Below are 55,571 nucleotides of genomic sequence, written 5' to 3' on the forward strand. Positions count from 1 at the left end.
CGCGAGCGCCACCGCGCTGGGCGCCGCGCTGTCGTGGGCCACGCCCTTCAACCCGTGGCAGGCCGCGCTGATGTCGCTGACCATCTGCCTGATGGGCTTCTTCGGCGGCCTCGTGATGTCGGCCATCAAGCGCGACCGCGGCGTGAAGGACTGGGGGTCGATGATCGAGGGCCATGGCGGCATGCTCGACCGGCTCGACTCGGTGATCTTCGCGGCGCCGATCTTCTTCCACGCGCTGCGCTACTGGTGGGTTCCGTGACGGCAGCAAAGAAAGCTCCGGCGAAGAAGGCGGCCGCCACGGCCGAACGCATCGTCGACGACACGCCGGTCGAATGCGCCGACGCCGCCGCGCTCGCGCGCTGGTACGAGCGCCACCACGCGAGCCATGCCGGCGTCTGGCTGCGGCTCGCGAAGAAGGCCAGCGGCATCGCCTCGGTCGATACCGCGCAGGCGCTCGATCTCGCGCTGTGCCATGGCTGGATCGACGGCCAGCGCAAGAGCGACAGCGACACGCATTTTCTGCAGCGCTACACGCCGCGCACGAAGCGCAGCACCTGGTCGCAGATCAACCGCGCCAAGGCGCTGCAGCTGATCGAGGAAGGCCGCATGCAGCCGGGTGGCCTGGCCGAGGTCGAACGCGCCAAGGCCGACGGCCGCTGGGAGGCCGCCTACGAGGCCTCGCGCGTGGCGACCGTGCCGCCCGACCTGCGGGCCGCGCTCGACGCCAACAGGAAGGCCGCGAAGTTCTTCACCGCGCTCGATGCGCGCAACCGCTTCGCGGTGCTGTTCCGCACCCAGAGCGCGAAGAAGCCCGAGACCCGCGCGCGGCGCATCGCGCAGTTCGTCGAGATGCTCGCCAAGGGCGAGAAGATCCACCCCTGATTCAGGTGCCGGCCGCGATGCGCGCGAGCCGTTCGGCGTCGACGATGCGGATGCGCTTGTAGCGCATGTCGATCGCGCCCTCCTCCACCAGCCGCCCCAGCTCCTTGTTGACGGTCTGGCGCGACAGCCCGAGCATGGCCGCGAGGTCGGTCTGCGACAGCCGCACCAGCGGCGGCGCGCCGTCCTCGCCCTGGCCGCTGTAGAAGTGCACCAGGTTCATCAGCGCGGCCGCCACCCGGCCATGGATCGAGTTGAGCATCTGGTTCTGCAGCAGCACGATGCTCAGCCGCTGGCGCTGCAGGCCGAGCTTGGCCACGTCGCGCCACAGCAGCGGCTCGGCATCGAGCACCGCCAGCACCGCGTCGCTCGGCAGGTGCACGATCACCGAGTCCTCGTGCGCGTGGTAGTCGTAGGCCAGCGGCACCTCCTCGAGCAGGCGCACCAGCGGCGCCACCTGTCCGGGGCCGAGCAGCGCATTCACGTACTTGCGGCCGTTCGGGCTCATGCTGCTGATCTCGAGGCAGCCCGACACCACCACCAGCAGCTCGCGCCGATGGCGGTCGTGCGCCAGCACCTGCGTGCGGCGGCCGTAGCGCTCGAGCCGCGCCGACTTCATGAGCTCGGCGCGGCGCGCATCGGGCCAGCGCGAGAACAGCTCGTTCCAGCGCAGCGCGCGCTCGAGCAGCGCGGCGTTCTCCTCGGCCTCTCGTTCGGTGGTCTTGCACGGTCGGGTCAGCGGGTTCTCCCTGCGGCGATGTTCGGGAATCTGTCAACGCTTTGACAGATTCGGGGGGCGGTCGTTTCTATCGTAAGCACCGGACACCGACAAGCACGCAAGCGGCAGCCGCCCTCGACGGGCGGCGAGCCTCACCGGAGACAACACGACATGAAGAAGACAGCCGCCGCGGGCCTCGCGCTCGCGGCCTCCTCCTCGCTCGCGCTCGCACAGGGCAGCGTGACGATCTTCGGCACCGCCGACCTCTACCTGGCCCATGCGAAGTCGGGACCGAGTTCCTCGACGCGGCTCGAGGATGGCGGCCAGACCGCGTCGCGCCTCGGCTTTCGCGGCGCGGAGGATTTGGGCGGCGGGTTCGATGCGCACGTCACGCTCGAGGCCGGCTTCGCGCCCGACACCGGCAAGGGCACGCTGGCCGGTCCCGAGATCGCGTTCACGCGCCAGTCCTTCGTCGGCCTGTCGACGCCCTGGGGCCAGGTCGACGCGGGCCGCATGTACACGCCGATGTTCTACACGCTGTTCAAGGCCGATCCCTATGGCGTGAACTCGGTGTTCTCGCCGATCAACCTGGTGGCCGCCAACGACGCGCAGCCCGGCCTGCTGCCCTTCGCGGCACGCGCCAGCAACATGGTGCGCTACCGCACGCCGGCCATCGCCGACTTCTACGCCGACATCGCCTATGCGCCCGGCGAGGCCAGCGCCGCGAGCCACCGCAGCGGCACGCTCTACGGCGGCAGCCTGAGCTGGGGGCGCAAGCCCTACTACGTGGGCTATGCCTTCCAGCGCGCGCGCTCGGGTTCGGCCGCCGCGCCCGTGGCCGAGCCGAGCACCAGCACCTACCAGGCGCTGAGCGCGGCCTACGACTGGGAGGCGATCGGGCTGCAGCTCTACGCCAACTACGTGCGCAACAGCTCGAGCCTGCCCGGCGTGCCGAGCGCGAAGCTCGCGAGCCTCGGCCTCACCTACAACATCACGCCGGCCTCGAACCTGATGTTCGAGGCCATGCAGCGCAAGGTGGACGCGAGCGAGCGTTCGCAGCTGGCCTGGACCCTGGGCTACGACTACTACCTGAGCAAGCGCACCGTGCTCTACGCGCGCTGGCTGCGGCTGCTCAACCGGCATGGCGCCTCGGCCACGCTCGCCACGGTCGCGGTCGCGCCCGACAGCGGCAACGGCGTGCGCGTGCTCGCGACCGGCATCCGCCACAACTTCTGAAACCCCTCGTCGCCTCTTCCATGGATTTCTTCAGCTCCCAGACCGAATCCCTGTCGGCCCTGTTCGCGCCGCGTTCCATCGCGGTGGTCGGCGCCTCCTCCAACCCGCAGAAGATCGGCGGCATCCCGGTCGACTACCAGCGCCGCTTCGGCTTCGACGGCGCGCTCTACCCGGTCAACCCGAACGCCGAGCGCATCCAGGACCTGCGGGCCTGGCCCAGCCTGCGCGCCATCGGCCAGCCGGTGGACCTCGCGATCCTCTCGGTGCCGGCCGCGCTGGTCGATGCGGCGCTCGACGATGCGATCGAAGCGAAGGTCAAGGGCGTGGTGCTGTTCTCCTCGGGCTTCGCCGAGACCGGCGCCGAAGGCACGGCCGCGCAGGCGCGGCTCGGCGCCAAGGCCCGCGCGGCCGGCCTGCGGCTCATCGGGCCCAACTGCCTGGGCTTCATGAACATCGCGCACAAGGTCTACGCCACCTTCTCGCCCGCACCCGGCGTGGGCCGCGTGGCGCCGGGGCGCATCGGGCTGGTGAGCCAGTCGGGCGCCTTCGGCGCCTATGCCTACGCGATGGCACGCGAGCGCGGCGTCGGCCTGTCGCTGTGGGCCACCACCGGCAACGAGGCCGACCTGCAGTTCGCCGACTGCCTGGCCTGGCTCGCGCAGGACCCGGCCACCGACGTGATCATGGGCTACATGGAAGGCTGCCGCGACGGCCCCCGGCTGCGCGCCGCGCTGGCGCTCGCGCAGGCCGCGGGCAAGCCGGTGGTGATGGTCAAGGTCGGCCGCACCGCGCTGGGCGCGCAGGCGGCGGCCTCGCACACCGCGGCGCTCGCGGGCGACGACGCGGTGTACGACGCGGTGTTCCGCCGCTACGGCGTGCTGCGCGCGCGCAGCCTCGGCGAGTTCTTCGACCTGGCGCACAGCGCCGCCGTGGCCGGCCGGCCGCGCGACCGCTCGATCGGGCTGTTCACGCTGTCGGGCGGCGTGGGCGCGCTGATGGCCGATGACGCCTCGGCGCAGGGCCTCGACGTGCAGCCGCTCGGCGAGGCCGCGCAGGCCACGCTGCGCGAGTGGGTGCCGTTCGCGGCGCCGCGCAACCCGGTCGACATCACGGGCCAGGTGACCAACGACATGAGCCTGCTCGAGCGCAGCGCGCGCCTGATGCTCGACGACCGCGGCTTCGCCTCGTGGATGGGCTTCCTCGCGGCCGCGGGCGCGTCGGATGCGTTCTGGCCCACGCTGCGCGCGCTGGTGGCGTCGCTGCGCGCGGCCTATCCCGACACGCTGCTCGCGATCAGCACGCTGCTCTCGCCCGAACGCCGCGCCGAACTCGAAGGCCTGCGCTGCCTGGTGTTCGCCGATCCGTCGGACGGCATCCGCACCATCGCCGCACTCGCGGGCTTGAAGACCGGTGCCCTGCCCGGGTCCGATGCACGACCCGTCGGCGATCCGATCGCGCTCGCGCCCGGCGCGATGGCCGAGCCCGCGGCGCTCGCGCTGCTCGCCGAGGCCGGCGTGCCCGTGGTCGCGCACCGCGTGGCGCACAGCGCCGACGAGGCCGCGGCGGCGGCCGAGGCCTTCGGCGGTGCCGTGGCGCTGAAGATCGTGAGCGCGGACATCCCGCACAAGTCGGACGTCGGCGGCGTGGCGCTCGGCCTGCGGGGCGCGGCGCAGGCGCGCGCGGCCTTCGAGCGCACACGCGACCATGCGCTGAGCGTGCGGCCCGAGGCACGACTCGACGGCGCACTGGTGGCGCGCATGGCGAGCGGCGGCGTCGAGTGCATCGCGGGCGTGCACCGCGACCCGGTGTTCGGGCCGGTGTTGATGTTCGGCCTCGGCGGCATCCACGTCGAGACCCTGCGCGACGTGGCGCTGCGCGTGCTGCCGGTCACGCGCGAGGACACGCTGGCGATGGTGCGCGAGCTGCGCGCCTTCGCGATCCTCGACGGCGCGCGCGGCAAGGCGCCGGTCGACCTCGCGTCGATCGCCGATGCGCTGTGCGCGCTCGCCGACTTCGCGCTGCGCGCCGGCGACTCGCTGGCGAGCGCCGAGATCAATCCGCTGATCGCGCGGCCGAATACCGAGGGCGGCTGCGTGGCGGTCGATGCGCTGATCGTGGGCCGCGACCCATCGCCGGCGGAAGGAGGCACCGCATGACGCCATCGAAGCGACGCCTGCTGCTGTGCGCGCTCGCGGCCTTCGCGGCCACCGGCGCCCGCGCCGAATTCCCGTCGAAGCCGCTGCGCATCGTCGTGCAGTACCAGGCCGGCGGCTCCTCCGACATCCTCGCGCGCCTGGTCGCCGAGGGCCTGTCGAAACGGCTGGGCCAGCCCGTGGTGGTCGAGAACCGCAGCGGCGCGGGCGGGATCATCGGCACCGACTACGTCGCCAAGAGCGCGCCCGACGGCCACACGCTGCTGCTGACGGTGCCGGGCCCGGTCACGGCCAACATCGTGCTCTACGGCAAGCTGCCCTACGACCCGCGCACCGACCTGCGCATGGTCTCGGACATCGCGACCACGCGCACCGTGCTCGCGGTGCATCCCTCGGTGCCGGCCAAGGATGTCGCCGGCCTGGTCGCGGTGCTGAAGGCCGCGCCCGGCAAGTACGCGATGGGCTCCTGGGGCCCGGGCACGCAACCGCACCAGATCCAGGTCTACATGGACCGCGCCTACGGCCTGCGCACGCTGCACGTGCCCTACAAGGGCGAGAGCCCGATGGCGATCGACCTGATCGGCGGCGTGATCCAGCTGACCGTGGGCTCGATCGCCACGCTGCAGCCCTACATCGCGGCCGGCAAGCTGCGCGCGCTCGCGGTCGCCGGGCCGCGCCGCGCCAAGGCGCTGCCCGAGGTGCCGACCTTCGCCGAGCAGGGCTTCGCCGACGAGGTCTACGCGCTGACCGGGCCGACCTCGCTGATGGCGCCCGCGAAGACGCCCGACGCGGTGGTCGAGCGGCTCGGGCGCGAGGTCGCGGCGGTGGTGCACCAGCCCGAGGTCGCGCGCCGCATCGAGGAACTCGGCGCCGAACCCGTGGGCAACCTGCCGGCCGAGGCCAGCGCCGCCTACCGCGCCTTCCTGCCCGTGACGCTGCGGCTCACGCAGGCCACGGGCGTGAAGCTCGATTGATTCCTTTCCCCTTCCTTCATCGCCACCAGCCAAGAGGTCCCGTCCCCATGAATGCTCCCGCCTCCCAGGCCACCGTCGACGCCGCGCGCCAGGCGCTCGCGCGCTCGATCGGCCTCGCCGCCTTCGTCTACGGCTATCCGCTGACCGAGACGTATCGCACCTGCGCGCTGCAGACCGCGCCGCGCGCCGAACGCCGGATCGGCACCTCGGCCGGCTCGGACGTGCGCGCGCCGATCAACACGCTGCACCATGCGCCGCGCCCCTCGACCCACGAGGACCGCGACGTGGTGACGCCGGCCAACGACCTGCTCTACACCATCGCCTGGATCCACCTCGCCGACGGCCCGATGCTGCTGAGCGTGCCCGCGGCCGCGCGCCATCCGGGGCGCTACTTCGTGCTGCCGCTGTACGACGCCTACACCGAGAACTTCGAGAACCTCGGGCCGCGCAACTGCGATCCCGCGGGCGAGACCGTGGTGCTCGTGGGCCCGGGCGGCACGGTGCCCGAGGCGCTGGCCGCGCACCGCGTGGTGCGCTGCCCGACCGACCTGGTGTGGCTGATCGGCCGCATCCTGGTCGGCGACGAGGCCGACTGGCCCGCGGCGCGCGCGCTGCAGTCCGAGATCCGGCTCGTGCCCGCGCCCGGCACGGTGCCGCGCGGCCGCCCGGCGGCGATCGAGCGCTGGGTCGGCGAACCGGTCGATGCCATGGCGGCCGCCTTCGAGAACGGCGAGCCGGCCGCGCAGGTCGCGCCGCGCTTCTTCGCCAACCTCTGCCAGGCGCTCGCCGAGGCGCCGGGCCGCGTCGAGGACCGCGCGCTGGTGGCCTGGTTCGGCCAGGCCGGGCTGCGGCCCGACGCGGCCTTCGCGTGGGACACGCTCGACGCGCCGCTGCGCGAGGGCCTGGTCGAAGGTTTCGCCGAGGGCGTGCGGGTGGTCGGCGCGGTGGGCCGGCACCACCGGCCCAAGGCCTGGGCCATGACGCCCGCCACCGGCCGCTACGGCAGCGAGTTCCTCGGCCGCGCGCGCACCGCCTACCTGGGCCTGGGCGCGCTGGCCACCAGCGAGGCCGTGTACGCCGCCTCGCACCACGACGCGACGCTGGAGCCGCTCGATGGCCGGCGCCACTATGCGATGCGCTTCGAGGCCGACGACATGCCGCCGGCCGACGCCTTCTGGTCGGTGACGCTCTACGACAGCGACCGCTTCCTCTATCCCAACGCGATCGGCCGCCATGCGATCGGCGACCGCACGCAGGGCCTGCGACGCGGCGCCGACGGCAGCCTGGAACTGGTGCTGGGCCATGCACGGCCCGCCGATGCCGCCAACTGGCTGCCCGCGCCGGCCGGGCGCTTCTACCTGATCCTGCGCATGTACCACCCGCGCGAAGGCGTGCGCGCCTGGCGCATCCCGGCCCTGCAGCCGCAGGAGGACTGACGCCATGGCCGCGACGATCGACACCGGGACCGATACCCTGGCCGAGGAGGCCGTGGTCTACGCCTGGCCGCTGTACGAGATGTGCCGCATGCGCGCGGCCACCTCGCCGCAACGCTGCGAGACCGCCGGCGGGGCACCGGCACCGCAACGCTGGTGCAACGTGTTCACCCATGCGCGCAAGCTGCTGGGCCCGGGCAGGAGCCGCGTCGTGACGCCGAACAACGACACGCTCTACACCAACACCTGGCTCGACCTCGGCGCGGGCCCGCTGGTGATCGACGTGCCCGACACCGCGGGGCGCTACTACGTGCTGGGCCTGCTCGACTTCCATACCAACCCCTTCGCCCACATCGGCCAGCGGCTCACGGGCACGGCGGCGCGGTCCTTCGTGCTCGTGCCGCCGGGCTGGCGCGGCGAGCTGCCGGCCGCCTTCGACGCGCCCGGCGCGCGCATCGAGGCGCCCACGCGCTGGCTCTGGGTCATCGGCCGCATCCTGGTCGACGGACCGCACGACCTGCCCGCGGTGCATGCGCTGCAGGACGGCTTCGTGGTGCGCACGCTGGCCGACTGGCAGGCCGGCAAGGCGCCCCGGCCGATGGCCTTCGATCCGGCCTGCGATCCGAAGGCGCCGCCGGACGCCGGGCATTTCGCGGCGCAGGTGCAGCGCGCGCTGCGCGAGAACCCGCCGCCCGCGCGCGATGCCGACCGGCTCGCGCGTTACGCGGCGCTCGGCCTGCACCCCGACGCCGGCGCGCTCGACGACACGCAGCGCGACCGGCTGCAGGACGCGCTGGCCAGCGTGCTGCCGCGGCTGCGTGCCACGGAAGCCGGCCGCGCGGCCGCCAGCGGCTGGGTGGCCATGCCGCCGGTCGAAGCGAGCTTCGGCGACGACCACCGGATGCGCGCGCTGGTCGCGCTCAAGTACATCGGCATGCTCGAGAGCCGCGAGGCCACCTACCCGCTCGCCTGGCACGACGCCGCGGGCCGCGCGCTGCACGGCAGCCACCGCTACACCCTGCGCTTCGGGCCCGGCGAGCTGCCGCCGGTCGAGGCCTTCTGGTCGCTCACCCTGTACGACAGCCGCGACTGCATGCTGGTCGACAACCCGATCGACCGCTACGCCATCGGCGACCGCACGCCGGCGCTGCGCCACGACGCCGACGGCGGGCTCACCCTGCACATCCAGCATGCGGCGCCCGCGGACGAGGCCTCGCGCGCGAACTGGCTGCCCGCGCCCGCGGGCGCCTTCTACCTCTGCCTGCGCGCCTACGTGCCGCGCGCGGAGATGCTCGACGGCCGCTATGCGCTGCCGCCGCTTCAACGACTGGGAGACGACGCATGAGCAGCACACAGGAACAGGAGAAGCCCTTCCTCATCGTCGGCAGCGGCACCGAGACGGTGGCGCCGGGCCTGCACATCCTGCGCGGGCAGGGGCAGTCCTTCGTGGCCGAGACCGACGTCGGCCTGGTGGTGATCGACGCCGGCCCGGGCGGCGCGGTGACGCAAGGCATGATCGACGCGGTGCGCGAACTCAGCGACGCGCCGCTGCATGCGCTGTGCTACAGCCACGGCCATGTGGGCTACAACGCCGGCGTGCCGATGTGGCTCGCCCACGCGGCGCAGCGCGGCGACGCGCCGCCGCGCGTGATCGCGCACCGCAACGTGCCGCGGCGCCTCGCGCGCTACCGCGAGACCGAGGCGCTGCAGCACCGCATGGCCGAGATCCAGTTCAACCGGCCCGCGGGCTTCTTCGCGCAGCGGCTGTCGATGCATGCGCCGACCGAGACCTTCGACGAGCGGCTGGCCATCGGCCACGGCGAGCGCGCCATCGAGCTGCGCTGGGCGCCCTCGGAGACCGACGACGCGATCGCGCTGTGGAGCCCCGCGCAGCGCGTGCTCTACGGCGGCGCGGCGCTGATCGATTCGATCCCCAACATCGGCACGCCCTTTCGCACCCTGCGCGACACGGTGCGCTGGGCCGACACGCTCGAGGCGCTGGCCGCGCTCGGCGCGCGCAAGGCGGTGCGCGAGTTCGGCGCCACGCTCGAGGGCGAGGACCAGGTGCGGCACGTGCTCACGCACACGGCGCGCGCCCTGCGCTGGCTGCGCGCCGAGGTGGTGCGGCTGATGAACGAGGGCCTCAACGAGCGCGAGCTGCTGGCGCGCATCCGCTGCCCCGACGAGCTGTTCGCGGTCGACTGGATGAAGCCCACCTACGGCGACCCGGCCTACATCGTGCGCGACATCTACCGCTCGGAGAACGGCTGGTGGGACCGCAACCCGACCAGCCTGCATCCCGAGCCGCCCGAGGCCATCGGCCAGGCCGTGGCCGAGGCCATCACCGACAAGGCCGGCCTGATCGCGCGGGCACGCGCGCTCGCGCAGCAGGGGCAATGGCAGCTCGCGCTGCACGTGATCGACCTGCTGGCCACCGCGCGCGGCGACGCGCCCGAGCTGGCCGAGGCGCGCGCGCTCAAGGCCGAGTGGCTGCGCCAGCGCGCGCGGCAGGTGCCCAGCTACGTGTCGCGCAACCTCTACCGCGTGAGCGCCGACATGATCGAGCAGGGCACGCAGGCGCGCTTCGGTATCCAATGACTTCCCGAGGACCCGCATCCATGACCGCATCCCTTCTCCGCACCGGCCTGTTCCTTGCCGGCCTCGCCGGCCTGCTGGCCACGACCGCCGCGCAGGGCGCCGAGGCCTATCCCGACAAGCCCGTCACGCTGGTCGTGCCCACGGCCGCCGCGGGCGGCACCGACACCATCGCGCGGTTGGTCGCCGACGCGCTGGGCAAGTCGCTCAAGCAGCCCTTCGTGGTCGACAACCGGCCCGGCGCCAACGGCATCCTCGGCACCGAGCAGGTGGCGCGCGCGGCGCCCGACGGCTACCGGCTGCTGTTCACCTACGCCGCCGCGATGGTGGTGAACCCCAACCTCTACCGCAAGCTGCCCTACGACCCGGTGAAGGACTTCGCGCCGGTGGCCCAGATCGGCCGCGGCGGCAACCTGCTGCTGGTGCGCAACGACCTGCCGGTGAAGACGCTGGCCGACTTCGTCGCCTATGCCAAGGCGCGGCCCGACAAGCTCAGCTACTGCTCGTGGGGCAACGGCTCGGGCGGCCACCTGGCGATGGAAAGCCTCAAGAAGCAGGCCGGCCTGGTGATCGAGCACGTGCCCTACAAGGGCAGCGGCCCCTGCGTGCAGGACCTGATGGGCGGCCAGGTCGAGGCGGCCTTCGCCGACATGTCCTCGACGGTGGAGCTGGTGCGCGCCGGCCGGCTCCGGGCGCTGGCCAACAGCGGCCCCTCGCGCATCCCGATGCTGCCCGAGGTGCCGACGATGACCGAGTCCGGCTACCCGTTCACCACCTATGCCTGGTACGGCGTGCTGGCGCCCGCGAAGACGCCGCCGGCGGTCGTGAAGAAGCTCAACGAGGCGGTGAACCGCGCGCTGCGGGACCCGGCCGTGGTGCAGCGCCTGCGCGAGCTCAACTTCACCGACCTGCCGCAGAACACGCCCGAGCAGTTCGCCGCGACCCTGCGCCAGGACCTGCGCGACTGGGGCGCGCTGGTCAAGGACATCGGGCTCCAGCCCGAATGAGGCGGCGGCCGGACCGAGGGTAAGCAAGATGGTCAAGCGCCCGCGCTTCCCGCAGACTGCGCGCTGATCGGCACGGTTCCTGCTCGTCGGCTCGACGACGGCCGCCGTGCCAGCGTCCGCGCCGACCATGACCGAGCTTCACTTCTCCCGCCACCTGAACGCCGAGGCCCAGGCACAGGCCTCGAGCCTGGACCACTGGGACCAGCACTACGAGCAGCTGTCGAACGGCCGCTTCGAGGGCCTGTCCGAGGACCTGCACCTGGGCTTCGTCCAGGTCTTCCACGAGCATGCGAACCAGACCCTGCTGCAGAACGGCCAGGGCCGCCCGGGCACGGTCTCGTTCGCCGTCACCGAGGTCGCGGGCAGCGGCAGTTGGTACTGCGGCCACGAGATCGAGGGCCGGCGCCTGATCGCGCTGTCGCCGCAGCGCGAATTCGAACTGCTGGCCGGCGCCGGCATGGACCTGATGGCGGTGTGCATCGACACCGCGCCGCTGGCCGAGCTCGCGGCCACGCTGTTCGGCGCCGACTTCGAGCTGCGCCTGCCCGAGCCGGCGCCGGTGCGCCAGCCGGGCTTCGACGAGAGCGAGCTGTCGAAGCTGCTGGGCGCGGCGCTGTCGCTGGCGCGCGGCAACCTCGCGCAGCTCGAGCAGCCGGCGGCGCGCCACATGCTGTCGCTGTCGCTGGCCGACGCGGTGCTGCACTGCATCGGCTGCGACGCCTTCGAGACCCGGCTGCCGCCCGGCACGGTGGCACGGCGCCACATCGTGGCGCTGGCGCGCGAATACATGCGGGCCCATGCCGACGAGGCCATCAGCGTGCCCGACCTCTGCGCGGCCACCGGCGTGTCGCGCCGCGCGCTGCAGTACGCCTTCGAGGACGTGGTGCACCTGAGCCCCGTGACCTACCTGCGCGTGATGCGCCTGAACCGGGTGCGGCGCGAGCTGCAGACGCACCGGCGCGACAGCATCGGCGACGTGGCGGCGCGCTGGGGCTTCTGGCACCTGTCGCGCTTCGCGGCCGACTACAGCCGGCTGTTTGGGGAACTTCCCTCGGCCACGCGTGCGCGCTGGCTTGCCGAATCCGGCTAACCGCCGTATGGGCCACGCCCTTAACTTCGCTGTCGCTCGTCACAACATGCGAAGAAAAGGGAACAGTCGTCCATGCGCAGCAGCCACCATCGAACGCCGGTCCGCGGCACCACCCGCACCCTTCTTGCCACCGCGCTGGCGCTGGCCCTCGGCCCGCTCGCGGCCGGCGGCGCCCAGGCGCATGGCGGCGCGGCCCACATGGTGCCGCTCAAGAAGACGGTCGAGGATTTCGGCGCCACCGTGCGCTTCGACAGCTTCGCCAACGTCTACACGGTGGCGCGCAACGGCACGCTGGTGCGCATCAAGCCCGGCTCGAAGACCGCGCTGATCAACGGCCAGCCGCTGCAGCTCGACGTGCCGGTGGTGCTGCGCAAGGGCGCGGCCTGGGTGCCGCACGACTTCATCAACCAGGTGTTCCAGTCCAGCCTGGACCGCACCTTCGTGGTCGAGCGCACGCCGAATCCGCTCAATCCGCTGTCGGCCGAGGAGATCCAGGCCGCGCTCGAGACGATCAAGGCCTCGGGCAACTACAGGCCCGGCCTGCGCTTCACCGAGATCAGCCTCAAGCGCCCGCCCAAGGACCAGGTCTGGGCCTTCGCGCTCTCGGGCCAGCCGGTGCGCGCCGCGCGGCAGGCCAGCTTCGTCGCGCTCGATGGCAAGAAGGTGATCGAGGGCAGCATCGACCTCGCGGCACGCAGGCTGCTCGAATGGAAGCCGGTGGAAGGCGCGCACGGCATGGTGCTGCTCGACGACTTCGCCACCGTGCAGAGCGCGATCGAGGCCAGTGCCGACTATGCGAAGGCGCTCGCCACGCGCGGCATCGACGACGTGAAGAAGGTGGTGGCCACGCCGCTGACCGTGGGCTACTTCGACGGCAAGGATTCGCTGCGCCAGGAGGACCGCCTGCTCAAGGTGGTGAGCTACCTCGACGTGGGCGACGGCAACTACTGGGCGCACCCGATCGAGGGCCTGGTGGCGGTGGTCGACCTCGAGCAGAAGAAGGTGCTGAAGATCGAGGACGGCGGGCTGGTGCCGGTGCCGCTCAAGCCCACGCCCTACGACGGCCGCGACCGCGCCGGCATGCCCGCGCCCAAGCCGCTGGAGATCACCGAGCCCGAGGGCAAGAACTACACCATCGCCGGCAACATGCTGCACTGGCGCAACTGGGACTTCCACCTGCGGCTCGACTCGCGCGTGGGCCTGGTGCTCTCGACCGTGACCTACAACGACAAGGGCACCAAGCGCAAGGTGATGTACGAGGGCTCGCTGGGCGGGATGATCGTGCCCTACGGCGACCCCGACACCGGCTGGTACTTCAAGGCCTACCTCGACTCGGGCGAGTACGGCATGGGCACGCTGACCTCGCCGATCGAGCCCGAGAAGGACGCGCCGCAGAACGCCGTGCTGCTCGATGCCACCCTGGCCGACTACACCGGCGCGCCCGTGAAGGTGCCGCGCGCGATCGCGGTCTTCGAGCGCTATGCCGATCCCGAGTTCAAGCACCAGGAGATGGGCAAGCCCAACGTGAGCACCGAGCGGCGCGAACTGGTGGTGCGCTGGATCAGCACGGTGGGCAACTACGACTACCTGTTCGACTGGGTGTTCGCCGAGAACGGCACCATCGGCATCAACGCGGGCGCCACCGGCATCGAGGCCGTGAAGGGCGTGAAGTCGCGCACCATGCAGGACGCGACCGCCGCCGAGGACACGCGCTACGGCACGCTGCTCGATCACCACATCGTCGGCACCACGCACCAGCACATCTACAACTTCCGGCTCGACCTCGACGTGGACGGCGAGAACAACTCGCTGACCGAGGTCGACCCGGTGGTGCTGCCCAACACCCGCGGCGGCCCGCGCACCAGCACCATGCAGACGGTGCAGCGCACGGTGGCGACCGAGCGGCAGGCGGCGCAGAAGTTCGATCCCTCGACGATCCGGCTGCTGAGCAATCCGGCGAAGAACAACAAGGTCGGCAACCCGGTCTCGTACCAGCTCATTCCGTACGCGGGCGGCACGCACCCGATCGCCAAGGGCGCCAACTTCGCGCAGGACGAGTGGATCAACCACCGCCTGAGCTTCATGGACCGCCAGCTCTGGGTGACGCGCTACGACCCCGAGGAGCAGTTCCCCGAGGGCAAGTACCCGAACCGCTCGAACAAGGACACCGGCCTGGGCCAGTTCACCGCCGACGACCAGGCGATCGTGAACACCGACAACGTGGTCTGGCTCACCACCGGCACCACGCACGTCGCGCGCGCCGAGGAGTGGCCGATCATGCCTACCGAGTGGGTGCATGCGCTGCTCAAGCCCTGGAACTTCTTCGACGAGACGCCGACGCTGGGGCTGAACCGGCCGGCCAAGCCTGGCAAGTAAGGAGCTGCTGCATGGCGGACACCGAGGCCATCGGCCGGCTCGAGGACCTGATGACGCTGGCGCCCGAGCTGCAGGCGCCCACCTACCGCCACATGGACCGGCTCTATGCGACGCGCACGATCAAGCGCGGCGCACAGGTCCATCCGCTGCCCGCGGGCCGCGCGGTCGACGTGCGCTACCGCGCGGGCGACGCAGAGTTCGGCATCGATGCGTTCATGGCGCGCAACCGCACGGCGGGCCTGCTGGTGCTCAAGAACGGCCAGGTGGTGCTCGAGCGCCATGCGATGGGCAACGACGCGGCCACGCGCTGGATGTCGTTCTCGGTCGCGAAGTCGATCGCCTCCACGCTCGTAGGCGCGGCGCTGCACGACGGCCTGATCGCGAGCCTGGACGACGCGGTGGTCGCCTACGTGCCCGCGCTGCGCGGCTCGGCCTACGACGGCGTCACGCTGCGGCAGGTGCTGCAGATGAGCTCGGGCGTGGCCTGGAACGAGGACTACCTCGACCCGGCCTCCGACCGCCGCCGCATGCTGCGCGCGCAGCTCGACCAGGACGCGGGCGCGGTGCTGGCCTTCATGGCGACGCTGCCGCGCGTGGCGCCGGCCGGCACGCGCTTCAACTACAGCACCGGCGAGACCTACCTGGTCGGCAGGATCCTGGCCGGCGCGCTGCGCGAGCCGATCGGCGACTACCTGTCGCGCAAGATCTGGGCGCCCTTCGGCATGGAGGCCGATGCCTATTGGCAGCTCGATGCACCGGGCGGCCAGGAGTTCGCGGGCAGCGGCGTCAACGCGACCCTGCGCGACTTCGGCCGCTTCGGCATGTTCATCCTCGGCGGCGGCATGGCCGGCGGACAGCGCGTGCTGCCCGAGGGCTGGCTGGGCGACGCCACGCGCGCCGACCCCGCGCAGCGGCTCGCGCCCGGCACGCTCGAGGGCTACGAGCCGATGGGATACGGCTACCAGTGGTGGACCTTCCCGCGCGGCGCGCAGGCGCTGCCCGAACTCGACGGCGGCCTGTTCGCCGCGCTCGGCATCTTCGGGCAGCAGCTCTACATCCATCCGAAGGAACAGCTCGTGGTCGCGATCCACAGCGCCTGGCCGCAGCCGGTGCACGGGCCGAGCCTGGTCGAGACGCACGCACTGCTGGGCGCGCTGGTGGGCGCCCTGCGCGCCTAGGCCTTATTTCGCCAGCGCCTTCAGCGCCAGCTTGATGCCGTCGCTCACGCTCACGTCCTTCGGCAGTGCCTTGAGCGCGGCGGCCGCTTCCTTGTCGCTGTAGCCCAGCGCCACCAGCGCCTGCAGGATGTCGGCCTGGGCATCGGAAGCCGCGTGCGCGGGCAGGCCGATGTCGGCGCCGAGCTTGCCCTTGAGTTCGAGCAGGAGGCGCTCGGCAATCTTCTTGCCGATGCCGGGCACCTTCACCAGCCGGCCGGCCTCCTGCAGGGTGACGGCCTGCGAGAGCTCGCCCACGCTCATGCCCGAGAGCACGCCCAGCGCGGTGCGCGGGCCCACGCCCGAGATCTTGATGAGCTGGCGGAAGGCGGCGCGCTCCTCGGCGCTGCCGAAGCCGTAGAGGATCTGCGCGTCCTCGCGCACGATGAAGTGCGTGAGCAGCGAGATCTTGGCGCCGACGCCGGGCAGGTTGTAGAAGGTGCTCATCGGCACGTCGACCTCGTAGCCGACGCCGTTGCAGTCGATCACGACCTGCGGCGGATTGCGTTCGGCGAGTATCCCGGTGAGTTTGCCTATCATTGGCGCCCCCCCGACGCTTGCGGCGCTTCCCGCCTTGGGTTGCATTTTCTGGAGCAGGGCCGGTCTTGCATGGGCTACCAATAAAGATGGAAATGGAAACCGCGTGATTCTGCGACACACCTTCGCTCCGCCCAACAACACGCGCCTGGGCCACCTGTGCGGCCCGCTCGACGCCCACCTGCGCCGCATCGAGGAAGCGCTCGCGGTGAAGATCGCGCACCGCCACGAACAGTTCAAGATCGACGGCCCCAAGGTCAACGCGCAGCGCGCGATGGACGTGCTGCAGGCGCTCTACGAGATCGCCCAGCGGCCGATCGACGCGGCGGTGGTGCAGCTCACGCTGGCTGGCGACGGCTCGATGGACGGGGACGTGGACGGCGCGGTCACGCTCGCCACCCGGCGCGCCGACCTGCGCGCGCGCACGCCTACGCAGGGCCTCTACCTCGACAACATCGCCAAGCACGACATCACCTTCGGCATCGGCCCGGCCGGCACCGGCAAGACCTATCTCGCGGTGGCCTGCGCGGTGGATGCGCTCGAGCGCAGCGCGGTGCAGCGCATCGTGCTCACGCGCCCGGCGGTCGAGGCCGGCGAGCGCCTGGGCTTCCTGCCCGGCGACCTGACGCAGAAGGTCGACCCCTACCTGCGGCCGCTGTACGACGCGCTCTACGACCTGATGGGCTTCGAGAAGGTGCAGAAGGCCTTCGAGCGCAACGCGCTGGAGATCGCGCCGCTGGCCTTCATGCGCGGGCGCACGCTCAACAACGCCTTCGTGATCCTCGACGAGGCGCAGAACACCACGCCCGAGCAGATGAAGATGTTCCTCACGCGCATCGGCTTCGGCGCCAAGGCGGTGGTGACGGGCGACGTGAGCCAGATCGACCTGCCCAAGCAGCAGCTCAGCGGCCTGATCGACGCCGAGCGCGTGCTGCGGCGCGTGAACGGCATCGCGATCACGCACTTCACGAGCGCCGACGTGGTGCGCCATCCGCTGGTGGCGCGCATCGTCGACGCCTACGACGGCCAGCGCAAGCGCGCCGGCGCGGGCGGGCACTGAGATGGCGCTGGCCGCACTCACCCTGTCGCTGCAGTTCGGACGCTTCAAGGGCGTGGAACGGCACCGCGCCGCGCTGCCGCGCCACGGCGTGACGCGCTGGATCCGCCATGCGCTCGATGCCGACGCCGAGATCACGGTGCGCATCGTCGATGCCGACGAGGGCCAGCAGCTGAACCGCGAATTCCGCGGCAAGGACTACGCGACCAACGTGCTGACCTTCGACTATGCGCAGACGCCCGTGGTCATGGCCGACCTGGTGCTGTGCGCGCCGGTGGTGGCGCGCGAGGCGAAGGAGCAGCGCAAGACGCTGGCCGCGCACTACGCGCACCTGCTGGTGCACGGCACGCTGCATGCGCAGGGCTGGGACCACGAGACCGGCGAGGAAGACGCCGAGGCGATGGAAGCGCGCGAGATCGAGATCCTCGCGGGGCTGGGCATCCGCGATCCCTACAACCGCTGAGGCCCGCACACCGATGACCATGGATGACACCGACCCGTGGCTCGTGCGCTGGCTGCCGCTGCTGGCCGAATGCGCGGGCGCCGACCCGGTGCTCGAGCTGGGCTGCGGCGACGGCCGCGACAGCGCCACGCTGGCGGCCGCGGGGCTGCGCGTGGAGGCGATCGAGCTGTCGGCACGGGCGGCGGATGCGGCGCGCGAGCGGCGCCTGGCGGGCGTGCGCGTGCACGACCAGGATTTCCGCGCGCCCTTTCCTCTGGCCGAGGGGCAGCGCATCGGCGTCGTGCTCGCGAGCCTGTCGCTGCACTACTTCGAATGGGAGCAGACGCTGGAACTGGTCGAGCGCATCCATGCGCTGCTGCGGCCCGGCGGCGTGCTGCTGTGCCGGCTCAACTCGGTCAACGACCGGCACTACGGCGGCCGCGGCCCGGGGCGCGCGGACGAGGACAACCTCTACCTCGTCGATGGCGCGCCGAAGCGCTTCTTCGAGCGCGGCACGGTGCAGCGGCTGTTCGCGCGCGGCTGGCGCATCGCGCAGCTCGAGGAGCTGAGCATAGCCCGCTACGAGCACCCGAAGGTGGCGTGGGAAGCGCTGCTGCGGCGCGACTGAACCAGGGGGCGCCGCCCTCAGCTCATCTGCAGCGGAATCGTGACCGGCCCGTCGTTGAGCAGGTGCACCTGCATGTCGGCGCCGAACTCGCCCGTGGCCACCACGGGATGCGCGGCGCGCGCCCGGGCGACGAAGTAGTCATAGAGCCGGCGGCCCTCGTCGGGTGGCGCCGCGAGCGTGAAGCTCGGGCGGTTGCCGCCGCTGACGTCGGCCGCGAGCGTGAACTGGCTCACCACCAGCAGGCCGCCGCCGATGTCCTGCACGCTGCGGTTCATCTTGCCGGCCGCGTCGGAAAAGATGCGCAGCTTGAGCATCTTGGCGAGCATGCGGTCGGCCGCGGCGTCGGTGTCGCCGCGCTCGGCGCACAGCAGCACGAGCAGGCCGGCGCCGATCTCGCCGACGGTGCGGCCCGCGATGTCGACGCGCGCCTGCGCCACGCGCTGAAGCACTGCTTTCATGGATGGGATTCCTCGGGGGTGTCTGACGGAAGCTGGGTGGCGCGGGCTTCCATGCCCAGCGGCAGCAGCTGGATGGTCACGCGCAGGCCGGGCACGGCGTCCATCAGGACCTGCTCGAGCGCATCGCGCAGGGCGGCGGCGCGCTCCAGGGTCCAGTCGCCGGGCACGTGCATGTGCAGGTCGGCGAAGCGGCGCTGGCCAGCGCTGCGCGTGAAGATGTCGTCGAAGCGCAGCCGGCCGCCCTCGGGCACGCCGGCGGCGAAGCGCTCGAGCGTGGCGCGCAGCAGCGCCTGGGTCTCGGGCTCGAGCGCCTGGTCCATCAGGCCCTGCGAGGAACGCCAGACCAGCTTCACGCCCTCGCGCGCGATGTTGAGCGCCACGCCGATGGCCAGCAACGGGTCGAGCCAGAGCCAACCGGTGAAATGCACGGCGACGATGCCCACCAGCACGGCGGCCGAGGTCCAGACGTCGGCCATCAGGTGGCGCGCGTCGGCCTCGAGCGCGATCGAGCGGCGGGCCTGGGCGGCGCGGAACAGCAGCCACGCGAGCCCGGCGTTGAGGCCCGAGCTGACGATCGACAGCGCGAGGCCCCAGCCGAGCTGCTCGAGCGGCTGCGGCGCCAGCAGCCGCTGCACCGAGACCCAGAAGATGGCGATGGCCGCGCCCACGATCAGGATGCCCTCGAAGCCCGAGGAGAAGTACTCGGCCTTGTGGTGGCCGTACGGATGGCCCTCGTCGGCCGGGCGCTCCGCGATCGTCACCATGGCCAGCGCGAAGGTGGCGCTGGCCAGGTTGACGAAGGACTCCATGGCGTCCGAGATCAAGCCCATCGAATGGGTGATGTAGCCCGCGAGGCCCTTGAGCACAATCGTGACCAGGGCCACCGCGATGGAGGCCCTCAGCAATGTCTTGGGTGTGAGATTCATGCGTGCCCGGACGGCGATGACGGCGACAAGCGACAGGAAAAACGGTAAAAGGCCGCAGATAGGCGCCGAATTATCATGTTCGTGTCCAGGTGTAACGCCTTCGCATTAATAATTGTGTCCGCCCCGAAACAGTTCGCGGAAAACCCGATGATGCACAAGAAATTCCTCCTGCCCCTGCTGGGCTGCGCGCTGCTTGGCGCCGCGGCGATCTCGCAGGCGCAGACCGCCCCGAGCACTCCGGCCGCCGCGCCGGCCCCCACCACGGCCGCTCCCACCACGGCGGCCCCCGAGCGCCAGGCCGGCTTCGTGAAGTCGGTGCGTGGCGACGTCAAGCTGCTGAGCGCCGCCGCCACCGCCCGCAACGCAGTGCCCGGCGACGCCCTGGCCTCGGTCGACCGGATCGTGACCGGCCCCGACTCCTCGGCCGCGGTCGTGCTGCGCGACGACACCACGCTGGTGGTCGGCCCCTCCTCGCGGCTCGACCTCAAGCAGTTCCACTTCGACGCCACCACCCACGAAGGCGGGCTGCTCGTTTCGCTGCTGCGCGGCTCGATGCGCATGATCACCGGCCTGATCGGCAAGACCAACCCCGACGCGGTGCGCGTCGAGACGCAGACGGCGACCATCGGCATCCGCGGCACCGACTTCATCGTCCAGACCGACGGCCAGCCATGATGCGTTCCGGTTCCAGTTCCCTCGTTTCCTCCCGCCTGCGCTTCCTCGGTGCCGCGTTGCTGGTCGCGCTGCTCGCGGCCTGTTCCTCGCCCGCCACCCGCGTGGTGCTGCTGCCGCAGGCCGACGGCTCCGCCTCGGCGGTGGTGGTGCGCGCCAAGAACGGCGAGGAGGTGCTCTCGCAGCCCTACCAGCGCGCCACGGCCAAGCAGGGCGCCTCGGGCGCGCCGGTGGTCGACGCCGCCGATGCGGCCAAGGTGCAGGCCGAGAACAAGCCGCTGTTCGACATGCGTCCGCCGCCGTCGCAACGCTACACGGTGTACTTCGAGCTCGGCACCATCACGCTGACGGCCGCCTCGCAGAAGATCATGGAAGAGGCGCTGGCCGCCGCGCAGGCGCGCCCGGGCGGCGACATCGTCGTGGTCGGCCACACCGACACCAAGGGCACGCTGCAGAACAACGACGCCCTCTCGCGCCGCCGCGCGCAGGAAGTGGCCCAGCTCTTCATCGAGCGCCGCTTCCCCGCCAACCGCATCGAGGCCGCGGGCCGCGGCGAACGCGAACTGGCGGTGCCGACGGCCGACGAGGTCGACGAGCCGCGCAACCGGCGCGTGACGATCGAAGTGCGCTGAGGCGCGCCCCTCGCGCAAAAAAGGCCGGGATCGACCCGGCCTTTTTTCTTGGGAGCGCCCCGGCTCAGGACAAGGTCACGCGCGCGAACTTGCGCTTGCCGACCTGCACCACGTAGCTGCCGGCCGGCAGCTTGAGCCCCTTGTCGCTGACCACCGCGCCGTCGATGCGCACGCCGCCGCCGTCGATCAGGCGGTTGCCCTCGCCGGACGAGGCCGCGAGGTTGGCCTGCTTGAGCAGCTGGCCGATGCCCAGCGGGGCGCCGGCCAAAGTCACTTCGGGGATCTCGTCGGGCACGCCGCCCTTGCTGCGGTTGACGAAATCCTGCTCGGCCGCCTCGGCCGCCGCGGGGCTGTGGAAGCGCGCCGTGATCTCCTTGGCGAGCGCGACCTTGGCGTCCTTCGGATTGCGGCCGCCCTCGATCTCGGCCTTGAGCGCGGCGATCTCCTCGAGCGAACGGAAGCTCAGCAGCGTGTACCAGCGCCACATCAGGTCGTCGGAAATCGACAGCACCTTGGCGTACATGGTGTTGGCGTCTTCGCTGATACCGATGTAGTTGTTCTTGCTCTTGGACATCTTCTCGACGCCATCGAGCCCTTCCAGCAGCGGCATAGTGAGTATGCACTGCGGTTCCTGGCCGTACTCCTGCTGCAGGTGCCGGCCCACGAGCAGGTTGAACTTCTGGTCGGTGCCGCCGAGCTCGAGGTCGCTCTTGAGCGCCACCGAGTCGTAGCCCTGCATCAGCGGGTAGAGGAACTCGTGCACCGAGATCGACTGGCCGGCCTTGAAGCGCTTGTTGAAGTCGTCGCGCTCCATCATCCGCGCCACCGTGTACTTGGCGGCCAGCTGGATCATGCCGCGCGCGCCCAGCGGGTCGCTCCATTCGGAGTTGTAGCGGATCTCGGTCTTCTCGGGATCGAGCACCAGGCTGGCCTGCTTGTAGTAGGTCTGGGCGTTGGCCTCGATCTGCTCGCGCGTGAGCGGCGGACGCGTGCTGTTGCGGCCCGAGGGGTCGCCGATGGTGGTGGTGAAGTCGCCGATCAGGAAGATCACGCGGTGCCCCAGGTCCTGGAGCTGGCGCATCTTGTTGAGCACCACCGTGTGGCCGATGTGGATGTCGGGCGCGGTCGGGTCCAGCCCGAGCTTGATGCGCAGCGGGGTTCCGCTGGCTTCGGAGCGTTGCAGCTTGCGAACCCACTCGTCCTGGGGGAGCAGTTCGTCAGCCCCCCGGAGGGAGATTTCGAGCGCGCGTCCTACACTATTTGAAAGGTCCATGGATGTAACAGATTCGGCGTTCATGGGCTTTTTTTGGCTGACTTTTTGAGTGCGGAAGCTATACTCGCCCGACTTTTTCAAGCGCCGGATTCTAAGCGGCGCTTTTTCCGCACCGTCCTGCCGCCCTGACCGCTCTGGGCTCTGCAGCGCGGATCTGCAGAAACCTGAGCTGGAATTCATAGTTTGATCAACGGCATTCTTGCCGCCGAGGAGCTTCTCGCTTCTCGCGTGGCTTATACGTTCCGGACCTACCCCAAGCAGATCACCGCGATCATCGCGGCGGCTCTGCTGAGCGCCGGAACCCTCGCCGTGGCTTCGCTCGGACCCGACGCCTCGGACCTCCCGGTCCATCAGGTGCTCGAAGCCACTTCCGCCCCCCTGTCGTTCGCCGAACAGGCCACGTCGCTCGAGGACTTCAGCTTCACGCTGTTCCGCACCGACGTCACCCGCTCGAGCGACACCGCCGAGGCGCTGCTCAAGCGCCTGGGCATCTCCGACCCGGCCGCCAGCGCCTTCGTGCGCGGCAGCGGCGAGGCCCGTTCCGCGCTGTTCGCGCGCGCCGGCCGCACCGTGACCGCCGAGGCCACGCAGGACAACCAGCTCAAGAAGCTCAGCGCACGCTGGATTCCCGACGGCGACGGCGGCTTCAAGCGCTTCGTGATCGAACGCACGCCCGTGGGCTTCGTGGCCCTGACCGAGCGCGACACCCTCACGCCGGGCGCCCGCTTGGCCAGCGGCACCATCCGCAGCTCGCTGTTCGCCGCCACCGACGAAGCGCGCATCCCCGATGGCGTCGCGAGCCAGTTGGCCGACATCTTCGCGGGCGACGTCGACGTGCGCCAACTGCGCAAGGGCGACCGCTTCGCCGTGGTCTACGAGACCTTCGAGGCCGACGGCCAGGCGCTGCGCAGCGGCCGCGTGCTCTCGGCCGAGTTCGAGAACAACGGCAAGATCCACCAGGCCGTGTGGTTCCAGCCGCCGGGCGCGGGCCAGAAGGGCAGCTACTACCGCCCGAACGGCGACAGCCTGCGCAAGGCCTACCTGGCGACGCCGGTGGAATTCACGCGCGTGTCGAGCGGCTTCGCGATGCGCATGCATCCGATCCTCAACAGCTGGCGCCAGCACAACGGCATCGACTACGCGGCGCCCACCGGCACCGCCGTGCGCACGGTCGGCGACGGCACGGTCGACTTCGCCGGCACGCAGAACGGCTACGGCAACATCGTCATCATCAACCACCGCAACAACCAGCAGACGGCCTATGCGCACCTGAGCCGCATCGACGTCAAGGCCGGCCAGAGCGTGAGCCAGGGCCAGACCGTCGGCGCCGTGGGCTCCACGGGCTGGGCCACCGGTCCGCACCTGCACTTCGAATTCCGGGTCAACGGCGTCTACCAGAACCCGACCTCGATCGCGCAGGAAGGCGGCGCCCCGATCACCGCCGCGATGCGCCCGGCCTTCGAGCGCATCGCCGTCGGCGCGCGCAACGAACTGGCCGCCGCGTTCTCGGTGGTGCAGGCCAGCGCGGACTGAGCGCCGCGCTCCTCCTCTCTATATAGAAGCGCCGGCGCATCCGGCAGCTCCCCCAGCTCCATGGCCACCGGCGATCTCTACATCGGACTGATGTCGGGCACCTCGCTCGATGGCGTGGACGGCGTGCTCGCCGACTTCTCCGACGGCGGGATCTCGGTCACCGGCTACGCCACCGCCCCCTTTCCGGTCGGCCTGCGCGGCGAGCTGATGGCCCTCAACACCCCGGGCGACAACGAACTGCACCGCGCGGCGCTCGCCGGCAACGGGCTGGCGCGCGTCTACGCGGGCGTGGTCGAGCAACTGCTGGCCGATGCCGGCCTCGAACCCGGCGCGGTGCGTGCCGTCGGCGTGCACGGCCAGACCGTGCGCCACCGGCCCGGCGAATTCGACGAGGTCGGCTACACGCTGCAGCTCAACAACCCCTCGCTGCTGGCCGAGCTCTGCGGCATCGACGTGGTGGCCGACTTCCGCAGCCGCGACCTCGCGGCCGGCGGCCAGGGCGCACCGCTGGTGCCGGCCTTCCACCGGGCGCTGTTCGCCGGGCCCGGCGAGCCGATCGCGGTGCTGAACCTCGGCGGCATCTCGAACCTGAGCCTGCTGCCGGCCAGCGACGCGCCCGAGGGCGCGGTGGTGCTGGGCTTCGACTGCGGCCCCGGCAATGCGCTGATGGACCACTGGTGCCAGCGCTACCACGGCCAGCCCTTCGACCTCGACGGCCAGTGGGCCGCGAGCGGCAAGGTGCTGCCCGAACTGCTCGCGCGGCTGCAGGGCGAGCCCTTCTTCGCCAAGGCCCCGCCCAAGAGCACGGGGCGCGACCTGTTCAATCCCGAATGGCTGGCCGCGCACGTGGGCACCGGCGCGGCCGACGCCCCGGTCGATGTGCAGGCGACGCTGGCCGAGCTGACGGCCAGCACCTGCGCGGCAGACCTCCTGCGCTACGGCAACGAGAGCAAGCTGCTGATCGTCTGCGGCGGCGGCGCGCTCAACGGCCACCTGCTGTCGCGGCTGCGCGCCCTGCTGCCGGGCATTGCCGTGGTGGCCTCGAACGAACGCGGCCTGCCGCCGCAGCAGGTCGAGGCGGCCGCCTTCGCCTGGCTGGCGCGCGCCACGGTGCGGCGCGAGAGCGGCAACCTCGCCAGCGTGACCGGCGCGCGCGGCGCGCGCGTGCTGGGCGCGATCTACCCGGCCTGACTCAGCCCTGGCCCGAGACCTCGGGCTGCGCGGGCCGTGGCGCCCGCACTTCCGCCGGCAGATGCCAGAAGATGAGCGCCGAAGCCACCGTGATCAGGCCCATGCTCGCAAAGGTCGCCTGGAAGGCATCGAGCGTGCGCACCGCGGTGTCGGTGCCGAAGATGCCGTTGTAGCCCGCCAGCACCGCGCCCGCGGCGGCCACGCCCATGCTCATCGCGAGCATCTGCACCATCGACAGCAGGCTGTTGCCGCTGCTGGCCATGCTGCCGTCGAGGTCCTTGAGGGTGATGGTGTTCATCGCGGTGAACTGCAGCGAATTGACCGCGCCGAAGAACAGCAGCTGCAGCACGTGCAGCGCGACGGGCTGGCCCGGCGCCGTGAGGCCGAAACTGGCCATCGCGAGCCCCACCAGCACCGTGTTGACCACCAGCACCTGGCGGTAGCCGTGGCGCGTGATCAGCGAGGTGGCAAAGCGCTTCATCGCCATGCCGGCCAGCGCCACCGGCAGCATCATCAGCCCCGCGCGGACCGGCGAATAGCCCATCGACACCTGCAGCAGCAGCGGCACCAGGAAGGGCATGCAGCTGCTGCCCAGGCGCGAGAACAGGTTGCCGAGCAGGCCGATGCTCAGGGTCGGCACCTTGAACAGCGAGGGCGCGAACAGCGGCTCGGGCGTGCGCGCCGCGCGCAGCCAGTAGGCCGCCACGCTCGCGAAGCCGAAGACCAGCACCACCATCACGCCGCCCTGGCGCAGGCCGAGCTCGGCCACGCCGTCGAGCGAGAGCGAGATCGCCACCATGCCGAAGGCCAGCAGGCCGTAGCCCACGCCATCGAAGCGCCGCAGCGCGGCACCGCGCAGGTCGGGCATGAAGCGCAGGGTGGCGATGCAGCCGGCCAGGCCCACCGGCACGTTGATCAGGAAGATCCAGTGCCACGAGGCGTACTGCACCAGCCAGCCGCCCAGCGTGGGCCCGAGCAGCGGGCCGATCAGGCCGGGAATGGCCACGAAGCTCATCGCCTGCAGGAATTCGCCGCGCGGCACGGTGCGCAGCAGCGCCAGCCGCCCCACCGGCAGCAGCAGCGCGCCGCCGAGCCCCTGCACCACGCGCGCGGCCACCAGCTGGCCCAGCCCGTGCGAGAGCGCGCACAGCACCGAGCCCAGCGCGAACAGCACGATGGCCGCGAAGAACACGCGCCGGGTGCCGAAGCGGTCGGCGATCCAGCCCGAGGCCGGGATCAGCATCGCCATCGTCAGTGCATAGGCCACCACCACCGACTGCATGCGCAGCGGGCTCTCGCCGAGGCTGGCCGCCATCGCCGGCAGCGCCGTGTTGATGATGGTGGCATCCAGCGTCTGCATGAAGAAGCCCACCGCCACGAGCCACAGCAGGCTCTTGCGGGCGGGGGCGACGGCGGTGTTGGCTACGGCGGTGTCGGGCGGCATGGGCGGGGATGGAGGCGCAAAGCAAAAAGCCGCCCGGAGGCGGCTTGGTGGGGGGATGGTGCGCTGCGGGCAGGCACCATCGGTCGGATCAGGCCGAGAAGCTGGAGCCGCAGCCGCAGGTGCTGGTGGCGTTCGGGTTCTTGATCACGAACTGGGCGCCCTGCAGGTCTTCCTTGTAGTCGATCTCGGCGCCGACCAGGTACTGGTAGCTCATGGCATCGATCAGCAGCGACACGCCGTTCTTGGTCATGGTCGTGTCGTCTTCGTTGGTGATCTCGTCGAAGGTGAAGCCGTACTGGAAGCCCGAGCAGCCGCCACCCTGGACGAACACGCGCAGCTTGAGGTCGGGATTGCCCTCTTCGGCGATCAGGTCGGCCACCTTGGCGGCCGCGCTGTCGGTGAAGACGATCGGTTCGGGCATCTGGGTCTGGATGTTTTCGGCAAGGGCGCTCATGAGGGGAAACTCCTGGAGAGGGGCCGGAACATGCGGCCAAGGGAGGGAATGCTACTGCAATGCGGGCTTTGGAGCCGGGGCTGCAGGCGGTGCACCCAATGCAAGTGGGGTCGCAACCACACGAGGGCAAGGCCGGCTCGAGCCGCGATGCCCATGAAAAAACCGCCCGAAGGCGGTTTTCTCGGCAGGCCGAAGGCTGGAGATCAGCGCTTCGAGAACTGCTTGCGGCGGCGTGCGGAGTGCAGACCGACCTTCTTACGTTCGACTTCACGCGCGTCGCGGGTGACGAAGCCGGCCTGGCTCAGCACCGGCTTGAGGCTCGCGTCGTAGTCGATCAGCGCGCGGGTGATGCCGTGGCGGGTTGCGCCGGCCTGACCCGATTCGCCACCGCCGTGCACGTTCACCATGACGTCGAAGGCTTCGAGGTTGTTCGTCAGCGCCAGCGGTTGCTTGGCGATCATGATCGAGGTCTCGCGGCCGAAGAACGCTTGGATGTCCTTGCCGTTGACCGTGATCTTGCCGGTGCCCTTCTTCAGGAACACGCGAGCGACGCTGGATTTGCGACGGCCGGTGCCGTTGTTCCATTCACCAATCATTCTCAAGGCTCCTTACAGTTCCAGCACTTTGGGCTGTTGGGCGGTGTGCGGATGCTCTGCACCACCGTACACCTTGAGTTTCTTGATCATGGCGTAGCCGAGCGGGCCCTTGGGCAGCATGCCCTTGACGGCCTTTTCCAGCGCGCGGCCGGGGTGCTTCGACTGCATGTCGCGGAAGTTCGTCGCCGTGATGCCGCCCGGGTAACCCGAGTGACGGTAGTACACCTTGTCGATGGACTTGGCGCCGGTGACGCGCAGCTGTGCTGCATTGATGATGACGATGAAGTCACCGGTATCGACGTGAGGCGTATAAATGGCCTTGTGCTTGCCGCGCAGACGGAGGGCAACTTCGCTGGCTACCCGTCCGAGGACCTTGTCGGTCGCGTCAATCACAAACCACTCGTGCTTCACGTCAGCGGGTTTTGCGCTGAACGTGGTCATGAGATTTCTCTTTTCAAAAGAGGGTTTGGCGGGCCCTTTTCCACGGTCGGTTTTCCTCTGGTGGGAATCTCTTAGGTGGTGGAAGTACTTCGCCGCGGGGCCACAAAAACGCTGCGAAGCCCGCGATTATACGAAGAATCGGGGTTGGCGGGCAATTTTCCGGCCGGACGCCTCCCGACGCCCGGTTCGCCTCAGCGCCAGACCCGCACCAGTTCCAGCGTTTCCCGGGCCATCCCCAGGTAGACGCGACGGTATTCGGCCTCGAAACGGACCACCCGCGCCATGTCCGGCGAGTAGTAGGCCGTCGCCTTGAAAGGCAGCGCCTGCGCCGGCCCATTGCCCACGGCGGCGAACATCCAGCCCTGGTAGGCGATCTGCTGCACGGTCAGGTCCGCCCCGTCGACGGTGAGGCGGCTGGTGCCGACCACCGAGGCATCGAGCTCGAAGCGCGCCTTCTCGCCGTTGGAGGCGGTGTATTCGCTGCGCCAGCGCATGCCCGGCGCGAGCGCCGGCCGACCCCACCCATCGGGCGGCGAGGCCGAGTCGAACAGCCCGCCGGCCGGCGAGGACACCGAGACGAGCTGGCCATCGGCCTTCTCGATCCTGGCCCCCTGGTTGAACAGGATGCGGTCGCCGTCGATGCGGTCGACGCGGTAGTGCACCGGCGTGCGGACCTGCGTGAAGCCGTCGATCAACGCGTATTCGAGCGAATTGCCCTGGCGGAGCGCGAGAGGGCCCTGGGGCTTCGCGGCCGCGAGAGCCGGCGACGACGCAGCAACGGGAGGCGTCGGCGCTGGCGCTGGAGGAGATGCCGGCAACGGCGCGGCAACGGGCGTCGCCGCCACGACCGCCGACTCCTCCTTGCGCTCGGCCGTGGCCGGCAGATTCGACCGCACCACGGTGCCCGCCGCCACGGTGTTGTCGCGGTGATCGCCACGGTCGTAGAGGCGGTCCTCGCCGAACACCAGCCGGACCCAGGTCGGGTAGGTGTAGGCCGCGCCGGTGCCCACGTCGACGGCCGCGCCCAGCACCCCGCCGAGCAGGATGTTGCCGGCCAGCCCGGCATTGGCGCGCGACACCGCCTGGCCCGTGGCCGCGGGCTGGCCGCTCAGCTCGCAACGCATCATCAGGTTGCCGCCCGAGCGGCGCACCAGGGCGCTCTGCCCCGACAGCACCGAAGCGCTGCCCTTGTCGTTCGACAGCCGGCAATCGGCCCCCACCAGGGTCTCTCCCTTCGCGGTGAAGGTCTCGACCTTCACCGGCTGCTCGGTGCCCTGGGTGACCGACGCGCACCCCGTCAAAATAGACAGCACGCCCGCACCCACGCACAAGCCCCAGAATCTCCACCCTGCTCCACGCATTTGCGCCCCTCTTGTTAATTAATGTTTCCGGCGCGCGAGTCTAGCGATGCCGCCGGATGCATGCCTCCACCTTTTAGGTACTTTTTCTCATGTTCAGCTACCGCCACGCCTTCCATGCCGGCAATCACGCCGACGTGCTCAAGCACATGGTGCTGATCGCCACGCTCGATCACATGCTCGAAAAGGAGACCGCCCTGACGGTGGTCGACACGCACGCGGGCGCGGGCCTGTACCGGCTCGATGGCGACTACGCGGGCACCAGCGGCGAGGCCGCCGAGGGCGTGCTGCGCCTGGTCGCCGACCCCAAGGCCGCGCCGGCCCCGGCGGCCGCCCCCGCGACGACGGCGGCCGCCAAGAAGGCGGCCAAGGAAGCCGAGGCTCCGCTGGCCGATGCGCTCGCGCGCTACCTCGAGGTGATCCACGACTTCAATGCCAAGGGCGGCGCCCGCGTCTATCCGGGCTCGCCGTTCATCGTGCAGCACCTGCTGCGCGACCACGACCGGCTCAAGCTGTTCGAGCTGCATCCCACCGACAGCCGCACGCTCACGGCCAACATCGCGCAGCTCGAGGCCGGACGCCAGATCGCGGTGCTGCACGAGGACGGCTTCGGCAGCGCGACCAAGTTCCTGCCGCCGCCCTCGCGGCGCGCGCTGGTGCTGATGGACCCGAGCTACGAGCTCAAGACCGACTACGGCCGGGTGCTCGATTTCGCGGCCGAGGCGCTCAAGCGCTTCGCCACCGGCACCTACGCGGTCTGGTACCCGATCATTCCGCGGCCCGAGGCGCACGACCTGCCGCGCCGCCTCAAGACGCTGGCCACCAAGGCCGGCAAGTCCTCGCTCAATGTCACGCTGACGGTCAAGTCGAGCAAGATCACGACCGCGCCCAGCGGCGAAACGCGCCGCCCGGGCCTGCCGGCCAGCGGCATGTTCCTGATCAACCCGCCCTATACGCTGAAGCCGCTGCTCGAGGCCGCGCTGCCGCAGCTGGTGCAGAAGCTGGGACAGGACCGCAACGCCGGCTTCACGGTCGAAGCCGCGGGCTGATCCGCGCGGCGGCCGTTCAGCGCCGCCGTACCGGCGCGCGCCGCACCGGCGCCTTGCGGGCCGCCGCGGGCTGGGCCTGCGGCCGCACCGGCGCCACGTCGAGCGACGGCGTGTCGGTCTCGCCCGGCTGCGCCAGTTCGCCATCGCAGCGCATGCCTTCGCGGTCGATGACGGTCAGCGCCACCTGCTTGATGCCCAGGCTCGCGAGCCCGATGCGGTCGGCCGCGGCGCGGCTCAGGTCGATCACGCGGCCCTGCGTGTAGGGGCCGCGGTCGTTCACGCGCACCAGCACTTCCTTGCCGTTGACGAGGCTGCGCACGCACACGCGTGTGTTGAAGGGCAGGGTCTTGTGCGCGGCCGTCAGGGCGCCCATGTCGAAGCGCTCGCCGCTGGCGGTGCGGCGCTGGTGGAACTGGATGCCGTACCACGAGGCCCCGCCGCGCTCGAAGATCTCGCCACGCGGTTCGTCGCCCGGCAGGCCGTCGGCGGGCAGTTCATCGGGCCCGGTCACCGCGAGGTCGTAGCGCACCGAGGGCACGTTCGAACGCGGCTCGGCGCCGGGCGGCACGGTCAACTGGCGCGGGATCGGCGACAGGCTCTCCTGCGCCACGGTGCCCGACGCCGCGCCGCCCTCGGTCGCCGGCGGCATGGCGCAGCCCGCGAGCGCGCAGGTGCAGGCCACGAGCGCGGCGCGAAGCCCCGCGCGCAGCGAGCCTGGCGCCCGCGCCGCCCCTCTCAATCCAGGCGCTCCAGGACAGCCAGCGTGGCCGCCGACTGGTTCATCGTGTAGAAGTGCAGCGCCGGCACGCCGCCCTCGCGCAGCCGCGCGCACAGGTCGGTCACGACATCGAGGCCGAAGGCCTTGATCGAGGCCGTGTCGTCGCCGAAGGCCTGCAGCCGCAGCCGGATCCAGCGCGGGATCTCGGCGCCGCAGGCGTCCGAGAAGCGCATCAGCTGCGTCGAGCTGGTGATCGGCATGATGCCGGGCACGATCGGCGTGTCGATGCCGAGCGCGCGCGCCTCGTCGACGAAGCGGAAGTAGGCGTCGGCGCTGAAGAAGTACTGCGTGATCGCCGAATCGGCGCCGGCCTTCACCTTGGCCGCGAAGGCCTGCAGGTCGGCCTCGGGCGAACGCGCCTGCGGATGCACCTCGGGATAGCAGGCCACCTCGATGTGGAAGTCACGGCCGGTCGCTTCGCGAATGAAGGCCACGAGGTCGCTCGCGTACTGGAACTCGCCGCCGGCGCCGTAGCCGCTGGGCAGGTCGCCGCGCAGCGCGACCAGGCGCTTCACGCCCATGGCCTTGAGCTCGGCGAGCTGCGCGCGCACCGTCTCGCGCGTGGCGCCGATGCACGAGAAATGGCTGGCCGCGTCCACGCCCTCGGACAGGATCTCCTGCACCGCGCCGAAGGTGCCCTGGTGGGTGGAGCCGCCCGCGCCGTAGGTGACCGAGCAGAACTCGGGCTTGCGCGCATAGAGCTGCTGGCGTGCCGCGCGCAGCTTGACCGCGCCTTCGGGCGTCTTGGTCGGGAAGAATTCGAAACTCAGCGGAAGGCGCACCTGCGTCTCCTTAGGAACCGCCCGCGCCCGTCGCGCGCACGGCGTGAATGAAAAACTCGCGGTTGCCGTCGCCGCCGGCGATCGGGCTGTCGAACCAGCGCAGCACGCGCAACTCGAGCGCGGCGCAGGCGTCGCGCAGGCGCTTCTCGACGATCTCGTACATCGCCGCGTCGCGCACGATGCCGCCCTTGCCGACCTGGCCCGGCTGCAGTTCGAACTGCGGCTTGACCAGCATCAGCAATTGGCCGTCGTCCGCGAGGAACTGCACCACGGCCGGCAGCACCAGCGTGAGCGAGATGAACGACAGGTCGCCGACGATCAGGTCGAAGCGCTCGGCGAAAGGCTCCTCGCCCTCTTCCTGCAGGTCGTCGGCCGAAAGCGCGCGCGCATTGACGCCTTCGATGGCAAGCACACGCGCGTCCTCGCGCAGCTTCGCATGCAGCTGCCCGTGGCCGACATCGACGCCCACCACCCGGGCGGCGCCGCGCTGCAGCAGGCAGTCGGTGAAACCGCCGGTCGACTGGCCCACGTCGAGGCACAGCTTGCCGGCGGCATCGACGCCGCTGGCCTCGAGCGCGCCTTCGAGCTTGAGCCCGCCGCGCGAGACATAGCGCGCCTCGGCCGCATCGTCGAGCTCGAGCTCGGCCGACTCGGGCACCTCGTCGCGGTTCTTCACGACCGAACGCCACGCATCGGTCGAGCCCGCATCGCGCCAGCGCATGCCGCCGGCGATGAGCCGCACGGCCTGCGAGCGCGAGGCGGCGAGGCCGCGTTCCACCAGCAACTGGTCGGCTCGCATGCGCGGCGATCAGTAGCGGTAGCTGTCCGGCTTGTAGGGGCCGTTCTTGCTCACGCCGATGTAGGCGGCCTGGGCGTCGGTCAGCTCGGTGAGCATGGCGCCGACCTTCTTCAGGTGCAGGCGCGCGACCTTCTCGTCGAGGTGCTTGGGCAGCACGTAGACCTTGCCGGCCTGGTAGGCGTCGGGCTTGGTGAACAGCTCGATCTGGGCGATGGTCTGGTTCGCGAACGACGACGACATCACGAAGCTCGGGTGGCCCGTGCCGCAGCCCAGGTTCACGAGGCGGCCCTTGGCCAGCAGGATGATCTTCTTGCCGTCGGGGAAGGTGATGTGGTCGACCTGCGGCTTGATCTCTTCCCATTCGTACTTCTCGATCGACGCGACGTCGATCTCGTTGTCGAAGTGGCCGATGTTGCAGACGATGGCCTGGTCCTTCATCTTCGCCATCGTGTCGTGCGTGATGACGTCCTTGTTGCCGGTGGTGGTCACGAAGATGTCGGCCTTGTCGGCCGCGTATTCCATCGTCACGACCTTGTAGCCTTCCATCGCGGCCTGCAGCGCGTTGATCGGGTCGATCTCGGTGACCCACACCTGCGCCGACAGCGCGCGCAGCGCCTGGGCCGAGCCCTTGCCCACGTCGCCGTAGCCGGCCACGCAGGCCACCTTGCCGGCGATCATCACGTCGGTCGCGCGCTTGATGCCGTCGACCAGCGATTCGCGGCAGCCGTAGAGGTTGTCGAACTTGCTCTTGGTGACCGAGTCGTTGACGTTGATGGCGCGGAACAGCAGCGTGCCCTTGGCGCTCATCTCGTTGAGGCGGTGCACGCCGGTGGTGGTTTCCTCGGTCACGCCGATGATCTCGGCCGACTTGCGCGTGTACCAGGTCGCATCGACGGCCAGCTTGGCCTTGATCGCGGCGAAGAGGATGCGCTCTTCCTCGCTGCCCGGGTTGGCGATCACGCCCAGGTCCTTCTCGGCGCGCTGGCCCAGGTGCATCAGCAGCGTGGCATCGCCGCCGTCGTCCAGGATCATGTTCGGGCCTTCGCCCTTCGAGTCCTTGGGACCGAAGTCGAAGATGGCGTGGGTGTAGTCCCAGTAGTCCTTGAGCGACTCGCCCTTGATCGCGAACACCGGCGTGCCCGACGCGGCGATCGCGGCGGCCGCGTGGTCCTGCGTCGAGAAGATGTTGCACGAGGCCCAGCGCACCTGCGCGCCGAGGGCCTGCAGCGTTTCGATCAGCACCGCAGTCTGGATCGTCATGTGCAGCGAGCCGGTGATGCGCGCGCCCTTGAGCGGCTGGCTCTTGGCGAATTCCTCGCGGATGGCCATCAGGCCGGGCATCTCGGTTTCGGCGATGCGGATTTCCTTGCGGCCCCAGGCAGCGAGGGAGAGGTCGGCGATCGCCTGGTCGGCGGACGAAACAGGGGTGGGCTTGAGAACAGCGCTCATGTGAAGTGAACTCCAGAACTGTGTTTGAACGAGGCCACTGCGTCGGGGGAAAAAGACTCACCGCGAGAACAGCGGATGAGCGTGGTTGCGATGGGTCCGAGCCTCACGCCTGGCGGCGCTGCAACGCTCCTCGGAAGCGGCGGATTGTAGACGTGCCGGACACGGGCGCCAACGGCCGGGGCTTCCCACATCACGGAACGCGAGGGCGCGCCAACACCCCGCGTCATGCAGGGCTCAGAGTCGAGGCGTACAACGCTGCCTGCATTCCTTTTCCGCGAAAGCCCCTCCGATGCGTTCATCCCGCCTTTCCCCTCCCTCGTCGTCCAGCGCGCGCCGCGCGCTCTGCACGGCGGCCCTGCTCGGCCTCGCCACTCTGCCGGGCCTGTCCTTCGCGCAGCAGGCGCAGGCCGCGCAACCCGTGGTGCGCGTGCGCGGCACGCTGGTCTACGCCGATGCGAGCAAGCTCGTCGTCAAGGACCGCGGCGGCGAGGTCGTGAGCCTCGCGCGGCCCGCGGACATGTCGCTGTCGGAGGTCTATCGCATCAAGCTGTCCGACATCAAGAAGGGCAGCTTCATCGGCACCGCCGCGATGCCGCAGGCCGACGGCTCGCAGAAGGCGCTCGAGGTGGTGGTGTTCCCCGAGGCCGCGCGCGGCACCGGCGAGGGCCACTATCCCTGGGACCTGCAACCGCAGAGCACCATGACCAACGCCACCGTGGCCGACCTCGCGGCCGCGCCGCGCTCGGTGCGCGGCGGGCAGCAGCTGCGCCTGTCCTACAAGGGCGGCGAGAAGACCGTGATCGTGCCGCGCGACGTGCCGGTCGTGACCTTCCGCGCCGGCACCGAGGCGCTGCTGGTGCCGGGCGCCAAGGTGCTGGTCAATGCGCAGGAGCGCAACGGCACGCCGACCGCGCTGCGCGTGGTGGCCGGCCGCGACGGCTTCACGCCGCCGATGTAAGCCGTTGCCGCTACCCGCCGGCGCTCCAGCGAGCGCCGGTGCCGCGGCGCACACCATCCCTTCGGGAAATCCCCCAGGCAAATCCGCGGCCGCGATCGCCGCGGCAGGGTCGTCGCGGCGTATCGTGGCGGCGGACCGCGCGCGTGCGCGGCCGGTCCCGCCACCATCTTGTCCAACGTCCTCAGGAGATTCCGCACCATGGCCACTGCCAAGAAAGCCGCCGCCAAGAAGACCACTGCCAGCAGCAGCAGCGGAAGCGCCGAGAGAAAGGCGGCCCCGAGCGCGGCCGACATGCTCAACCCGCTCAAGGGCATGGCCGAGCGGCTGCAGAACCTCAACATGACCGACGGCGCGAGCAAGCTGCTCGACAGCGGCCGCAAGGACCTGCAGGCGCTGATGCAGGCCAACGAGAAGTCGTTCCAGGGCCTGCAGACGGTGGTGCAGCGCCAGACCGAGATGATCAAGAGCGCGATCACCGACTGGCAGGCCGCCGCCAAGGACATCCCCGGCAAGGATCCGAAGGAAAGCCTCGCCAAGCTCGACGCGCTCGGCCGCCAGTCGTTCCAGCGCGCGGTCGACGACATCAAGGAACTCGCCAACCTCGCGGCCAAGTCGCAGGCCGATGCCTTCGAGGTGGTGCGCCAGCGCATCCAGTCGAACGTCGACGAGGTCACGAAGATGCTGCAGCGCAAGTAGCGCGCGGCCCAGGCGCCGCGCCGGCGCACGGCGCGGCCTTCCGACGACGAACCTCGGTGTGCGGCCATGACCCAGTCCTCCTCTCCCCTCGACCCCATGGCGATCTGGCGCGAGCTCACCGCGCAATGGGAAAAGAGCACCAACGCGTTCGCCAACGAGGCCATGGCCTCCGATCCGTTCCGACAGGGCATGCATGGCGGCATGAACGCCTCGCTGGGCGCGCAGAAGGCGCTCGGCGACCTGATGGCGCGGCTGCTCACGATGCTGAACCTGCCGACGCGCGCCGACCTGCAGGCGCTCTCCGAGCAGTTGCAGCACATCGACGACCACCTGGCGCGGATCTCGCGGCAGCTCGAGGACGGCGGTGCTGCGCCAGCGCCGGCGCCGCAGTCATCGGCGCCGAAGCGCACGAAGCAGCCGCCCTCGATGGCGGCCGCGCCACCCGCTCCCGCACCCTCACCCGCGAAGAAGGCAGCGGCCAAGGCCTCGAAGTCCCCGGCCCGCACCCGCCGCCCGCGCCCATGAGCACGCCCGCCGCCGAACTGCCGGTGCTGCCCGACCTGCGCGCCGAGATCGAGCGCACCATCCAGCGCAACATCAAGGGCCTGGATTTCCTGACCAGCGCCACGCCCGCGGTCGGGCTCACGCCCAAGGACGAGATCCATCGCCGCGGCACGCTGAGCCTCTACCACTACCGGCCGGTGGTCGACGAGATCTACCGCGTGCCGGTGCTGATCGTGATGGCCACCACCAACAAGGGCTACATCCTCGACCTCGCGCCGGGCCAGAGCATGGTCGAGCACCTGCTGCGGCAGGGCTACGACGTCTACATGATGGACTGGAACGCGCCGCGGCCGCAGGAGAAGCGGCTGCGCATCGAGGACTACGTGCTCGACTTCATCCCCGACTCGATCCGCCGCGTGCAGCAGCGCTCGGGCGAGGAGGACGTGAGCATCGTCGGCTACTGCATGGGCGGCGTGCTCTCCACGCTCTACGCGGCGCTGCATCCGGGCGGGCCGCTGAAGAACCTCGCGCTGTTCACTACGCCGATCGACTTCAGCCGCATGACGATGTTCCATGCCTGGTCGGACAAGCGCTACTTCGACGTCGACCGGCTGGTCGACAGCGTGGGCAACGTGCCGCCCGAGATGCTGTTCGCCTCCTTCGACATGCTGCGCCCCGCGGGCCGCGGCGCGGGCCTGGTGCAGCTGTGGGACAACATGGCGAACGACGAGTTCGTCAAGTCCTACCGCATGTTCGACCGCTGGGGCGCCGAGATGCTGCCGCTGGCGGGCGAGTACTTCCGCCAGACCGTGAAGGAACTGATGTGGGGCAACAAGCTGCTCAAGGGCGAGCTCTCGATCGGCGGACGGCCGGTGCGCCTCGCCGACATCGAGGTGCCGGTGCTGCATGCGCTCGCGCAGCACGACCACATCGTTCCCTATGAGGCGGGCGCGCCGCTGATCGCGGGCATCGGATCGGCGGACAAGGAGGAGGTGGTGCTCAAGGGCGGCCATGTGAGCCTGGCCGCGGGACCGAACGCGGTGCGACGGCTGTGGCCGAAGCTCGACGAATGGCTGGGAGTGCGATCCACATGACGAATGCCGCAGACACCTCGACGAACCCGGGTTCGACCCGGCTCTATCCGCGCACGCTGCCGCATGTCGACGGCGAGATCGCGCTGCGCCGCATGGACGCCGCCGATGCCGGCGCGGTGCTGGCCTTCGCGCAGGCGCTGCCCACGCACGACCTGCTGTTCCTGCCGCGCGACATCACGCAGCCCAAGGTGATGGACGCCTGGGTGCGGGCCATCGCGCGCGGCGACATCGACAGCGTGCTCGCGGTGCGCGACGACAAGGTGCTGGGCTGCGCGGCGGTGATCCGCGATCCGCATTCGTGGTCGCGCCACGTGGCCGAGCTGCGCGTGCTGGTCGAGCCTGCCCTGCGCGGCAGCGGCCTGGGCCAGCAGCTCGCGCAGGAAGGCTGCGCGCTCGCGATGGAACAGGGCCACGAGAAGGTGGTGGCGCAGATGACCGTGGACCAGCGCGGCGCGATCGCGGTGTTCCAGGCGCTGGGCTTCCGGCCCGAGGCACTGCTGAGCAAGCACGTGAAGGACCGCGAGGGCCGCGCGCACGACCTCGTGGTGCTGTGCCAGGACGTCGCGCAGGTCGAGGCGCAGATGCGGGCCTACGGGGTGACCGAGGCGTTCTGAGGCGGCGGGTCGAAGCGGCCTTGCGCGGCGAAGGCATCGAGCGCGCGCGCCATGCGTTGCGCCATCGCGAGATGGAAGGGGTCGTGGCCCGCGCCGGGCACGGTCTCGAAGCGGCTGGCGGGCAGCAGGCGCTGTACGGCTCGAGCGGCGGCCGGGCGACAAGTCCGGTCGAGCTCGCCGTGCAGGAACAGCACCGGATGGTCGCGCAGCATGTCGAGCGCGCCCCACCTCACCCCGTCGCCGTCCGCGAGCCAGCAGCGGTGCGCGAGGTAGTGCGCCATCACCCTGTAGCGATCGATCGCGCGCTGCAACGCATCGCCTTGTGGCTCCGGCGCAGCGCCGGACGGGCCGCCCTGCGCGTGCTCCCAGGCCAGCCAGGCGAGCGTCGCGCGCGATTGCAATGCGAGGTCATCGCCCGCGAACACGCGACACAACGCGGGCAACAACGGCGCGCCCTCGGCCAGCGAGACCGCGTCCGCCAGCCGCGACCATGCTTCGGGATAGCTCGCGCGCGCCCCCTCGAAGCTCCAATGCAACTCGGAGGCATTCGGCACGAACAGCCCGCGCAGCAGCAGTCCATCGACGGACGCCGGATGGCGCACCGCATAGGCCAGCGCCAGCGTCGCGCCCCACGAACCGCCGACCACCAGCCAGCGCGCGATGCCCAGGTGCCGCCGCAGCGCCTCGATGTCGGCGATCAGCAGCTCGGTGCAGTTGTGGCGCGTCTCGCCGCGCGGCGTGCTGCGTCCCGCGCCGCGCTGGTCGAAGGCGACCACGCGATAGCGCGCCGGATCGAAGCCGCGCGCGAGCGCGGGCGAGGCGCCCGACCCCGGCCCGCCATGCAGCACGAGCGCGGCGCGACCCTCGACGGCACCGGTGGTCTCCCAGTGCAGCCGATGGCCCTCGCCCACGTCGAGCCGGCCCGTGCCATCGCCTGTAGAACCAAGTGCCTCCAGCATGCGGCCGATGCTACGCCGTCGGACCATGCCCACGCCACGACGGGTGCCGCGACCACGCTGCGCGGCCTGCTCAAACTGGGTATGCTGTCCGCGGAGCGCGCTTTCGCCGCTTCCGAAGGCGCCCATCGGCCTTCGCCTGCGAATGGAATTCCTCAAGGAGACTTCATGACCTGGACCACCCCTCAAGCCACCGACTTCCGCTTCGGCTTCGAGATCACGATGTACGTGGCGGCGCGCTGAGCGCCACGCCCTTTCCGGCACGGCCCGCTTCGGCGGTCCGTGCCGGTTTCGCTTTCCCCTCCCCCTTCTCTCGCGCCGCGTCGCGGCGCTGCACCGCATGCACATCCGCGTCCTGGGCGCCGCCGCCGGTGGCGGCTTTCCGCAGTGGAACTGCAATTGCGCGAACTGCGCCGGCCTGCGCGCGGGCACCGTGCGCGCCCGCGCGCGCACGCAGTCGTCGATCTGCGCCAAGGGCGACGTGGGCGACGACTGGGTGCTGGTCAACGCCTCGCCCGACATCCTCGAACAGATCAAGGCCACGCCCGCGCTGCAGCCCGGGCGCGGCCCGCGCGACACCGGCATCGCGGGCGTGGTGCTGGTCGACGGGCAGGTCGACCATTCGACCGGCCTCTACATGCTGCGCGAGCGCGGCGCGCCGCTGCCGCTGTGGTGCACCGGGCCGGTCCACGAGGACCTCACGCAGGGCAACCCGATCCTGCGCGTGCTCTCGCATTTCTGCGGCGTCGCGCACCACGAGCTGCCGCTCGACGGCCGCGGCTTCGAGGTGCCGGGCGTGAGCGGCCTGGCGCTGCGCGCGCTCGCGCTGGTCGGCAAGGCCGCGCCCTACTCGCCGCACCGCGAGCATCCCGTGCCCGGCGACAACATCGGCCTCACGCTGACCGACACCGCGAGCGGCCGCAGCGCCTTCTATGCGCCGGGCCTCGGCGCGCACAGCCTCGAGGTCGATGCCGCGATGCGCGCGGCCGACTGCGTGATGGTCGACGGCACCTTCTGGCGCGACGACGAGATGATCGCGCTGGGCTTCAGCCGCAAGACCGGCCGCAGCATCGGCCACCTGCCGCAGTCGGGAGCGGGCGGCATGCTCGAATGGCTGGCCGACCTGCCCGCGCGCACGCGCAAGGTGCTGATCCACATCAACAACACCAACCCGATCCTCGACGAGGACTCGCCCGAGCGCGCCGAGCTCGACCGGCGCGGCATCGAGGTCGCCTTCGACGGCATGGAGATCGTGCTCTGAGCACGACGAACGAACAGCCAGGACCCAGGAGCCCATCATCGCCCTCATCGACATCTCCCTCGCGCCGCCACGCGCGCCCAGCGGCGAGCCGGCCTGGAGCCACGCCGAGTTCGAGGCGCAGCTGCGCGCCAGGGGCAAGGCCTATCACATCCACCATCCGTTCAACCGCATGCTCAACGAGGGCCGCGCCACGCCCGCGCAGGTGCGCGGCTGGGCCGCGAACCGTTTCTACTACCAGATCGCGATTCCCGTGAAGGACGCGGCGATCCTCTCCAACTGCCCCGAGCGCGAGGTGCGGCGCGGCTGGGTGCAGCGCATCGTCGACCACGACGGCAGCGGCGACGACCCCGGCGGCATCGAGGCCTGGATCGGCCTCGGCATCGCGACCGGCCTGGCGCGCGAGGAGATCGTCGACCTGCGCCACGTGACGCCCGCGATGCGCTTCGCGGTCGATGCCTACGTGAACTTCGCGCGCCGCGCGCCCTGGCAGGAGGCCGTGTGCTCCTCGCTGACCGAGCTGTTCGCGCCCGAGATCCACAAGCAGCGGCTGGCCGGCTGGCCCGAGCACTATCCGTGGATCGAGCCCGGCGGCCTGGCCTACTTCCGCAACCGCGTGAGCCAGGCGCGGCGCGACGTCGAACAGGGCCTGGCGCTCACGCTCGAACACTTCGCCACGCGCGCGCAGCAGGAGCGCGCGCTCGACATCCTGCAGTTCAAGCTCGACATCCTCTGGGCCATGAACGATGCGATGGCGCTGGCCTACGGCGTGACGCCGGCCGCCGAGGGAGCCGCGTCGTGAGCGCGCCCACGCTCGACAGCCGGCCCGGCATCGCCGACGGCTTTCGGCTGCAGTGGGAGCCCGCGCAGGACTGCCATGTGCTGCTCTACCCCGAGGGCATGGTCAAGCTCAACCAGAGCGCGGGCGAGATCCTCAAGCGCTGCGACGGCCAAAGCGACGTGCGCGCGATCGTGCTCGACCTCGAGGAATGCTTCGACACCACCGGCCTCGGCAAGGAGGTGCTGGCCTTCCTCGAGATCGCGCTCGCGCAGCGCTGGGTGGTGCTGAAGTGAGCGCGACGGCGGCACTGCCGGGTCCGCCGCTGTGGCTGCTGGCCGAGCTCACCTACCGCTGCCCGCTGCACTGCGCCTTCTGCTACAACCCGGTCGACTTCGCCGGCCATGCCGACGAGCTGCCCACCGAGGACTGGCTGCGCGTGCTGCGCGAGGCACGCGAACTGGGCGCGGTGCAATGCGGCTTCTCGGGCGGCGAACCGCTGCTGCGCGACGACCTCGAGGTGCTGGTGGCCGAGGCCCGGCGCCTGGGCTACTACACCAACCTGCTGACCTCGGGCGTGGGCCTGAGCGAGGCGCGCGCGGCGGCGCTCAAGGCCGCGGGCCTCGACCACGTGCAGCTCTCGTTCCAGGACTCCACGCGCGAGATGAACGACTTCCTCTCGCACACGAAGACCTTCGACCTCAAGCAGAAGGTGGCCGGCCTGATCAAGGCCAACGGCTGGCCGATGGTGCTCAACGTGGTGATCCACCGGCTCAACATCGACCACATCGACCGCATCGTGGAGATGGCCGAGGCCATGGGCGCCGAGTACCTCGAGCTCGCCAACACCCAGTACTACGCCTGGGCGCGCGAGAACCGCGCCCACCTGCTGCCCACGCGCGAGCAGATGCGCCAGGCCGAGGCCGCCACCGAGGCTTGGCGCCGCAAGCTCGACGGCCGCATGCGGATCTTCTTCGTGGCGCCCGACTACCACGAGGCCGCGCCCAAGAAGTGCGTGAACGGCTGGGGCAGCATGTTCATGACCGTCGCGCCCGACGGTACCGCGCTGCCCTGCCACACGGCGCGCATGCTGCCGGGCCTCGCGTTCCCGAACCTGCGCGAGACCAGCGTGCGCAGCGCCTGGCGCGATTCGGAGGGCTTCAACCGCTACCGCGGCACCGGCTGGATGAAGGAGCCCTGCAGCAGTTGCGAGCACAAGGAGCGCGACCTCGGCGGCTGCCGCTGCCAGGCCTACATGCTGGCGCACGATGCCGCGGCGGCCGACCCGGTGTGCGCCAAGAGCCCCGCGCACGGCGAGGTGCTGGAGGCCGTGCGCCGCGCCGACGCGGGCGAGCTGCCGGCGCAGCCGCTGGTGTTTCGCGATCCGAAGGCCTCGCGGCGCTTCGTCGCGGCCGACGACGCGCTGTCGCTGCCCCACGGGCACAACTGAGGGGCAGGGGTGCGGTCCGCGGGGTGACCTGCGACAATCGCCGGTTCGCCCGACCGACCCCTTCTACCTGGCCCTACCGTGTCTTTCGCCTCCGAAACCCGCCGCCGCCGCACCTTCGCGATCATTTCCCACCCCGACGCCGGCAAGACCACGCTGACCGAGAAGCTGCTGCTGTTCTCCGGCGCGATCCAGATCGCCGGCTCGGTGAAGGCGCGCAAGGCCTCGCGCCACGCGACCTCCGACTGGATGGAGATCGAGAAGCAGCGCGGCATCTCGGTGGCCTCGTCGGTGATGCAGATGCTGTATCGCGACCACGTGATCAACCTGCTCGACACGCCCGGCCACAAGGACTTCTCGGAAGACACCTACCGCGTGCTCACGGCGGTCGACTCGGCGCTGATGGTGATCGACGCGGCCAACGGCGTGGAAGCGCAGACGCGGCGCCTGATCGAGGTCTGCCGCCAGCGCGACACGCCGATCATCACCTTCGTCAACAAGATGGACCGGGAAGTGCGCGAGCCGCTCGACATCCTCGACGAGGTGGAGCGCGAGCTCGGCATGCCCTGCGTGCCGATGACCTGGCCCGTGGGCCAGGGCAAGAGCTTCCGCGGGATCATGAACCTGCGCACGCAGGCCATGACGGTGTTCGAGTCGGGCAGCGAACGCCTGCCGCAGGACTTCGAGACCATCCCCTTGAGCGAACGCGACACGCTCGCCGAGCGCTTCGGCACCGACTTCGAGACCGCCATGGACAGCATGGAGCTCGCCACCGGCGCCTCGCCCACCTGGGACCGCGAAGCCTTCCTGGCCGGCAAGCAGACGCCGGTGTTCTTCGGCTCGGGCGTGAACAACTTCGGCGTGATGGAAGTGCTCGACGCGCTGGTCGACCTCGCGCCCTCGCCGCAGTCGCGCACCAGCACCACGCTGGTCAATCGCCAGCCGGTGACGAAGGAGATCCAGCCCGAGGACAAGGACTTCGCGGGCGTGGTCTTCAAGGTGCAGGCCAACATGGACGCCAACCACCGCGACCGCATCGCCTTCGTGCGCATGGCCTCGGGCAAGTACACGCCGGGCATGAAGCTCAAGGTGCAGCGCACCGCCAAGGAACTGCGCCCCACCAGCGTCGTGACCTTCATGAGCCAGCGCCGCGAGGCGGTCGAGGAAGCCTATGCAGGCGACATCGTGGGCTTCACCACCCATGGCGGCGTGCAGCTCGGCGACACCATCACCGACGGCGCGAGCCTGCAGTTCACCGGCCTGCCCTTCTTCGCGCCCGAGCTGTTCATGACCGTGATCCTCAAGAACCCGCTGCGCACCAAGCAGCTGCAGCAGGGCCTGGCCCAGCTCGGCGAGGAGGGCGCGATCCAGGTGTTCCGTCCCGAGATCGGCGGCCCGATGCTGCTGGGCGCGGTCGGCCAGCTGCAGTTCGAAGTGGTGCAGCACCGGCTGAAGGCCGAGTACGACGCCGACGTGCGGCTCGAGGGCTGCCAGTACACCGGCGCGCGCTGGATCACGGCGGACACGCCGGCCGAGCTGCGCGAGTTCGTCAACGCCTATCCGCAGCGCATGGCCAAGGACGCGGCCGACACGCTGGCCTTCCTGTGCACCTCGCCCTACGACGTGCGGCTGGCGCAGGAACGCTTCCCGAAGATCCATTTCCACCCGCTGCGCGAACACGCGGGGCTGGCGCTGCAGAGCGCGGGATAACGCGGAAGCGGGCAGCCGGACGCAGAGGACGCGAAGGTTTCGCGAAGGACGCCAAAGAGAAACAAAAAGGTTTTCTTCGCGCCCATCGCGAAACCTTCGCGTTCTTCGCGTCCGGAAGTCCGAATTCAACTGCCCGTCGAGGCGTAGTGCCTCAAGCCGAGCCCCCACACGCGGAACGCCAGCGCGAGGAAGACGAAGCCCGCCAGCGGCGACACCCAGCCCACCCAGTGCGGCGCGCCGAGCGGATCGGGCCGCCCGAGGATCAGCAGCGCGGGGTAATAGGCCACGCAGGCCAGCGGCACCGCGAAGGTGAGCAGGCGCCGGAACCAGCGCGCGTAGAGCGCCAGCGGGTACTGCGCCGCCTGCACGCCGCCGTAGGTCAGCACGTTGGCGATCTCCAGGCTCTCGACGGTCCAGAAGGCCAGCGTGCCCTGCAGCACCAGGATGCCGAGGAACAGCGCCACGCCGCCGGCCAGCGCGAACAGCGCGACGGCCACGGCCTCGGGCGTCCAGGCGATGCCGGCCTGCGCGGTCGCGAAGCCGATCACCGCCAGCCCCTGCAGCAGCCGGCCCATGCGGCTGATGCGGAAGTCGTGGCCCATGAGCTGCAGCGCGAGCGGGCGCGGGCGCAGCAGCAGGCGGTCGAAGGCGCCGCTGCGCAGGAACTCGGTGCCCAGCACATCGAAGCCGCGGCCCAGAGCATCGGCCAGCGCGAACATGCAGTTGACCAGGCCGTAGAACAGCGCGACTTCGCCGAGGGTCCAGCCGCGCACCTCGCCGAAGCGGTGGAACATGGCCCAGACCGCGACCACCTCGATGCCGGTGACGAGGAACTGGCCCACCGTCAGCATCAGCGCCGAGGCCGGGTAGCGCGCCTGCGCGCCGACCGAGGCCTTCACCAGCCGCAGGAACAGCGCGATCGATCCCGGGGACCTGCTCATGTCGCGCTCATCCGCCCTGCACCTGCAGCCGGCGCATGGTGCGCACCAGCAGCCAGCGGCCGGTGACCACCAGCAGCGCGATCCAGAAGCATTGCAGCGCCAGGCCCAGCAACGCATCGATGCCGCGCAACTGGCCGAAGTACAGCCGCGCAGGAATGTCCATCAGCCCGGCCAGCGGCTGCACGAGCAGCGCGGTCTGCCAGGCATCGGGCAGCAGCGCGAGCGGCAGCAGGTTGCCCGACAGCACGATCACCAATGGCGCCGACAGCGCGTTGATGCCGCGCTCGTTGAGCGCCGACAGCGTCGCGACGTTGAGCAGCATCACCATCGCGGTCGACAGCGCCAGGCCCAGCCCCATCGACAAAGCGAAGGCCAGCGCTGCCGCCACGCCCACCGGCGGCTGCCAGGCCCAGGCACCGAGCCCCAGCAGCGGCAGCGCGACGGCGGCGAAGCCCAGCATCAGCGCCGCGCGCGGCAGCAGGCGCGCGGCGATCCAGCCCGCGCTGCGCGCATACCAGAGCGCATAGGCATCGACCGGGCGCAGCCGGTCGTAGGCCACCGAGCCGGTGCGCACCGACTGCGCCACCTCGGGATCGACCAGCCAGGGCATCAGCACCAGCAGGCCCTGTGCGAGCCAGGTGTAGGTGATGGCGTGCTCGAGCGACATCGGCGCCTGCGCGGCCGCCGAGGCACCGCCGTAGAAGGCCGCGAACACCATCACCTTGATGCCGCCCCACCAGCACTGCGTGCCGAAGCCCGCGAGCGCGGCGGTGCGGTACTGCAGCATCTGCAGGAAGCGCGAGGCGAAGGCCGCGGTGTAGGGGCGCGCGATCTCGCGCCATCCGTCCTTCATGCGTCGGCCGCTCCATGCATCGCATAGAAGCGCGCGATCACGGCCTCGATCGCCAGCCCCTCGAGCCGGATGTCCTCCACCGCATGCTCGGCCGCGATGCGCGCGATCAAGGCCGGCGCCGAGACGGCCGCGGGATCGAAGTCGAGCACCAGCGTGCGGCCGTCGCGCGCGTTCACGCGCACGCCGGGCCAGTGGGCGCCGAGGTCGTCGGGCAATTGCGCTTCCTGCGCGAAGTCGACCACCAGCCGGCGCTCGGCCAGCACCTGCGCGCGCAGCGCCTCGACCGGGCTGTCGGCCAGCACGCGGCCATGGCCGATCACGATCACGCGCCGCGCGAGCGCCTCGATGTCGTGCATGTCGTGCGTGGTCAAGAGCACCGTGGTGCCGCGCTCGCGGTTGGCGCGGCGCACGAAGTCGCGAACCGCGAGCTTCGAGGGCGCGTCGAGGCCGATGGTGGGCTCGTCGAGGAACAGGATCTCGGGCTCGTGCAGCAGCGCGGCCGCGATCTCGGCGCGCATGCGCTGGCCCAGCGAGAGCTGGCGCACCGGCTGGTCGAGCACGCGCTCGAGGCTCAGCAGCGCGACCAGCTCGTCTCGCGTGCGGCGGTAGCGTTCGCGATCGACGCGGTAGATGTCGCGCAGCAGGTCGAAGCCCTCACCCACCGGCAGGTCCCACCACAGCTGGGTGCGCTGGCCGAACACCACGCCGATGCGGCCCACGTGGCGCTCGCGGTCGGCGAAGGGATCGCGCCCGTCGATGCGCACGCTGCCGCCGTCGGGCCGCAGGATGCCCGAGAGGATCTTGATGGTGGTGGATTTGCCCGCGCCGTTGGGGCCGATGAAGCCCAGCAGCTCGCCGCGCTCGAGCGCGAAGGACACGCCCGCGAGCGCCTCGACCGTGCGATGGCGGCGGTGCAGCAGGCCGCGCACGGCACCGAGCACGCCGGGGTCGCGCTCGGCGATGCGGTAGGTCTTGAGGAGGCGGTCGACGACGATCTGGGACATGGGCGGGCCGCGCCGGTGCGGTCTGCGCGACCGGCCGGCGGGGGCGGGATGCTACACGAAAGCGCGGCGCGCGCGGCCACCGGTACGATCCGCGCTCCTGCCGTGCCTCGTCCGCCATGTCCTCCTCCACCGCGTCTTCTTCCCTCCCCGCCTCGCCCGACCGCCTGCTGCCGCTGGGCCAATGGCCCGCCGCCGCGCGCGCCACGCTCGCGGGCGTGTTCACCGACATCGACGACACGCTGACCACCGAGGGCGCGATCACCGCCGATGCGCTGGCCGCGCTTGGCGCGCTGCGCGCGGCGGGACTGCACGTGGTGGCGATCACCGGTCGGCCCGTGGGCTGGAGCGAGCCCTTCGTCAACACCTGGCCGGTCGATGCGATCGTGGCCGAGAACGGCGCGGTGGCGCTGCTGCCGCTGCCCGGCGGTGGCATCGCCAAGCGCTACCAGCAGGATGCGCCCACGCGTGCCGCCAACTACCGGCGCATGCAGGCGGTGCTCGCGCGCATCGAGGCGGAAATTCCGGGCGCCGGCCGCGCCACCGACTCGCCGGGCCGCGAGACCGACATCGCGATCGACCACAGCGAGTTCGTACGGCTCGGCGAGGCCACCATCGCGCGCGTGGTGGCGCTGATGCGCGGCGAAGGCATGCATGCCACCGTGAGCAGCATCCACGTCAACGGCTGGTACGGCGGCAACGACAAGCTCGAGGGCGCGCGCTGGATCGTGCGCGAACTCTGGGGGCGCCGGCTCGACGACGAGATCGCGCGCTGGGCCTACGTGGGCGATTCGACCAACGACCAGCTGATGTTCCGCAGCTTCGCGCACAGCATCGGCGTGGCGAACGTCGCGCGCTTCGTGCCGCAGCTGGAGTTCCTGCCGCACTACGTGACCCGCGGCGAGCGCGGCGCGGGTTTCAGCGAGGCGGTGGCAGCGATCCTCGCGGCGCGACCGAACTAAGGCGCGGCACGCCGGCGCAGCGGCGCCCATTGGTTCCAGGTGCCCACCGCCGCCACCAGCAGCAGCACGCCCGCGTAGCCCTCGACCGTCACCAACAGGCCCAGCGGCGCGACCAGGAAGCCCGCGAGCATCGCCGGCAGGCTGAAGGCCAGGTAGCTCACCACGAAGATCGCCGCGAACAGCTCGCCGCGTTCGTGCGACTGGGCCAGCGGCGCGAGCGTCTGCACCAGCGCCGAGAAGGCGCCGCCGAAGCCGATGCCGGCCACCGCCGTGCCAACGAAGAACAGCGCCAGCGAACGCGTGGCAAGCGCCGCCAGCAGCAGCACCAGCCCGAGCGCCAGGCTGGCCATGCCGAGGATCGCCGGGCGCGGCGCCGCGAAGCGGCCCAGCAGCGTGGGCGCCACGGCCCCCACGCCCGACAGCACCGCGATCGTGAGGCCGTTGACCACGCCGCTGTCGATGCCGAACACGTGGTGCATCAGCGAAGGCGCGAGCGACAGGAACAAGCCGCCGAGCGCCCACACCGCGATGAACACCGGCAGCCCGCGTGCGAACTCGGCGCGCGCCCGCACGGGGATCGACACCCGCGGCACCAGCGAGGCCAGCGCGCCGGCGCGCGGCGTCACGGTCTCGGGCATCCACAGCACCAGCGCCGCGCCGAATGCGAACACCAGCGCCAGCACGCCGAACACCCACGTCACCGGCTGCCCGGTCCAGCGCACCGCCATGCCCGTGAGCAGCGCGCCCAGCGCCAGCCCCGCGAGCGGCGACACGCTGGTGATCAGCGCACCCAGCCGCTTCTTCGCGGCCGGTGCTGCCTCGACCACGGCCGCGCTCAGCGCGCCGCTCGCGATGCCGGTCGCCACCCCCTGCACCACGCGCGCGAGGATCAGCCCGCCGATGTCGCCCGCCAGCAGGAACAGCCCCATCGCCACCGCCTGCAGCACCAGCGCCGCGAGCACCACCGGGCGGCGGCCGATGTGGTCGGACAGCGAGCCGGCCACCAGCAGCGAGATCAGGAGCGCGATGGCGTAGATCGCGAACGCCACCGTCAGCATCGAGGACGAGAAGCCCCAGGCATGCTGGAACACCACGAACAGCGGCGACGGCGCGGCCGCCGCGAAGAAGAAGGCGAACAGCACCGCCGCCAGCAGCGGGAAGGCCAGCGCGGCGGGCATGCGCCGCGGCGCCGCGCGGACGGGGGCGGCGGCGGTGCCGGGACGGCTTGCGAGGTCGGGGCATTGGGACACGGTGAACTCCTTGGCGCGAAACGGCTCTTAACGCACAAATCTTTGCGTTTGTGATTCTAGGCTTCTCCCGCTGTTAAAGCAAATATCTTTGCGTTAAAGTCGATTCACCATGAACACCGCCGTCCCGTCCGCCGCTCCCTCTTCTTCAGCCAAGCGCCCCGGCGGGCGCAGCGCGCAGGTGCAGGCGCAGGTGCGCGCCGCGCTCGAGGAACTGGTCGCAGAACAGGGCCGAGAGCGCGTCACCGTGCCGGCCGTGGCCGAGCGCGCGGGCGTCAGCGCCTCCAGCATCTACCGCCGCTGGGGCGATCTTTCCGGCCTGCTGGCCGAGACCGCCACCCACCGCCTCGACCCCGACCGCCCGCTGCCGGACACCGGCACGCTGCGCGCCGACCTCGCGGCCTGGGCGCGCGAACTGATCGAGCACCTGGCCAAGCCGTGCAACACCTCGCTGCTGAAGGCCGCGGCCGCGCTGGCCAACGGCGACGAGGACACCGACTGCCTGCGCAACCGCCGCCGCGAGGCGCTGGCCCTGGTCGAACAGGCCCGCGCGCGCGGCGAGGCCACGCCGACGGCCGAACAGGTGATCGATCACCTGATCGCGCCGATCGTGTTCAGGCTGGTGTTCGGGGGGGAGCCGGTGCGCGTGGAGCTGGGGGAGCGGTTGGTGGGGGAGTTGTTCGCGCTGGGCACACGCAAGGAGGACGGCGCGGCCCGCGCTAGCTAGCTAGCGGTCACCGATCTCACTTCTCCTTCGCCAACCCCAGCTTCTCGATCAGCACCTTCTCCCGCGCCACCGTGTCCTGCGCAAACTTCGTGTACTGCGCCGAGCTCATGTAGTCGGGCAGCATGTCGTAGCGCCCCAGCGCGGCGACGTAGCTCGGCTCCTCCATCGCCTGCTTGAAGGCGTCGTGCAGCTTCTTCACCACCTCGGGCGGCGTGCCCTTGGGCGCGCCGATGCCGAAGGGCGAGTTCTGCACGATGTCGTAGCCCAGCTCCTTGAGCGTGGGCGCATCGGGGAACTTGGCCAGGCGCTTCTCGCCCCAGGTGTTGAGCACGCGCAGCTTGCCGGCCTCGACCTGCGGCGCGAAGCCGGTGCTGTCGGCGGCGGCCATGAGCTGGCCGCTGACCACGGCGAGCATCAGGTCGGCGCTGCCCTTGTAGGGCACGTGCTGCAGCTCGATGCCGGCCTTCTGCGCGACCAGCTCGGTGGTCAGGTGCGGGCTGGTCAGGGTGCCGGTGGAGCCGTAGGTCAGCTTGCCGGGATTGGCCTTGGCATAGGCGACGAAGTCGGCCCAGGTCTTGAACGGGCTGTTCGCGGGCACGACGATGCCGAAGGCATAGCCGGTCACGTTGATGACGTAGTTGATGTCCTTGAGCGGATCCCAGTTGATCTTGGTGGTGTAGCCGAGGCGGAACACGCCGAGCGGGATCTGGGCGATGGTGTAGCCGTCGGCCTGCGAGGTCTGCAGCGCCTGCGCGGGCAGGGTGCCGCCGGCGCCGGGCTTGTTGTCGACGATCACGGGCTGGCCGAGGATGCGGCTCGCGTTGTCGGCGAGCTGGCGCATGGTGATGTCGGTGGGGCCGCCCGCGGGGAAGGCGATCACCAGCTTGACCGGCTTGGCCGGAAAGGCCTGCTGCGCGAAGGCGGCCAGAGGCGCGGCGAAACCGCAGGCGGCGAGCGCGGCGGCGCGGAGGAAGGTGTGGCGGCGGAGCATGGCGGCTGGGGTCCCGGCTGAATTTGAAAGAGCGCGATTGGGCCCCGCCGATCGGCACCAGACAACCGGGGCAGCCCTGATTTCCTCAAGGCCGCAAGGACATTCAGGCCTGCTCGAAGCCCTCGAGCACGTTCACCGCGTTGACGCCCACCTCGGCCACCGCATAGCCGCCCTCGAACACGAACACCGTCGGCAGGCCCGCGCGCGCGAGGTCCTCGCCCATGCGCAGGTAGTCGTCGCTGCGCAGCCTGAAGCCCGAGATCGGATCGCCCTCGAAGGTGTCGACGCCGAGCGAGACCACGAGCGCGCCGGCCTTCACCTCGGCGATGCGCGCGAGCGCGCTCGTCAGCGCCGCGCGCCAGCCCGCGAAGTCGGTGCCGCGCGGCAGCGGCAGGTTGTGGTTGAAGCCCAGCCCCGCGCCGGCGCCGCGCTCGTCGGCATGGCCGAGGTAGTAGGGATAGTCGGTGACGGGATCGGCATGCAGGCTCGCGAAATGCACGTCGTCGCGCGCATAGAAGATGGCCTGGGTGCCGTTGCCGTGGTGGTAGTCGACGTCGAGCACGGCCACGCGCCCGATGCCCGCGTCGCGCAGCGCCTGCGCGGCCACGGCGGCGTTGTTGAGGAAGCAGTAGCCGCCGAAGAAGTCGGCGCCCGCATGGTGGCCCGGCGGCCGGGTCAGCGCGAAGGCGGCGCGCTCGCCGCCGACGACGCGCTGCGCGGCCGTGAAGGCGCTGGCCGCGCCGTGGCGCGCGGCGGTCCAGCTGCCGGCCGTCAGCGGCGTGCCGGCATCGAAGCCGAACAGGCCCAGGCGCGCGGGGAAGCTCGCGGGCAGCACGTCGGTGCGCATGCCGCGCGTGGGCCAGTACGAGGGCAGCGCGTCGCGTTCGGCATTGGCGGGATCGAGCGCCACCCATTCGTCCCAGGCGCCGGCGATGAAGTCGAGGTAGCGCGGCGCATGCACCTTGGCGAGCAGTGCGTCGGGCAGCGCATCGGGCGCGAGCAGCGGGCCGAGCGCGCGGCGCTCGATCTCGGCCTTCACGTGGTCGGCGCGCGCCGGCACCTCGAAGCACGGCACGAGCTCGCCGCGGAACATCTCGACTTTGCCTTGGTGGAGTGCGTGCCGGTCGTTGTAGATGGTGAGCATGGAACGGGGTCGGCGGCGGGCGCCGTGGCTGGACAGCCGCCCATCATGCCGCACGCCGCAGCACGGCCCGGCGCCGGCCCGCGGCCGTGAGCCCGAACAGGTCCTTGGGATCGTCGAGCTCGGGCACCAGCGCGATCTGCCGGCCCACGCCGCGCTCGATGGCGAGCTGGTGGATGTAGCGCAGCGCGGTGTAGTCCTCGAGCGCGAAGCCGACCGAATCGAACACCGTGACCTGGTCCGGCCGCTCGCGGCCCGGCACCTCGCCGAGCAGCACCTTCCAGAGCTCGTGCACCGGGAAGTCGGCCGCCAGCTGCTGGATCTCGCCCTCGACGCGGGTCTGCGGCTCGTACTCCACGAACACGCGCGCGCCGCGCAGCACCCCGGGGTCGAGCTCGGTCTTGCCGGGCGAATCGCCGCCCACCGCGTTGATGTGCATGCCCGGTTCGATCATCCCGGGCTCGAGCACCGTCGCATGGCCCTGGTAGGCGGTGACGGTGGTCACGATGTCGGCGCCGCGCACCGCCTCGGCCACCGAATGCGCGCGCACGATCTCCATCGGCGAACAGGCCGAGAGATGGCGCACCAGCTTGTCGGTGGCATGCGGGTCGATGTCGAACACGCGCACCTCCTCGATGCCCAGCAGCGCATGGAAGGCCAGTGCCTGGAACTCGCTCTGCGAGCCGTTGCCGATCAGCGCCAGGCTGCGCGAACCGGGCCGCGCGAGCGCGCGCGCCGCCATGGCGGAGGTGGCGGCGGTGCGCAATGCCGTGGTGAGGGTGAGCTCGGACAGCAGCACCGGGTAGCCGGTGTCGACCTCGGCGAGCACGCCGAAGGCCATGACGGTGGGCAGCCCCACCGCGGTGTTGTGCGGATGGCCGTTGACGTACTTGAAGGCATAGGCGCCGTCGTCGGCCACCGGCATCAACTCGATCACGCCGAGGTGCGAATGGCTGGCCACGCGGGCCTTCTTGTCGAACTCGCGCCAGCGCAGGAAGTCGTCGCGCAGCGCATCGGCCAGGGCAGCGAGGAACTGCGGCACGCCGGTCTCATCGACCAGGCGGACCAGGCTGTGGACATCGATGAAGCGGGTCATGGCATGGCTCCTTGCGAGCCCCGGCCGGCGCCGCACCCGATCCGTTCCACCATGGCGGGTCCAGGATGAGCGCCTGCGCCAAGGGTTCGAATCCATTCTGCGCCGCGCGCGCGGCCGCGGCGAGGCCCGCGACCCCGACCGCGTCGAGCGCAGGGGCAAGCCCCCGCGCCCGACGGTTCGGGGCTACCGTCCGGCGTTGGTGCCGGCCGAAGAAGGGCTCAGCGCGCCAGCACCGGTGCCAGCGCCACGCCCGTGTGCGTGCCCAGCCGCACCACCTCCTCGGGCGCCGCCGCCCCCACCACGCGGCCGCCGCCGTTGCCGCCCTCGGGCCCGAGGTCGACGATCCAGTCGGCCTCGGCGATCAGGTCGAGGTCGTGCTCGATCACCACCACGCTGTGGCCGCCGTTCACCAGCCGGTGCAGCACGTGGATCAGCTTCTCGACGTCGGCCATGTGCAGGCCCACGGTCGGCTCGTCGAGCACGTAGAGCGTGTGCGGCGCCTTCTGGCCGCGGCGCGTGATGTCGTCGCGCACCTTGCTCAGTTCGGTCACCAGCTTGATGCGCTGCGCCTCGCCGCCCGACAGCGTGGGCGAGGGCTGGCCCAGCGTCAGGTAGCCGAGCCCCACGTCCTTGAGCAGCTGCAGCGGATGGCTGATGTTGGGCATGCTCGCGAAGAACTCGACCGCCTCGTCCACCTCCATCTGCAGCACGTCGCCGATGCTCTTGCCGCGCCAGCTCACGGCCAGCGTCTCGGGGTTGAAGCGCGCGCCGTGGCAGACCTCGCAGGGCACCTTCACGTCGGGCAGGAAGCTCATCTCGATGGTGCGCACGCCCGCGCCGTCGCAGGCCGGGCAGCGGCCCTCGCCGGTGTTGAAGCTGAAGCGCGCCGGGCCGTAGCCGCGCGCCTTGGCCTCGAGGGTGTCGGCGAACAGCTTGCGGATGGTGTCCCAGAAACCGATGTAGGTCGCGGGGCAGCTGCGCGGGGTCTTGCCGATCGGGGTCTGGTCGACCTCGAGCACGCGGTCCACGCTCTGGTAGCCCTCGACGCCCTTGCAGCCGGCCCAGGCCGGGCGCTTGCCCGCGGCATCGGCATCGCGGCCGGCCTTGGTGCTGCGCTGCTGCACCACTGCCTGCACGTTGGCCAGCAGCACGTCGCGCGCGAGCGTGGACTTGCCCGAGCCGCTCACGCCCGTGACCACCACCAGCCGCTGCAGCGGCACGGTGACCGTCACGTCCTGCAGGTTGTGCATGTCGGCGCCGCGCACCGTGAGCCACTGGCCGTTGTCGGGCGCCTTCGGGTCGGGCGAGGGAATGAGCCGGCGCGCCTGCAGCGGATGCTTGATGGCGTCGCGCAGGTAGCGGCCGGTCTGCGACTCGGCCGCCTGCTCGATGTCGGCCACCGCGCCCTGCGCCACCAGGCGGCCGCCGCGCTTGCCGGCGCTCGGGCCGATGTCGATGATGTGGTCGGCGCGGCGGATGGTGTCCTCGTCGTGCTCCACCACCACCAGCGTGTTGCCCTTGTCGCCGAGCTTGTGCAGCGCGTCGAGCAGGATGCGGTTGTCGCGCGCATGCAGGCCGATGGTCGGCTCGTCGAGCACGTAGCACACGCCCTGCAGGTTGCTGCCGAGCTGCGCCGCGAGCCGGATGCGCTGCGCCTCGCCGCCGGACAGCGTGGGCGCGCCACGGTCGAGCGTGAGATAGCCCAGGCCCACCTCCTCGAGGAACTCGAGCCGGCTCTTGATCTCGGGCACCAGGTCGCGCGCGATCTCGGCCTCGCGGCCCGCGAGCGAGAGGTTCTCGAACCAGGTGCGGATGTCGGTCACGCTCATGCGCGCGAGCTCGGTGATGCCGATGCCGCCCTCGCCCCAGCCCGGCGTGCCGGCATGCGCATGGACCGCGCCGCCGCCGAACAGCACCGCGCGCGCGGTGGGGTTGAGCCGCGTGCCCTTGCAGGTCGGGCAGGCCACGTCGCCCACGTCCTCGGCATCGGGCTCGGCGAAGGTCTGCTCGCGCCCCTTCTGGTCGTCGGCCATCACCGAGTCGTCGAAGATCTTGCGCTGTTCCTTGCTGAGCTTGACGCCGGTGCCCACGCAGTCGGGGCACCAGCCGTGCTTGCTGTTGTAGCTGAACAGGCGCGGGTCGAGCTCGGCGTAGCTGGTGCTGCAGACCGGGCAGGCACGCAGGGTCGAGAACACGCTGACGCGGCCGATGCCGGCCGCCGTCACGCCGGCCATCATGGCGGCGCGCAGTCCGTCCATCTCGCTGAGCACGTGCACCACGCCCTTGCCGTGCTCGAGCGCCTTCGTGAGCGCCTCGCGCAGCTGGTTCTCGTTCGTGGGCAGCACGTCGAGGCTGGCCACCGGCAGCTCGATGCTGTGCTCCTTGAAGCGGTCGATGCGCGGGAAGCCCGCGGTCGGCAGGAA

The 55,571-nt window shown here is 70.8% G+C and carries 56 protein-coding genes and 1 riboswitch (2 of these 57 running past the window's edge); of the genes, 33 read left to right on the forward strand and 23 right to left on the reverse strand.

The window, feature by feature from the left end:
* On the forward strand, nt 1-259 hold the final stretch of the coding sequence (locus R0232_RS30680) for a phosphatidate cytidylyltransferase (RefSeq protein WP_093348006.1). 698 nt of this gene lie to the left of the window's left edge; 259 of the gene's 957 nt are visible here — the last part of the coding sequence; its start codon lies beyond the left edge, outside the window; the stop codon is at nt 257-259.
* Complete coding sequence (locus R0232_RS30685) at nt 256-882, forward strand: YdeI/OmpD-associated family protein (RefSeq protein WP_431510497.1); 627 nt, start codon at nt 256-258, stop codon at nt 880-882. Before R0232_RS30680 ends, R0232_RS30685 begins: the two co-directional genes overlap by 4 nt.
* Nucleotide 883: 1 nt before the next feature.
* On the opposite strand, the gene R0232_RS30690 is transcribed toward R0232_RS30685, so the two are convergent.
* Nucleotides 884-1,498 carry a Crp/Fnr family transcriptional regulator gene (locus R0232_RS30690; protein WP_256222739.1) on the reverse strand — a complete coding sequence of 205 codons (615 nt, stop codon included), beginning with the start codon at nt 1,496-1,498 and terminating at the stop codon, nt 884-886.
* A gap of 270 nt (nt 1,499-1,768) precedes the next feature.
* Between R0232_RS30690 and R0232_RS30695 the strand changes: the two genes are divergently transcribed.
* From R0232_RS30695 to R0232_RS30740, 10 genes are all read left to right on the forward strand, one after another.
* The gene (locus R0232_RS30695) at nt 1,769-2,833 is read left to right on the forward strand and encodes a porin (protein ID WP_431510498.1); all 1,065 of its coding nucleotides are present in this window, start codon (nt 1,769-1,771) and stop codon (nt 2,831-2,833) included.
* 20 nt (nt 2,834-2,853) lie between these two features.
* The gene (locus R0232_RS30700; RefSeq protein WP_431510499.1) at nt 2,854-4,989 is read left to right on the forward strand and encodes an acetate--CoA ligase family protein; all 2,136 of its coding nucleotides are present in this window, start codon (nt 2,854-2,856) and stop codon (nt 4,987-4,989) included.
* Complete coding sequence (locus R0232_RS30705; RefSeq protein ID WP_431510500.1) at nt 4,986-5,960, forward strand: Bug family tripartite tricarboxylate transporter substrate binding protein; 975 nt, start codon at nt 4,986-4,988, stop codon at nt 5,958-5,960. Before R0232_RS30700 ends, R0232_RS30705 begins: the two co-directional genes overlap by 4 nt.
* 47 nt (nt 5,961-6,007) lie before the next feature.
* Nucleotides 6,008-7,396, forward strand: coding sequence for a DUF1254 domain-containing protein (locus tag R0232_RS30710; RefSeq protein ID WP_431510501.1), 1,389 nt, complete (start codon nt 6,008-6,010; stop codon nt 7,394-7,396).
* Between the two features lie 4 nt (nt 7,397-7,400).
* Nucleotides 7,401-8,738, forward strand: a complete 1,338-nt coding sequence (locus R0232_RS30715) for a DUF1254 domain-containing protein (protein ID WP_431510502.1) — start codon at nt 7,401-7,403, stop codon at nt 8,736-8,738.
* On the forward strand, nt 8,735-9,991 hold the full coding sequence (locus R0232_RS30720) for an alkyl sulfatase dimerization domain-containing protein (protein WP_431510503.1): 1,257 nt from the start codon (nt 8,735-8,737) through the stop codon (nt 9,989-9,991). The genes R0232_RS30715 and R0232_RS30720 overlap by 4 nt, the downstream gene beginning before the upstream one ends.
* Before the next feature lie 20 nt (nt 9,992-10,011).
* Entirely contained in the window at nt 10,012-10,995 is a 984-nt protein-coding gene (locus R0232_RS30725; RefSeq protein WP_431510504.1) for a Bug family tripartite tricarboxylate transporter substrate binding protein, read from the forward strand.
* 127 nt (nt 10,996-11,122) lie between these two features.
* Nucleotides 11,123-12,085 (forward strand): helix-turn-helix domain-containing protein, encoded by a 963-nt coding sequence (locus R0232_RS30730; protein ID WP_057590771.1) that lies wholly within the window; start codon nt 11,123-11,125, stop codon nt 12,083-12,085.
* Nucleotides 12,086-12,157: 72 nt separating this feature from the next.
* Complete coding sequence (tynA, locus tag R0232_RS30735; protein WP_431510505.1) at nt 12,158-14,461, forward strand: primary-amine oxidase; 2,304 nt, start codon at nt 12,158-12,160, stop codon at nt 14,459-14,461.
* Between the two features lie 11 nt (nt 14,462-14,472).
* Nucleotides 14,473-15,639, forward strand: a complete 1,167-nt coding sequence (locus R0232_RS30740; protein WP_431510506.1) for a serine hydrolase domain-containing protein — start codon at nt 14,473-14,475, stop codon at nt 15,637-15,639.
* Between the two features lie 3 nt (nt 15,640-15,642).
* Here R0232_RS30740 and ruvA read toward each other — a convergent pair whose 3' ends face one another.
* Entirely contained in the window at nt 15,643-16,215 is a 573-nt protein-coding gene (ruvA, locus tag R0232_RS30745; RefSeq protein WP_093348037.1) for a Holliday junction branch migration protein RuvA, read from the reverse strand.
* Between the two features lie 103 nt (nt 16,216-16,318).
* Between ruvA and R0232_RS30750 the strand changes: the two genes are divergently transcribed.
* Genes R0232_RS30750 through R0232_RS30760 form a run of 3 tightly spaced genes read left to right on the forward strand, consistent with a single transcriptional unit; the run spans nt 16,319 to nt 18,339 of the window.
* Nucleotides 16,319-17,272 carry a PhoH family protein gene (locus R0232_RS30750; protein WP_208513858.1) on the forward strand — a complete coding sequence of 318 codons (954 nt, stop codon included), beginning with the start codon at nt 16,319-16,321 and terminating at the stop codon, nt 17,270-17,272.
* 1 nt (nt 17,273) lies between these two features.
* Complete coding sequence (gene ybeY, locus R0232_RS30755) at nt 17,274-17,732, forward strand: rRNA maturation RNase YbeY (RefSeq protein ID WP_431510507.1); 459 nt, start codon at nt 17,274-17,276, stop codon at nt 17,730-17,732.
* Nucleotides 17,733-17,751: 19 nt separating this feature from the next.
* The gene (locus R0232_RS30760; RefSeq protein ID WP_431510508.1) at nt 17,752-18,339 is read left to right on the forward strand and encodes a class I SAM-dependent methyltransferase; all 588 of its coding nucleotides are present in this window, start codon (nt 17,752-17,754) and stop codon (nt 18,337-18,339) included.
* 17 nt (nt 18,340-18,356) lie between these two features.
* On the opposite strand, the gene dtd is transcribed toward R0232_RS30760, so the two are convergent.
* A complete protein-coding gene (gene dtd / locus R0232_RS30765; protein ID WP_431510509.1) occupies nt 18,357-18,797 on the reverse strand; it encodes a D-aminoacyl-tRNA deacylase in 441 nt (146 codons plus the stop codon).
* On the reverse strand, nt 18,794-19,723 hold the full coding sequence (locus R0232_RS30770; protein ID WP_431510510.1) for a cation diffusion facilitator family transporter: 930 nt from the start codon (nt 19,721-19,723) through the stop codon (nt 18,794-18,796). Before R0232_RS30770 ends, dtd begins: the two co-directional genes overlap by 4 nt.
* Nucleotides 19,724-19,870: 147 nt before the next feature.
* On the opposite strand from R0232_RS30770, the gene R0232_RS30775 reads away from it, so the two are divergent.
* Complete coding sequence (locus R0232_RS30775; RefSeq protein ID WP_431510511.1) at nt 19,871-20,398, forward strand: FecR family protein; 528 nt, start codon at nt 19,871-19,873, stop codon at nt 20,396-20,398.
* Entirely contained in the window at nt 20,395-21,027 is a 633-nt protein-coding gene (locus tag R0232_RS30780; RefSeq protein ID WP_256222743.1) for an OmpA family protein, read from the forward strand. Before R0232_RS30775 ends, R0232_RS30780 begins: the two co-directional genes overlap by 4 nt.
* A gap of 64 nt (nt 21,028-21,091) precedes the next feature.
* On the opposite strand, the gene tyrS is transcribed toward R0232_RS30780, so the two are convergent.
* Nucleotides 21,092-22,324 (reverse strand): tyrosine--tRNA ligase, encoded by a 1,233-nt coding sequence (tyrS, locus tag R0232_RS30785; RefSeq protein WP_093348051.1) that lies wholly within the window; start codon nt 22,322-22,324, stop codon nt 21,092-21,094.
* A 159-nt stretch (nt 22,325-22,483) separates the two neighbouring features.
* Here tyrS and R0232_RS30790 point away from each other — a divergent pair, with 159 nt between their 5' ends.
* Nucleotides 22,484-23,833, forward strand: coding sequence for a peptidoglycan DD-metalloendopeptidase family protein (locus R0232_RS30790; protein WP_208509875.1), 1,350 nt, complete (start codon nt 22,484-22,486; stop codon nt 23,831-23,833).
* A 60-nt stretch (nt 23,834-23,893) separates the two neighbouring features.
* On the forward strand, nt 23,894-25,024 hold the full coding sequence (locus tag R0232_RS30795) for an anhydro-N-acetylmuramic acid kinase (RefSeq protein ID WP_296781113.1): 1,131 nt from the start codon (nt 23,894-23,896) through the stop codon (nt 25,022-25,024).
* Nucleotide 25,025: 1 nt separating this feature from the next.
* Here the strand turns inward: R0232_RS30795 and mdtD are convergent, their stop codons facing one another.
* From mdtD to R0232_RS30820, 5 genes are all read right to left on the reverse strand, one after another.
* Entirely contained in the window at nt 25,026-26,468 is a 1,443-nt protein-coding gene (gene mdtD, locus R0232_RS30800) for a multidrug transporter subunit MdtD (RefSeq protein WP_093348058.1), read from the reverse strand.
* Between the two features lie 88 nt (nt 26,469-26,556).
* Nucleotides 26,557-26,922: an iron-sulfur cluster insertion protein ErpA gene (gene erpA / locus R0232_RS30805; protein ID WP_093348061.1), complete on the reverse strand. Its 366-nt coding sequence runs from the start codon at nt 26,920-26,922 to the stop codon at nt 26,557-26,559.
* Between the two features lie 203 nt (nt 26,923-27,125).
* On the reverse strand, nt 27,126-27,518 hold the full coding sequence (gene rpsI, locus R0232_RS30810; RefSeq protein ID WP_093348063.1) for a 30S ribosomal protein S9: 393 nt from the start codon (nt 27,516-27,518) through the stop codon (nt 27,126-27,128).
* A gap of 12 nt (nt 27,519-27,530) precedes the next feature.
* Entirely contained in the window at nt 27,531-27,959 is a 429-nt protein-coding gene (gene rplM, locus R0232_RS30815; protein WP_057590758.1) for a 50S ribosomal protein L13, read from the reverse strand.
* Between the two features lie 191 nt (nt 27,960-28,150).
* Nucleotides 28,151-29,218 (reverse strand): hypothetical protein, encoded by a 1,068-nt coding sequence (locus R0232_RS30820; protein ID WP_431510512.1) that lies wholly within the window; start codon nt 29,216-29,218, stop codon nt 28,151-28,153.
* A gap of 191 nt (nt 29,219-29,409) precedes the next feature.
* Here R0232_RS30820 and R0232_RS30825 point away from each other — a divergent pair, with 191 nt between their 5' ends.
* Nucleotides 29,410-30,366: a 23S rRNA (adenine(2030)-N(6))-methyltransferase RlmJ gene (locus tag R0232_RS30825; protein WP_431510513.1), complete on the forward strand. Its 957-nt coding sequence runs from the start codon at nt 29,410-29,412 to the stop codon at nt 30,364-30,366.
* Nucleotides 30,367-30,382: 16 nt separating this feature from the next.
* On the opposite strand, the gene R0232_RS30830 is transcribed toward R0232_RS30825, so the two are convergent.
* Genes R0232_RS30830 through ahcY form a run of 4 tightly spaced genes read right to left on the reverse strand, consistent with a single transcriptional unit; the run spans nt 30,383 to nt 34,174 of the window.
* Entirely contained in the window at nt 30,383-31,048 is a 666-nt protein-coding gene (locus R0232_RS30830; protein WP_431510514.1) for a septal ring lytic transglycosylase RlpA family protein, read from the reverse strand.
* A gap of 53 nt (nt 31,049-31,101) precedes the next feature.
* Nucleotides 31,102-31,926 carry a methylenetetrahydrofolate reductase [NAD(P)H] gene (gene metF / locus R0232_RS30835; protein WP_431510515.1) on the reverse strand — a complete coding sequence of 275 codons (825 nt, stop codon included), beginning with the start codon at nt 31,924-31,926 and terminating at the stop codon, nt 31,102-31,104.
* 10 nt (nt 31,927-31,936) lie between these two features.
* On the reverse strand, nt 31,937-32,725 hold the full coding sequence (locus R0232_RS30840) for a TlyA family RNA methyltransferase (protein ID WP_431510516.1): 789 nt from the start codon (nt 32,723-32,725) through the stop codon (nt 31,937-31,939).
* 9 nt (nt 32,726-32,734) lie between these two features.
* On the reverse strand, nt 32,735-34,174 hold the full coding sequence (ahcY, locus tag R0232_RS30845) for an adenosylhomocysteinase (protein ID WP_093348078.1): 1,440 nt from the start codon (nt 34,172-34,174) through the stop codon (nt 32,735-32,737).
* A 70-nt stretch (nt 34,175-34,244) separates the two neighbouring features.
* A riboswitch (S-adenosyl-L-homocysteine riboswitch) is annotated at nt 34,245-34,312 on the reverse strand.
* Between the two features lie 151 nt (nt 34,313-34,463).
* On the opposite strand from ahcY, the gene R0232_RS30850 reads away from it, so the two are divergent.
* The 5 genes from R0232_RS30850 to R0232_RS30870 all read left to right on the forward strand — a co-directional run bounded on the left by R0232_RS30850 (nt 34,464) and on the right by R0232_RS30870 (nt 38,040).
* Entirely contained in the window at nt 34,464-35,132 is a 669-nt protein-coding gene (locus tag R0232_RS30850; RefSeq protein ID WP_431510517.1) for a hypothetical protein, read from the forward strand.
* 198 nt (nt 35,133-35,330) lie between these two features.
* A complete protein-coding gene (phaP, locus tag R0232_RS30855; RefSeq protein ID WP_093348084.1) occupies nt 35,331-35,828 on the forward strand; it encodes a TIGR01841 family phasin in 498 nt (165 codons plus the stop codon).
* Between the two features lie 66 nt (nt 35,829-35,894).
* Nucleotides 35,895-36,353 (forward strand): hypothetical protein, encoded by a 459-nt coding sequence (locus tag R0232_RS30860; protein WP_431510518.1) that lies wholly within the window; start codon nt 35,895-35,897, stop codon nt 36,351-36,353.
* Nucleotides 36,350-37,426: an alpha/beta fold hydrolase gene (locus R0232_RS30865; RefSeq protein WP_431510519.1), complete on the forward strand. Its 1,077-nt coding sequence runs from the start codon at nt 36,350-36,352 to the stop codon at nt 37,424-37,426. Before R0232_RS30860 ends, R0232_RS30865 begins: the two co-directional genes overlap by 4 nt.
* Complete coding sequence (locus R0232_RS30870) at nt 37,423-38,040, forward strand: N-acetyltransferase family protein (RefSeq protein ID WP_431510520.1); 618 nt, start codon at nt 37,423-37,425, stop codon at nt 38,038-38,040. Before R0232_RS30865 ends, R0232_RS30870 begins: the two co-directional genes overlap by 4 nt.
* Here R0232_RS30870 and R0232_RS30875 read toward each other — a convergent pair.
* Entirely contained in the window at nt 38,016-38,999 is a 984-nt protein-coding gene (locus R0232_RS30875) for an alpha/beta fold hydrolase (RefSeq protein ID WP_431510521.1), read from the reverse strand. The two genes, R0232_RS30870 and R0232_RS30875, sit on opposite strands and share 25 nt — an antisense overlap.
* Before the next feature lie 165 nt (nt 39,000-39,164).
* Here R0232_RS30875 and pqqA point away from each other — a divergent pair, with 165 nt between their 5' ends.
* From pqqA to R0232_RS30905, 6 genes are all read left to right on the forward strand, one after another.
* Entirely contained in the window at nt 39,165-39,239 is a 75-nt protein-coding gene (gene pqqA, locus R0232_RS30880) for a pyrroloquinoline quinone precursor peptide PqqA (protein WP_172705269.1), read from the forward strand.
* A 97-nt stretch (nt 39,240-39,336) separates the two neighbouring features.
* Nucleotides 39,337-40,257 (forward strand): pyrroloquinoline quinone biosynthesis protein PqqB, encoded by a 921-nt coding sequence (gene pqqB / locus R0232_RS30885; protein ID WP_431510522.1) that lies wholly within the window; start codon nt 39,337-39,339, stop codon nt 40,255-40,257.
* Nucleotides 40,258-40,309: 52 nt separating this feature from the next.
* The gene (gene pqqC / locus R0232_RS30890; protein WP_431512939.1) at nt 40,310-41,056 is read left to right on the forward strand and encodes a pyrroloquinoline-quinone synthase PqqC; all 747 of its coding nucleotides are present in this window, start codon (nt 40,310-40,312) and stop codon (nt 41,054-41,056) included.
* Nucleotides 41,053-41,328 (forward strand): pyrroloquinoline quinone biosynthesis peptide chaperone PqqD, encoded by a 276-nt coding sequence (gene pqqD, locus R0232_RS30895; RefSeq protein ID WP_093348099.1) that lies wholly within the window; start codon nt 41,053-41,055, stop codon nt 41,326-41,328. Before pqqC ends, pqqD begins: the two co-directional genes overlap by 4 nt.
* Complete coding sequence (pqqE, locus tag R0232_RS30900; RefSeq protein WP_431510523.1) at nt 41,325-42,482, forward strand: pyrroloquinoline quinone biosynthesis protein PqqE; 1,158 nt, start codon at nt 41,325-41,327, stop codon at nt 42,480-42,482. The genes pqqD and pqqE overlap by 4 nt, the downstream gene beginning before the upstream one ends.
* Nucleotides 42,483-42,560: 78 nt before the next feature.
* Nucleotides 42,561-44,189 carry a peptide chain release factor 3 gene (locus R0232_RS30905; protein ID WP_431510524.1) on the forward strand — a complete coding sequence of 543 codons (1,629 nt, stop codon included), beginning with the start codon at nt 42,561-42,563 and terminating at the stop codon, nt 44,187-44,189.
* Nucleotides 44,190-44,314: 125 nt separating this feature from the next.
* On the opposite strand, the gene R0232_RS30910 is transcribed toward R0232_RS30905, so the two are convergent.
* The 3 genes from R0232_RS30910 to R0232_RS30920 are packed head-to-tail and all read right to left on the reverse strand — an operon-like array spanning nt 44,315 to nt 46,987.
* Entirely contained in the window at nt 44,315-45,130 is an 816-nt protein-coding gene (locus tag R0232_RS30910; RefSeq protein ID WP_093348104.1) for an ABC transporter permease, read from the reverse strand.
* A gap of 7 nt (nt 45,131-45,137) precedes the next feature.
* Nucleotides 45,138-45,983 (reverse strand): ABC transporter permease, encoded by an 846-nt coding sequence (locus R0232_RS30915; RefSeq protein WP_431510525.1) that lies wholly within the window; start codon nt 45,981-45,983, stop codon nt 45,138-45,140.
* Entirely contained in the window at nt 45,980-46,987 is a 1,008-nt protein-coding gene (locus R0232_RS30920) for an ABC transporter ATP-binding protein (protein ID WP_057590739.1), read from the reverse strand. The genes R0232_RS30915 and R0232_RS30920 overlap by 4 nt, the downstream gene beginning before the upstream one ends.
* A 116-nt stretch (nt 46,988-47,103) precedes the next feature.
* On the opposite strand from R0232_RS30920, the gene R0232_RS30925 reads away from it, so the two are divergent.
* On the forward strand, nt 47,104-47,946 hold the full coding sequence (locus R0232_RS30925; RefSeq protein WP_431510526.1) for an HAD-IIB family hydrolase: 843 nt from the start codon (nt 47,104-47,106) through the stop codon (nt 47,944-47,946).
* On the opposite strand, the gene R0232_RS30930 is transcribed toward R0232_RS30925, so the two are convergent.
* The gene (locus tag R0232_RS30930) at nt 47,943-49,196 is read right to left on the reverse strand and encodes an MFS transporter (protein ID WP_431510527.1); all 1,254 of its coding nucleotides are present in this window, start codon (nt 49,194-49,196) and stop codon (nt 47,943-47,945) included. The genes R0232_RS30925 and R0232_RS30930 overlap by 4 nt on opposite strands.
* Before the next feature lie 109 nt (nt 49,197-49,305).
* On the opposite strand from R0232_RS30930, the gene R0232_RS30935 reads away from it, so the two are divergent.
* Nucleotides 49,306-49,920, forward strand: coding sequence for a TetR/AcrR family transcriptional regulator (locus tag R0232_RS30935; RefSeq protein ID WP_431510528.1), 615 nt, complete (start codon nt 49,306-49,308; stop codon nt 49,918-49,920).
* Nucleotides 49,921-49,936: 16 nt separating this feature from the next.
* On the opposite strand, the gene R0232_RS30940 is transcribed toward R0232_RS30935, so the two are convergent.
* From R0232_RS30940 to uvrA, 4 genes are all read right to left on the reverse strand, one after another.
* Nucleotides 49,937-50,911: a tripartite tricarboxylate transporter substrate binding protein gene (locus R0232_RS30940; RefSeq protein WP_057590734.1), complete on the reverse strand. Its 975-nt coding sequence runs from the start codon at nt 50,909-50,911 to the stop codon at nt 49,937-49,939.
* A 103-nt stretch (nt 50,912-51,014) separates the two neighbouring features.
* Nucleotides 51,015-52,055 (reverse strand): histone deacetylase family protein, encoded by a 1,041-nt coding sequence (locus tag R0232_RS30945; protein ID WP_431510529.1) that lies wholly within the window; start codon nt 52,053-52,055, stop codon nt 51,015-51,017.
* A 43-nt stretch (nt 52,056-52,098) separates the two neighbouring features.
* The gene (locus tag R0232_RS30950) at nt 52,099-53,148 is read right to left on the reverse strand and encodes an ornithine cyclodeaminase (protein WP_431510530.1); all 1,050 of its coding nucleotides are present in this window, start codon (nt 53,146-53,148) and stop codon (nt 52,099-52,101) included.
* 218 nt (nt 53,149-53,366) lie between these two features.
* Nucleotides 53,367-55,571: the final stretch of an excinuclease ABC subunit UvrA gene (gene uvrA, locus R0232_RS30955; protein ID WP_431510531.1), read on the reverse strand. Its footprint extends 3,591 nt past the window's final position; 2,205 of the gene's 5,796 nt are visible here — the last part of the coding sequence; the start codon falls outside the window, past its right edge — the gene reads right to left on this strand; the stop codon is at nt 53,367-53,369.

The organism is Variovorax sp. DAIF25 (assembly GCF_050711835.1).
Taxonomy (GTDB): Bacteria; Pseudomonadota; Gammaproteobacteria; order Burkholderiales; family Burkholderiaceae_C; genus Variovorax.

Excerpts from the sequence above, each read along its gene's own strand:
- R0232_RS30690 (WP_256222739.1), bottom strand. The coding sequence starts at position 1,498 with ATGAAGTCGGCGCGGCTCGAGCGCTACGGCCGCCGCACGCAGGTGCTG.
- R0232_RS30695 (WP_431510498.1), top strand. The coding sequence starts at position 1,769 with ATGAAGAAGACAGCCGCCGCGGGCCTCGCGCTCGCGGCCTCCTCCTCG.
- R0232_RS30700 (WP_431510499.1), top strand. The coding sequence starts at position 2,854 with ATGGATTTCTTCAGCTCCCAGACCGAATCCCTGTCGGCCCTGTTCGCG.
- R0232_RS30705 (WP_431510500.1), top strand. The coding sequence starts at position 4,986 with ATGACGCCATCGAAGCGACGCCTGCTGCTGTGCGCGCTCGCGGCCTTC.
- R0232_RS30710 (WP_431510501.1), top strand. The coding sequence starts at position 6,008 with ATGAATGCTCCCGCCTCCCAGGCCACCGTCGACGCCGCGCGCCAGGCG.
- R0232_RS30715 (WP_431510502.1), top strand. The coding sequence starts at position 7,401 with ATGGCCGCGACGATCGACACCGGGACCGATACCCTGGCCGAGGAGGCC.
- R0232_RS30720 (WP_431510503.1), top strand. The coding sequence starts at position 8,735 with ATGAGCAGCACACAGGAACAGGAGAAGCCCTTCCTCATCGTCGGCAGC.
- R0232_RS30725 (WP_431510504.1), top strand. The coding sequence starts at position 10,012 with ATGACCGCATCCCTTCTCCGCACCGGCCTGTTCCTTGCCGGCCTCGCC.
- R0232_RS30730 (WP_057590771.1), top strand. The coding sequence starts at position 11,123 with ATGACCGAGCTTCACTTCTCCCGCCACCTGAACGCCGAGGCCCAGGCA.
- tynA (WP_431510505.1), top strand. The coding sequence starts at position 12,158 with ATGCGCAGCAGCCACCATCGAACGCCGGTCCGCGGCACCACCCGCACC.
- R0232_RS30740 (WP_431510506.1), top strand. The coding sequence starts at position 14,473 with ATGGCGGACACCGAGGCCATCGGCCGGCTCGAGGACCTGATGACGCTG.
- ruvA (WP_093348037.1), bottom strand. The coding sequence starts at position 16,215 with ATGATAGGCAAACTCACCGGGATACTCGCCGAACGCAATCCGCCGCAG.
- ybeY (WP_431510507.1), top strand. The coding sequence starts at position 17,274 with ATGGCGCTGGCCGCACTCACCCTGTCGCTGCAGTTCGGACGCTTCAAG.
- R0232_RS30760 (WP_431510508.1), top strand. The coding sequence starts at position 17,752 with ATGGATGACACCGACCCGTGGCTCGTGCGCTGGCTGCCGCTGCTGGCC.
- dtd (WP_431510509.1), bottom strand. The coding sequence starts at position 18,797 with ATGAAAGCAGTGCTTCAGCGCGTGGCGCAGGCGCGCGTCGACATCGCG.
- R0232_RS30770 (WP_431510510.1), bottom strand. The coding sequence starts at position 19,723 with ATGAATCTCACACCCAAGACATTGCTGAGGGCCTCCATCGCGGTGGCC.
- R0232_RS30775 (WP_431510511.1), top strand. The coding sequence starts at position 19,871 with ATGATGCACAAGAAATTCCTCCTGCCCCTGCTGGGCTGCGCGCTGCTT.
- R0232_RS30780 (WP_256222743.1), top strand. The coding sequence starts at position 20,395 with ATGATGCGTTCCGGTTCCAGTTCCCTCGTTTCCTCCCGCCTGCGCTTC.
- tyrS (WP_093348051.1), bottom strand. The coding sequence starts at position 22,324 with ATGAACGCCGAATCTGTTACATCCATGGACCTTTCAAATAGTGTAGGA.
- R0232_RS30795 (WP_296781113.1), top strand. The coding sequence starts at position 23,894 with ATGGCCACCGGCGATCTCTACATCGGACTGATGTCGGGCACCTCGCTC.
- mdtD (WP_093348058.1), bottom strand. The coding sequence starts at position 26,468 with ATGCCGCCCGACACCGCCGTAGCCAACACCGCCGTCGCCCCCGCCCGC.
- erpA (WP_093348061.1), bottom strand. The coding sequence starts at position 26,922 with ATGAGCGCCCTTGCCGAAAACATCCAGACCCAGATGCCCGAACCGATC.
- rpsI (WP_093348063.1), bottom strand. The coding sequence starts at position 27,518 with ATGATTGGTGAATGGAACAACGGCACCGGCCGTCGCAAATCCAGCGTC.
- rplM (WP_057590758.1), bottom strand. The coding sequence starts at position 27,959 with ATGACCACGTTCAGCGCAAAACCCGCTGACGTGAAGCACGAGTGGTTT.
- R0232_RS30825 (WP_431510513.1), top strand. The coding sequence starts at position 29,410 with ATGTTCAGCTACCGCCACGCCTTCCATGCCGGCAATCACGCCGACGTG.
- R0232_RS30840 (WP_431510516.1), bottom strand. The coding sequence starts at position 32,725 with ATGCGAGCCGACCAGTTGCTGGTGGAACGCGGCCTCGCCGCCTCGCGC.
- ahcY (WP_093348078.1), bottom strand. The coding sequence starts at position 34,174 with ATGAGCGCTGTTCTCAAGCCCACCCCTGTTTCGTCCGCCGACCAGGCG.
- R0232_RS30850 (WP_431510517.1), top strand. The coding sequence starts at position 34,464 with ATGCGTTCATCCCGCCTTTCCCCTCCCTCGTCGTCCAGCGCGCGCCGC.
- phaP (WP_093348084.1), top strand. The coding sequence starts at position 35,331 with ATGGCCACTGCCAAGAAAGCCGCCGCCAAGAAGACCACTGCCAGCAGC.
- R0232_RS30860 (WP_431510518.1), top strand. The coding sequence starts at position 35,895 with ATGACCCAGTCCTCCTCTCCCCTCGACCCCATGGCGATCTGGCGCGAG.
- R0232_RS30865 (WP_431510519.1), top strand. The coding sequence starts at position 36,350 with ATGAGCACGCCCGCCGCCGAACTGCCGGTGCTGCCCGACCTGCGCGCC.
- R0232_RS30870 (WP_431510520.1), top strand. The coding sequence starts at position 37,423 with ATGACGAATGCCGCAGACACCTCGACGAACCCGGGTTCGACCCGGCTC.
- R0232_RS30875 (WP_431510521.1), bottom strand. The coding sequence starts at position 38,999 with ATGCTGGAGGCACTTGGTTCTACAGGCGATGGCACGGGCCGGCTCGAC.
- pqqB (WP_431510522.1), top strand. The coding sequence starts at position 39,337 with ATGCACATCCGCGTCCTGGGCGCCGCCGCCGGTGGCGGCTTTCCGCAG.
- R0232_RS30910 (WP_093348104.1), bottom strand. The coding sequence starts at position 45,130 with ATGAGCAGGTCCCCGGGATCGATCGCGCTGTTCCTGCGGCTGGTGAAG.
- R0232_RS30915 (WP_431510525.1), bottom strand. The coding sequence starts at position 45,983 with ATGAAGGACGGATGGCGCGAGATCGCGCGCCCCTACACCGCGGCCTTC.
- R0232_RS30920 (WP_057590739.1), bottom strand. The coding sequence starts at position 46,987 with ATGTCCCAGATCGTCGTCGACCGCCTCCTCAAGACCTACCGCATCGCC.
- R0232_RS30925 (WP_431510526.1), top strand. The coding sequence starts at position 47,104 with ATGTCCTCCTCCACCGCGTCTTCTTCCCTCCCCGCCTCGCCCGACCGC.
- R0232_RS30935 (WP_431510528.1), top strand. The coding sequence starts at position 49,306 with ATGAACACCGCCGTCCCGTCCGCCGCTCCCTCTTCTTCAGCCAAGCGC.
- R0232_RS30940 (WP_057590734.1), bottom strand. The coding sequence starts at position 50,911 with ATGCTCCGCCGCCACACCTTCCTCCGCGCCGCCGCGCTCGCCGCCTGC.
- R0232_RS30945 (WP_431510529.1), bottom strand. The coding sequence starts at position 52,055 with ATGCTCACCATCTACAACGACCGGCACGCACTCCACCAAGGCAAAGTC.
- R0232_RS30950 (WP_431510530.1), bottom strand. The coding sequence starts at position 53,148 with ATGACCCGCTTCATCGATGTCCACAGCCTGGTCCGCCTGGTCGATGAG.